Below are 57,071 nucleotides of genomic sequence, written 5' to 3' on the forward strand. Positions count from 1 at the left end.
AACCACTGAGGGCAAGATCGAGCAGGCCGATGGCGGGACATTGTTCCTCGACGAAATCGGCGACATTCCGCTGCCGTTGCAGGTCAAGCTGCTGCGTTTCCTGCAGGAGCGGGTGATCGAACGGATCGGCGGGCGCAAACCCATCCCGGTCGACACGCGCATCGTCTGCGCGACCCACCGCGATCTCAAGGCGATGGTCGCCGACGGCAGCTTCCGCGAGGATCTCTACTATCGGCTGGCCGAAATCGTCATCCCCATCCCCGGCCTCAGCGAGCGGCCTGGCGATGCGGTGCTGCTCGCCCGCCATTTCCTGACCCGCTATGCCAGCGAGACGGGCACCTCGGCGCGCGACCTGTCGCCCGACGCGGCCGAGGCGGTCGAACGCTGGACATGGCCTGGCAATGTGCGAGAGCTGGAAAACCGCATCAAGCGCGCGGCGATCATGGCCGATGGCAAGATGGTCACCGCCGCCGATCTCGATCTCGACACCGGCAACGACGATGCCGGGTTTCTCAACTTGCGGCAGGTCCGCGAGGCAGCCGAGCGCGTGGCGATCGGCCGGGCGCTGTCGATGAGCGAGGGCAATGTCTCTGCCGCGGCGCGTCTGCTCGGCGTCAGTCGGCCGACCTTGTACGATCTGATGAAGAGCCATGGTTTCGGCGCCGCCTAGCGTCCGCAAGGCGCGCCGCGCTGCGGCCCGCTCCAACAACAGCGGTGGGTTCGCGCGCAAGGCCGTGCTCGGCGTGCTGATCCTGATCGGCATCGCCGCGCTGGCATTTGCAGCGCTGCGCATCAATGCCGCGCTCGCCGATCCGGCAGAACGCGGACGTGCCGCTTTGGCGGCCGGAGATTACCGCGCCGCACAGGTCGATCTGTCCGCCGCCCTCGCCGAAACACCGAACGATCAGTCGCTGCGCATCGATCTGGCGCGCGCCCTCAACCGGTTGGAGCGCGGGGTGGAGGCCGAGCGGCAACTGCGGCGGGCCCGGGACATGGGCACCGATGAAACGCGGCTGCGCGCGGGCCTCGCGCGAGCGCTGCTGGTGCAGGATCGCCCGGCCGACGCGCTGGCGATGCTGACCGGCCCGGTCGCGGCCGCCGACGCAACCGAGGCACTGATTGTCGCTGGAGAGGCCAGCTATCGCCTCGGCCGTTTCGATGCCGCGCAGCGCGCCTTTACCCGCGCCGTGGATCGCGGCGGGGTCGACGCCTTTATCGCCGTCGCCCGCTGGCGGCTGGCCGAGCAGGACATGTTGCAGGCCGAACGCGCTGCCAACCAGGCTCTCGCTCTGGCCCCAGACTCACCCGAAGCCTTGCTGGTGCGCGCCGACGTCGTGCTGGAACGGGCCGGACCGGTCGCTGCTTTGCCATGGTATGCGGCCGCGCTGGACGTGCAGCCCCGCCATGTCGGCGCATTGCTCGGCCATGCCGCGGCCCTGGGCGAGGCCGGGCGCGGCCGCGCGATGCTGGCTCCGCTGCGCCGCGCCGCCGAACTCGAACCCAACAACCCGCACGTGCTCTATCTGCAGGCTGTGCTGGCGGCGCGCGGCGGCGAGCCGGCGCTGGCGCGCACCCTGCTGTCGCGCATCGGCGGCGCAGAGGCTGACCGCTCCGCCGTGTTGCTGCTGCGCGCCGCCTGCGAATTGGCGCTCGACGCCCCGGTCGCCGCACGCGGCGCAGCAGCGCGCCTGGTCGAACGGCAGCCCGACAATCGGGTCGCACGTCGGCTGCTGGCGCTGGCCCTGCTGCGGGAAGACAATATCCGCGGCGCCATCGAAGTGATCGACCCCATCACCACCCGCTCGGATGCCGACAGCTGGTCGCTGTCGCTGCTTGCCCGCGCCTTCGGCGGCATGGGCTGGCATGCGGACGCCGTGCAGCCGCTCGAGCGCGCGGCGCTGCTGGCGCATGGCGATCCGGCTGCATTTCGTGCCGAGCAGGTCGAAAACAACGGCAGCGAGGCGCGAGCGACGATCCCCGCCATCCGGGCGCGGCTCGCAGCAGCCGATGCCGCTGCAGCCTATGATCTCGCGCAGAGCTTGGCGCGCGACAATCCGGGTGTCCCCGAAGCGCGGCTGCTGGTCGGCGATGCCGCGCTGGCGCTGGGCGATGTGCGTGCCGCCATCGGCCACTATCGCGCCGCCGCCGATCTGAGGTTCGATGAAGCAGCGATGCTGCGTCTGGTCGGCGCGCTGGTGCGGGGCGGAGATAGGGCAGCGGCGCGGGAGACGGTACAGGCGTTCATGGCGCGCTGGCCGGAAAATGTCGCGGCGATGCGCATCGCTGCGGGCATGGCTGGGGAGAGCGGCGATTGGGCACAGGCCGAGGCCTATCTCAATGCTGCCATCGACCGAACCGGCCCAAACGATGCGCTGCTGGAGGCCCAATCGGCCCGTGCACGGCTGGAGCAGGGCGATGCATCTGGAGCGCTGGTGGCGGCGCGGCGGGCCTATCGGCTGATGCCCGGCAATGCCACGATCAGCGGTGTCTACGGCCGCGCGCTGCAGCTCAGCGGAGAAGGGCAGGGGCAGGATTCGGCCGACCTGCTGCTCAAGGCCGTGCGGCTGGCACCCGACGATAGCGTCCTGCAGGCATGGTATAGCGAGCGAGACCGGCGTTGAGTCACCTAATGCCGCGCGCCTGGCGCGCCGCTGACGGCAAGCGCTTTCCCTGATTGCCTGGACCAAAGCCGTAGCCGTGCGCTTGTCGAAGAGTGCGTATCGTAGAGGCGTGCTGCAACAGGTCGGCGCGACGCGTCAGTTGAAAAGGGAAGGGCCCTAAACGTCCGCGCGGTCGAGCAAATCCTCGACATCGATGTCGAGGCGCCTGATCTGCTCGGCCACCGGCGGCCACACCGATGCTAGGAATTCAGCACGCAGCCGTGCGCGCAAGGTGGTGGCGGCACCGGGCGCAACGAACATGCCGACCCCGCGCCGCACCGATACCAGGCCTTCGTCCTGGAAGCTCTGATAGGCCTTGGCGACCGTCAGCGGGTTGGCGCCATGCTCGGCCGCGAGCGCGCGGACCGACGGCAGCATGTCCCCGTCGCGGAAGTCACCATCGAGAATGCCGGCGGCGATCACGTCGCGGAGGCGTTGGTACACTGGCTTGCTATTGTCGAGCATCGCTGCCTTATGACAGTGACACAGTGGGAATGCAAGCGCGAAACAAGATTACAAATGTAGTTCGTTCAGCGCCAGTTTCCGTCCCATTGCTGCATAACTTGCGCAAGCTCGGGTCGTGGCCTTTCCTCGAGCGGTTTGGCGGGCGAGCCGATGAAGAAGAATCCGGCCACGCGATCGTTGGGCGCCACCGCGCCCAGCGTGCGGGCCACCGCCTCGCTTTCTGCTGCCCAGCCGGTCAGCCAGTTGGCGACAAAGCCATGCGCGTGCGCGGCATTGAGCAGCTGCATCGCCGCAGCGCCAACCGAAAGCTGCTGCTCCCACAGCGGAATCTTGTGCGGCTGGACCGGGGTGGAGAGCAGGGCGATCATCACCGGCGCCTGCCGCGGAAAGGCATCCATTGCCTCTATCTCCAGCCGCCCCGCCTCCGGCCGGGCAGCGCGATAGGCATCGACCAGCATCGCGGCAAAACTCTCCCGCTGCTCGGGCGCGATGACCACGAACCGCCACGGCGCGAGCTTGCCGTGGTCGGGCACGCGGGCTGCGATGGAAATGATGTCGGCAAGCTGTTCGGGTGAGGGGCCGGGCGCGATCATGTCGCGTGCCTTGCCCGAGCGGCGCGAGCGCAGGAGCGCCAGCGGAGTGGAGGTGTCGTTGAACATGGCAGAGCCCTATCGCCTGGGTGCCGGTGCGACAATCGGGGCCCTGCCGCGCAACGACAATTAATCTTGGCAAGACATTTTATTGCGTTAGGGTCGCCGGCTTAGCCCGGACGGCCAACAGGTCGCCGGATCTGCACAGGGTTTCAGGAAAGGGTCGGCTGCATGGCCACATCATATTCGCAGGACGGGGATGCCGCAGGCACCTTCCTCGGCCATCCCAAGGGTCTGTTCGTCTTGTTCTTTGCCGAGATGTGGGAGCGATTCTCCTACTATGGCATGCGGGCGCTGCTGATTTTCTACCTCACCAAGCACTGGCTGTTCTCTGACGCGCAGGCCGGCGTCATCTATGGTGCCTATACCGCGCTGGTTTACATTACGCCGGTGCTCGGCGGCTATCTTGCGGACAAGTGGCTGGGCCAGCGCAAGGCGGTGACCTATGGCGCGGTCTTGCTGACCTTTGGGCACTTCCTGATGGGTTTCGAAGGCAATGGCGGGCAGGATGCCGCCAGCCTCAACATCTTCTGGCTGGCGCTGGCCTTCATCATCGTCGGCTCCGGCTTCCTCAAGGCCAATATCTCGGTGATCGTCGGCCAGCTCTATCCGCGCACCGATGTGCGCCGCGACGGCGCCTACACCATCTTCTACATGGGAATTAACCTCGGCGCGTTCCTCGGCTCGCTGCTGTGCGGCTATGTCGGTGAAACCTATGGCTGGGCCTATGGCTTCGGCCTCGCCGGTTTCGGCATGCTGGCAGGGCTCATCGTGTTCGTGATGTTCAAGCCGCTGCTGCTCGGCCGCGGCGAAGCACCGGATGCCGCCAAGCTCGCTTCGCCGGTAATGGGCATCAAGTTCGAATGGCTGCTCTATCTGGTCGGTATCCTGGCTGTCGGCGCCTGCTGGTGGATGGTACAGAATCAGGCCGTGGTCGGCACGCTGCTCGGCATTTCGGGCGCCATCCTGGTGCTCTATGTGCTGTTCACCGCCGTCGTGAAGCTCGATCCGCATGCACGCGATCGCATCTTCGCGGCGATGTTCCTGATCATCGGTTCGATCCTGTTCTGGGCTTTGTTCGAGCAGGCCGGATCGTCGCTCAACCTCTACACCGATCGTTATGTCGATCGCGCCGGTGTCCCCGCTTCGGTGTTCCAGTCGGTCAACGCCATGTACATCGTGCTGCTGGCGCCGCTGTTCGCGACGCTGTGGACGTGGCTCGGGCGCCGCGGTCTTGAACCCTCCGCTCCGGCCAAGTTCGGCCTGGCGCTGATGCAGCTCGGCCTCGGCTTCCTCGTCCTCGTCTGGGGCGCGGCGACCGGAGAGATGACGCCGGTGCTGTTCATCTTCCTCATCTACCTGCTCCACACCACTGGTGAGCTTTGCCTGTCGCCGGTCGGGCTCAGCGCAATGAACCGGCTCGCTCCGGCACATATGGCCAGCCTGATCATGGGCACCTGGTTCTTTGCGTCGGCCACCGGCAATTTTGCTGCCGGGCTGATCGCTGCCGCGACCGGCTCCGAGGCGGCCTCGGGCGAAGGTGCGGGCAAGCAGGTGGTGCTCGATGTCTACAGCCAGATCGGCTGGGTGGCGATTGCCGTCGGGGTGGGCGTGCTGCTCATCTCGCCGCTCATCAAGAAGCTGATGCACCTCGACACGCTCAAGGACGATGACGCCATCGCCGGGGCCAGCGAAGCTGCCGAGTCGCAGGCCGCCGGGGTCCACCCGGCTCCCAAGGCTGGCTGAACCCAAACAAGGGCGGCGGGGCATCGGCTCCGCCGCTCTTTTCATTTCCACTGCATAACCAACGGGGCATTTGCGACGATGACGAACTACAAGACTATGCTGGCGGGGGTTGCCATGGCGGCAGCGCTGGCGGCCTGCACAGCCGGCAGCGGCGACAGCGCCCCGGCCACCGCCGCCAACCGGCCGGCGCCGATCAATAACGATCCCTATCCGTCCACCTACCACGCCTATCCGTCGACCCCGACCGCGCTGGTGGGCGGCACGGTATTCGATGGCGAAGGCGGGCGGATCGAAAATGGCGTCGTGCTGCTGCGCGACGGCAAGGTCGAGGCGGTCGGCGGGGCCGACCTCACGATCCCCGCAGACTACACCCGTGTCGATGCCACGGGGAAGTTCGTGACGCCGGGCATCATCGATATCCACAGCCACCTCGGCGATTATCCCAGCCCGTCGGTGCCTGCGCACAGCGACGGCAATGAGGCGACCGATCCGACCACCCCGGAAGTGTGGGCCGAGCACAGCATCTGGCCGCAGGACCCCGGTTTCACCCGCGCCCTTGCCAACGGCGGCATCACGTCCTTGCAGATCCTGCCGGGCTCCGCCAATCTGATGGGCGGCCGTTCGGTGACGCTCAAGAACGTCCCCGGCCGGACCATGCAGTCGATGAAGTTCCCTGGCGCGCCCTATGGCCTCAAGATGGCCTGCGGCGAGAACCCCAAGCGCGTTTATGGCTCGCGCGGGCGGATGCCCTCCACCCGCATGGGCAATCTCGCGGTCAACCGCCAGACCTGGGCGCGTGCCGCCGAATATCGCCGCAAGGCGGACGCGGGCGAAAGCCAACCGCGCGACATCGGCATGGAGACGCTGGCCGATGTGCTGCGCGGCAACATCCTGGTCCACAACCACTGCTACCGTGCCGACGAAATGGCCATCGTCCTCGATATGGCCCGCGAGTTCGGCTACAAGGTCTCGACCTTCCATCACGCCGTCGAAAGCTACAAGATCGCCGACATGCTGCGCGAAGCCAATGTCTGTTCGGCGATGTGGGCCGACTGGTGGGGCTTCAAGATGGAAAGCTATGACGGCATTCCGGAGAACATCGCGCTGGTGCACAATGCCGGGGCCTGCGCCATCGTCCATTCGGACGATGCCAACCAGATCCAGCGGCTCAACCAGGAAGCGGCCAAGGCGCTGGCATCGGGCCGCCGCGCCGGCATCGACATCAGCGAGGCCGATGCGATGCGCTGGCTGACCATCAATCCGGCCCGGGCGATGGGCATCGATACCATGACCGGCAGCCTGCGCGCCGGCAAGATGGCCGATGTCGTGCTGTGGAACGGCAACCCCTTCAGCGTCTATTCGCGCCCTGAGCGGGTGTGGATCGACGGCGCGCTGATGTTCGATGCGTTCAATCCGCGCCTCAGGCCGGTGACCGATTTCGAGCTGGGCCAGCCCGGTGAAGGAGACGTGAAATGAACCGTCTCTCACTGCTCGCGAGCGTCGCGCTCGCCTTCGCAGCACCCGTCGCGGCACAGGATATCGCCATCACCAATGCACGGCTCGTCATCGGTGACGGCAGTGCGCCGATCGAGGGCGGCACCGTCGTCGTGCGCGGCGGCCGCGTGGTCGCCGCCGGAGCGGGCGTAGCCGTGCCGGCAGGGGTCACCGCCGTCGATGCCGGCGGCAAATGGGTGACGCCCGGCCTCGTCGCCGGGTTCAGCCGGGTCGGTCTGGTCGAGGTCGACGCCGTCGACGGCAGCAACGATGCCGATGCATCGAGCGCCATCTACAGCGCCGCCATCGACATTTCGCCTGCGCTCAATCCGCTCGGCACGCCGGTCGCGGTCAACCGCCTCGAAGGCGTGACCCGCGCGCTGGTCTATCCCGGCAATTCGGGCGGGCTGTTTGCCGGCCGCGGTGCGCTGGTCGATCTGGGCAGCGATCGCAACATGCTGACCCGCGCTGGCGTTTTCCAATATGTCGAGTTCGGTGAAGAGGGTGCAGAGCGGGCAGGGGGCAGCCGCGCGGCGACGTTCCTGCATTTCCGCTCACTGCTGCATGAAGCCCGCGATTATGGCACCAACCGCATCGCCTATGACGGTCGCAGCACCGACAATCTGCTGCGCCGCGCCGATGCAGAGGCGCTGCTGCGCGTGCTCGACGGGCGCGACAAGCTGTTCATCAAGGTCGATCGGGCCGCCGATATCCTCAACGTGATCGGCCTGCTGCGCGATTACCCGCAGATCAAGCCGGTCCTGGTCAGCGCGACCGAGGGCTGGACGGTCGCGCGCGAAATCGCGGCGGCGGGCATCCCGGTCATCGCGGCTGCCCTCTCCGACCTGCCGGATTCATTCGAGCAGCTTGCCGCGACCCAGAGCAACATCGGCCGCATGCGTGCCGCCGGCGTGCAGGTGTCGATCGGACTCGTCGATGACAATGAAATCCACAAGCTCGGCTATGCCCGCCAATATGCCGGCAATCTGGTGGCGCTGACCCGTCTGCCCGGCGCCGGCGGTCTGAGCTGGGACCAGGCGTTTGCCGCCATCACCTCCGGCCCGGCTGCAGCGGCTGGAGTCGATGGCGAGGTCGGCAGCTTGCGCGCCGGCCGCGTCGGGGACGTGGTGATCTGGGACGGCGATCCGCTCGAGGTCACCTCGGTGCCGGTCGCCGTCTATGTCGATGGCGTCGAACAGCCGATGACCAGCCGCCAGCGTCGCCTGCGCGACCGCTACATGTCGCCGGTCGAGGGGGATCTGCCGAACAGCTACGATCGGTGAGTGTTGAACCCCTCCCCTTCGGGGGAGGGGTCGGGGGTGGGGCGTGTCCGGGTAGAATTGGGCTGTCGTTGTGACGCCCCGCCCCAAGCCCGCCTGAATGGAGAGGGGGCTTTGCATGACCGGTTACGGACAATTGGCGCTGGCCAGCGCGACCTTTGTCGGCACGCATTTCCTGCTGTCGCATCCGTTGCGCGGGATGACGGTCAGGCTGATGGGGGAGGGTGGCTTTCGCGGCCTCTACAGCCTCGTCGCGTTCGCCACTTTCGGCTGGCTGCTGTGGGCGTGGCACAACACGCCTGCGTCGGTGCCAGCCTATCTGCCGGGCGAGGGCGCGTGGATCGCGGCGAGCATCGCCATGTGGTTCGCCGCCGTACTGCTGGCTGGAAGCTTCTTCGGTAATCCGGCGCTGCCCGCGCCCGGTGCGGCGCAGGCGGCGCTGCGCAACCCGGTCGGCGTATTCGCCATCACCCGCCATCCGATGATGTGGAGCATCGCCATCTGGGCGGCGGTCCACCTGCTGATCTGGCCGACGCGGGAAAATCACATTCTCGCCACCGCCATGCTCGTGCTCGCGCTGGGCGGCTCGCTCGGTCAGGATGCCAAGAAGGCGCGCCTGATGGGGGATGCCTGGCGCGGCTGGGCGCGACGCACCGCCTTCGTGCCTTTCGCCGGGCAGATCGGCGGCACCGTCCCCTGGGGAGCCGCTTGGCCCGGTGCCGTTGCCCTGGGCCTCGGCACGCTGCTGTGGCTGGCCCTGACCTGGGCCCACACCCCGCTCGGCGCCCGCATGGCCGCCGGCATCTGGTTCTGGATGTAAGCAAGCTCCTCTCCCGTCTGCGGGAGAGGGCATGATCAGCTATGCAGGAAGTGCATCACGTCGCCGTCGTGCACGACATAGGCCTTGCCCTCGGCGCGCAGCTTGCCCGCCTCGCGCGCGCGCGCTTCCCCGCCTAGCGCGACATAATCGTCATAGGCCACCGTTTCGGCGCGGATGAAGCCCTTCTGGAAATCGCTGTGGATCACGCCCGCAGCCTCGGGCGCGGTGGCGCCATTGTGGACGGTCCATGCCCGCGCTTCCTTGGGGCCGACGGTGAAGAAGGTCAGCAGGTCGAGCAGCTTGTAGCCGGCGCGCACCACGCGGGCGAGGCCGGTTTCGGCAAGGCCCATTTCCTCGAGGAACAGCATGCGTTCGTCGTTGTCCATACCGGTCAGTTCAGCCTCGATCGCGGCGGAAACGACCACCGCCTGCGCGCCTTCGGCCGCCGCCTTCTCGAACACCCGCGCCGACTGGGCATTGCCATTGGCCGCCGCATCCTCCTCGACATTGCAGACATAGAGCACCGGCTTGGACGTCAGCAGTTGCGCCTGCGCCAGCAGCCGCGCCTGATCGTCGTCGCTTGGTACGGTCAGCCGCGCCGGCTTGCCCTCGCGCAGCAACTCGAGCGCCTGGCCGAGCACTGCGGCCGCCGCCTTGGCCTCCTTGTCGCCCTGTGCAGCCTTCTTCTGGAAGTTCGGTACCCGCTTTTCGAGGCTCTCGAGGTCGGCGAGCAGCAGCTCTGTCTCTACCGTCTCGGCATCGGCGATGGGGTCGATGCGGTTGTCGACATGCTGGATGTCGTCATTGACGAAACAGCGCAGCACATGGACGATCGCGTCGACTTCGCGGATGTTGCCGAGAAACTGGTTTCCCAGCCCCTCGCCCTTGCTGGCGCCGCGCACCAGCCCGGCGATGTCGACGAAGGCGAGCTGGGTTTCGATGATCTTTTGCGATCCCGCAATCGCCGCCAGCTTGCCCAGCCGCTCGTCCGGCACGGCGACCTGGCCGATATTCGGTTCGATGGTGCAGAAAGGATAGTTGGCTGCCTGTGCCGCCTGCGTCTCGGTCAGCGCATTGAACAGCGTGGACTTGCCGACGTTCGGCAGCCCGACGATACCGCATTTGAAACCCATTATCTAAGCTTTCTGTCTGGTTCGCAGGTCTGGATCAGGCCAGCCCGCATCGGCGCGCCGCTTGGCGTGACGGAGCAGGCGCGTCAACTCCTTCCCGCCAAATGCCATCAATGGCGGCATCTCGTAAAAGCCGAACCACAGGCTCGACCAGTGCCGGCGGGGATGGTTGGAGCCATCGACCGACCAGGATGCATAATAGCCGGGCAACCGGTAATTGGAGCGGGGAAGGAATTCGGTTACCTCGCTCCAGCGGAAACGGCGGGTGAAGAGCAGGCCACGGACGGTGAAGCCATCGATCTCTATCCGCAGATAATAGGGGAAGCTGCGGTCGAGCCCGATCAGCGATCCCAGCAGGACGACGCCGCCGCACAACGACGCGACGAGCGCACCGATAAGCGAGCCTTCGGCGCTCCAGCCGAACCAGAGCATCAGCCCGCCAAGGCCCAGCAGCACTGGCCACAGCAGCAGGGTGATCAGCGAGGCCCACCAGCGGCGGCGCACCACAAAGGGCAGATGGTGCCGCTCGAGCCGGCGCGGTGCGCGGCGCGCGGCCATCAGCTGTAGTTGAAGCTGATCGAGATACGCTCCGCCTTGGCGGCATTGGGCTCGACCTCGTGCCGCAGCCAGCTCTCCCACAGCAGGATGGTGCCCGGCCGCGGGGCGATGGTGACGAACGGCTGGCGCTCGTCCGGGGCATCGGCCAGCCGGGTGGGAGCGGCCATCATCAGCGGCAGGCGCGGGTCTTCGAACCGCAACCCGCCTGCGCCCGGCGGCACCTCCAGGTAGATGGTGCCGCTGACCACGCTGTGCGGATGGATGTGGCCCGAATGCGCGCCGCCGGGCTTGAGGATGTTGACCCACAGGCTGTCGAGCCGGAGCTTGCCGTCGAGATCGAAGGCGCAATCGCGTGCGAAGGCGGCGACATGCTTGTCGAGGCTGCGCACCAGCGCGGCCACATCCGGGTCGCGCTGCGGGAGATCGTCGAGGCTGGCGTAGCTGGTATAGCCGCGATAGCCGTGCGCCTTGGACCACGCCCGCCCCGCCCGGTCGTCGCCGGCCAGCGTCCGCGCCGCATGGGCGAGGGCGCCGAGCAGCGCGTCATTGCCAAGCTGCGCTTCGTAGATCGGGGTGGTGAAGAGGGTGCGGATGGTCATGCCGCGACGCTACCGGTGCGATTGCCGGAGGGCAAATCGTCCAGCCACCGCGCCAGCGCCGCCGGGCTCTTCAAGCGAATTGTCTTGCCCTCATGGCCCACCAGTTTTGCCTCGGTTCGCGGGCGGGGGCCGCTGTTCCAGCGCAGCACATACCAGAAGAAAGCGATGTCGAAGCGCTCCGGGCAGCCTTCCGGCATGTCGGGGCGCGGGCGCCCGCGCCAGGTCCAGATCCTCCTCAGCACGCGCGTCGCGCACAGCCATACCGGGAAGTCGAGATAGACGATGGCATCGGCCCGCTCCAGCCGCACGTCGAGCGTGCCGCCGTAATTGCCGTCGATCAGCCAGTGTTCCCCGGCAACGATTTCGGCAAGGCGGGCGCGCAACTCCTCCTTGCCGCGCTCCACCCAACCCGGCTGCCAGTTGAGTTGGTCGATGTGAAAGACCGGCAGCTCCAGCCATGCGCCGAGCCTGGTGGCCAGCGTCGATTTGCCTGCCCCGCAGGGGCCGATGACAAGGACGCGCTGCATTCTCGGCGCGCGGTCCACCCGAATTTGCGGCTGGGGGCGGGAATTTGCAGGCGGCATGGCGGGGACCGATAGGGCCACTCCGACCGGTTCCGCAAGCAGGCGGGGCTCAGGTTATCCCTGCAGCCGCATCGCCACATCGTTCATGAAACGAACGTCGTCGCCCTTGGCCAGCCACTCCGCTTCTGCAGCAACGGCGGCGAGCATGTCGCTGAGCGGGTCCATTTCCGTCTTGGCGAAATTGCCGAGCACATGGCCGGTCACCCGGTCCTTATGCCCGGGGTGGCCGATGCCCAGCCGCACGCGACGGAAATCGGCACCGATATGCGCGGTGATCGAGCGGATGCCATTATGCCCCGCCGCGCCGCCGCCGGTCTTGACCTTGATCTTGAAGGGATCGAGGTCGAGCTCGTCATAGAAGGCGGTGACGTCGCCGGGCACGCCCTTGAAAAAGCGCAGCGCCTCGCCGACCGCGCGGCCGCTCTCGTTCATGAAGGTCTGCGGTTTCATCAGCAGGACGCGCGCAGTGCCGATGCGGCCTTCGGCGACGATTGCCTGAAAGCCGCGCTTCCAGGGCGAGAAGTTCCAGCGCTCGTGGATGGTGTCGACGGCCATGAAGCCGACATTGTGCCGGTGCAGCGCATAGCTTGCGCCGGGATTGCCGAGGCCGGCCCAGATTTGCATGGTCTAGAATCCGTCGCCCCGGACCTGATCCGGGGCCGCTTTCGATGCAGCGCAGCGCTGCAAGCGGCCCCGGGCCGAGCCCGGGGCGACGATGATCTTCACTGGCTTCAGCTTTCGCCGTCGGCCTTGGTGGTGTCGCCTTCGGCCGAGCGCAGACCCGACGGAGCGACGACCGTGGCGATGGTGAAGTCGCGATCGGTGATCGCCGGCGTGACGCCTTCCGGCAGCTTGACCGCAGAAATGTGCACCGAATCGCCGACGTCATAGCCGGTAATGTCGATCACCAGCTCTTCCGGGATGTTGGAGGCCGAGCAGATCACTTCGACTTCGTGACGGACGATGTTGAGTACGCCACCGCGCTTCAGGCCGGGCGATGCCTCTTCGTTGGCGAACACCACCGGGACTTCGACATGCACCGTGCTGTTCTTGCCGACGCGATAGAAATCGACGTGCAGCGGGCGGTCGGTCACCGGGTGGAAAGCGACGTCCTTGGCGAGGGTGGTGGTGGTCTTGCCCGCAACGTCGACGACGATGGTCGCGCTGAAGAAATGACCGGTCATCAGCGCCTTGACCAGCGCCTTTTCCTCGAGGTGGATCGTCTCGGGATCCTTGTTGTCGCCATAAATCACGGCGGGTACGCGACCGGCATTGCGCAATGCACGGGAGGCTCCCTTGCCAGCCCGCTCGCGCGATTCGGCCGACAGAGTCAGCTGTTCGCTCATGTGTTTTCTCCGAATGGAAATATGTGCTTCCCGCCACGCCTCCAGGGATGACCATGTCGGGAAGCGGGGCCGTTAGCCGCCTGCCGCCCGAAAAGCAAGCAATAGCGTCATTGCAGCCTCCTCGCGTCGAGCCCGCGTGCGCGCAATTCGGCAATCAGCGACCCGTCGCCGACCAGATGCCCGGCACCGACCGCCACCAGTATCCGCCCCGGCCGCGCCATGCGCGCCGCCAGCGCGTCCGCCCAGCGGCGGTTGCGCGCCAGCACCAGCGGTTCGATCAGGAAGGGCGTGTCGACCATGGCAGAGTCGGCGGTGGCGGCAAGCCGCGCCTCGTCGCCGCTGGCCCAGGCGCCGAGCAGCGCCCTCGTCCGCGCGCGCGCATCCGGCGCATGGCGGAGCGCCGTCTCGACCATTGCCTGCTGCGCGGCCGCGGGCAGGGCATCGAACACCGCCAGTTGCTCGGCCGCACTCTCGAGGCCGGTGACCGGGCGGTCGTCGGCGGCAAAGGCGGCGGTCAGCCGCGTCTCCACCCCATTGGCCGAGGAAAGGCCCGCGTCGGCTGACAGGATGGTGCCGATGGTCAGCGCCAGTCCCCAGCTTTCGGTGCGGTCTGCATCCGCTTCGTCCATGCCGGCCCCGCCGACCAGATCGACGATCCGGTCCGCCGGCCCCGCGCCGAAGCGCCGGGCAACCGGCGCTACCGGCTCGTCGGTGGACAGGACCCTGAACAGCTCGGGGGCCTTGGCAAGTTCGGCCGGGGCCAGTTCGAGGATCAGTTCGTCGGCCGCATCGCGTTCCGCCGCCAGCGCGCCGCCCTGCCAGTCGAGTTCGGGCGGCAATTGATGCACGCTCCCCAGGATGACGATGCGCGTATCCGCATCCTCCACCACCCACAGCGCAGGGCGCGCGGGGCCGTCGATCAGCGGTTCGGCGGGGCTGCAGGCGGCAAGCAGCGCCAGCAGCAGGATCGGGAGGGCACGACGCGGCATGGCCGCCTTCTAACGCGGCGGCGTCAATACTCCACCCGCTCAACGGTGATGCCCATGGTGGCCAGTTGCGCCTGCACGCTTTCCGGCCCGTGCAGATGCGCGGCGCCCACCGCGACGAAGAATTTTCCGCCCGGTTCGTTGAGACGCAGCTGGATCCACTGCGCCCAATTATTGTTGCGGAACGGGATGAGCCGTTCGTGCAATTCGGGGGTGTCGCCGAACGAATCCGCCAGCAGCGCGGTCAGCCCCTCGACATCGCCGGCCGCCCAGCGACCGACCATCTCGTTCATGCCCGCACGTGCGGCGGCGCCGGAGCCGGGCACCGGATGCACCACTGCCTCGGACAGGCTCATCAGCAGGCTGATCTGGGTTTCTTCGCTGAGGTGATCGAAGAAGCCGAGCTGCATGTCGAGCGACTCCAGTGCGCTGGTCGCCATGCGCCGCTGGCGCGCCGCGCGGTTGAGAACGGTTTCGACGCCATGCGCCGCGGTATAGCCATCGCAGGTGCAGCCGCTGGACAGGATGAATGCGGGCACCCAGGGCTCGACCGGCTCGAACACCCGCATCGGTATCCCCATCCGCGCCATGGCGCGGCGATACAGCGCCAGTTGCTCGGCGGTCAGCCGCTCGCTCAGCATCTTGCCGTCGTCGGTCAGCGCGCGCTGCACCAGCAGCGGCATCGCCTGTTCGAACTCGCGCTCGGGAATTTCGGTGACCAGCTCGTCGGATTCATCGAACGCCTGGCGAATGCGCCCGTCGAACCAGCTCAATCCGGGCCGCAGCACATGCACCGTGCCGAACAGATAGATGGTAGTGTCTTCGTCCTTGACCACCCACAGCGCCGGATCGGCAGGGGTGGGGCCGAGCCCGGTGCCGGCCGTCTGTGCCATGACCGGCGCGGCGAGGCAAAAAGACGCCAGCGACGCGACGCAAACAATCATTGATCGAAATAGCATGGCATCGACTCGCCTGTTGCAGCGAGTCGATGCCTAGATGCCAATTACTAATGATTGGCTTCGTTCAGATGGTGAACAGAGTTGCTATCAGTAATTGATGCGTTCTGCAGTCAGACCGCGCTCGGCGAGGAAAGTCTGCACGCTGTTATCGCCGGCCAGATGCCCGGCGCCCACCGCGACGAACACGGTGCCCGGCTGCTCCATCCGCGCCTGGATCGACTCGGCCCAGCGGCGGTTGCGGTCGGTCAGCAGGATGCGGACGGTCTCGGGGCTGTTTACCATGCCCTCGTTCATCACCGCGGCGGTGTCTTCCGGCTTGCCTTCGGTCCAGCTGGTCAGCAAGCGATCGACCATGCCGCGCATTTCCGGCGCCCGATCGAAAAACATGATCAGCCCGCTGATCTGCTCGCTCTCGGGGGTGCCGTCGAAGAAGCCGAGCTGGTCGTCGATCGTCTCGAAACCGCTGACCGGCTTGCCGGCCGCCGCTGCAGCGGTGGTCAGCGTCTTTTCGGCACCGCTATCCGGCGTCATCCCCATCGCCGCATACAGGCCCTGCGCGAGCTGCAGGCCGACGAACCAGGGCTCATAGGGGTCGAGCGCTGCGGCAGGGATGCCGAACCGCTGCAGGCCGGCCTGATAGCTGGCGAGCTGCTCGGGGGTCATCCGGCTCGACAGGGTGGTCCCTGCCGGATAGCTGCCCGCCGCGATGAAGCGTGGCGCTAGTTCCGCGGTATTCTCGGGCAGCACCACCTCGATCTTAAGCTCGTCGGAGGCATCGAACGCCTCCTTCACCGCCTCGTCGAACCAGCTCAGGCCGGGGCGCAGGACGTGGACGGTGCCGAACAGATAGACGGTGGTATCGGCATCGCGCACCACCCACAGCGCCGGATCGGCATCGACCGTCTCGGCGGCAGCCGCAGGCGCGGCGGCGGGGGCGGCAGTGGGGGCAGGGGCGTCCTGAGCCAGAGCCGGCGGCGTGAGGAACAGCGCGGCGGTGCCGAGCAGGCGGGCTAGGGTACGCAGGCTTGTCATCGGGAGGAATCCTTTCTTTGGCATTGTTCTTGGGGGTTTATCGGTATTTCTTCCAGAACCAGACGATCAGGAAGGTGAAATCGAAGGCGAAGTAAAGGATGATGCCGTTGACCTCCGGCACCAGCCCGCCGCGCCACAGCAACCACCAGACCGGCGCAACGATCAGGAACATGTAGGCGGCGGCCAACGCACCCGACTGGTAGGCCTCGCGTTCATGCTCGTCGACCGTCTTCTGCCAGCGCCAGCTCAGTACCGGCAACACGGTCAGCAGCAGTAGCGACAGGACGACGGCTGCAACCGGGGGAATCGGGCTGTCGGACAAGATCGACAGCGGATCGTCGCTCACGCTCATGATGTCCGCGCTCAGCAGCACGATCGCGGTAACCACGCCGATGCCGAAACTCGCCAGCAGATAGTTGCGGCTGCGCCGCTCGCGCGTCGGGATGCGCGCTTCGGGCCCGAACAGGCGACGGCTCAGCCGCACAGCGGCATAGGCAAAGCTTGCCGCTACCGCGATCAGAACGCCCAGCACCACGCCGTCACGCAATGTGAAGGCGGACCATCCGTCCTCCAGCGCCTCGGAGAGGAAGCCCGCCACAGCGCCGAGCATGGTGACGCTGGCCAAGCCGGCTCCCAGCAGCCCCAGCCATTGCGAGGGCGTGCCGCCGCCATTGTCGTCGTCGCGGTCGATCTGGGGCGCGGTCATCTCGAAGCTCCATTGAATTCGTCGTCGAAGATTGTCTCGATCGCCATGTCGAACAGGCGGGCAATACGGAAGGCGAGGGGCAGCGAGGGGTCGTGCTTGCCCGTCTCGATGGCGTTGACCGCCTGGCGCGAAACATCGAGATGCTCGGCCAGATCGGCCTGGCTCCAGTTGCGCTCGGCGCGCAACACCTTGAGGCGGTTCTTCATCGGCTGCCCCGCCAGCGGTGCCACTGGAACGACAGCACGAACAGACTCAGCATCAGCATCCACGCCCAGCCGAACAGGGTGGTGCCGCTGATCGCATCGAGCGGCATCGGGGCGCGGGCCGCGCCGCCCGCTTCGCGATAGCCGGCGACAATGCCTGCGACGAACAGGGCGACGAAGGGCAGGATCACCAGCCCCTTGACCGTCGACGCCGCTGCCTTCTGCCACAATATCTCCGCGAATTCGTCGCGCATGCGGCTGGCAAAGATCAGCGACGTGGGCAGCAGGATGATGATCGCGGCGATCGCCAGGTCGATCGGGCCCGGCTCGCCCGCTGGCTGCGTCAGCGCAGAAGGGTTCAGGATTGCCTGCGCGATGCTCACTCCGACCAGCACGGTCGATACGTCCATCAGCAGGAAATAGAGCCGGTAGCGGTCAAGACGGGCCATGGCTGCGATCAATCCGTTGCGAGAAAGGGCCGGAGCGGTGCGCGGGGGGATCGCCCCGCTCCGGCCAGTGTCCTGCCATGGGCGGAGACCCCCGCCAAGCGGCGGTTTGGCAGAAAGTCATGCATCAGCGGCTGCGCTCGACGGCGATGCTGGCGAGCCGGCGGCCGCTGGTGGCAAGCGCGATGGCGCGTTCGGCCTGCGGCGCGGCGCTGGCGAGCGCCTGTTCGACGCAGCGGCTTTCGGCAATCCGGCTGGCGATGTCGCGTGCACCGCTGAAGCAGATCGACCGCGCTGCGGATTCGATCCGGCGTGACAGCCGCTGCTGGTCGCCGCTGCGGGCAAGATCGAGGTCGGCGGTGCGCACCGCCACGGTGACGGTGTCGTCGCCGGCCGCAGCGGCAGGGGCGGCAACCGGCAGGGCGACGGCGGCAGCGAGAATGAGGGTCTTGAGCATGGGGGGATACTCCTTGTGGTCGTGCCAACCTGTCACAATGTCAGGTTGTGCTGACTATATGTCGCGATTCGCTGACCATGTCAAGCACACCTTACTTTAGGTCGCTGGAACCTGACAAACATCCTAAATCCGGCGGTTTTCTCCGCCCCGCTTGACCCCCCGCGCCCCTTTCGCCAAAGGCTCGCGCAACGATTTCGCAACCGCGAAACACCGAAACTTCAAGGGAAGAATCGTGGCAGCCAAAGCGCCGCTGAGTTTCCAGGACATGATCCTGTCGCTGCACGCCTATTGGAGCGCGCGCGGCTGTGCCATTCTCCAGCCCTATGACATGCGTGTCGGCGCGGGCACCTTCCACCCGGCGACGACGCTGCGCAGCCTGGGGCCGGAGCCGTGGAACGTCGCCTATGTCCAGCCCAGCCGCCGTCCGACTGACGGCCGCTATGGCGAGAACCCCAACCGGCTGCAGCATTATTACCAGTATCAGGTGATCCTGAAGCCCAGCCCCGCCGACCTGCAGGAGCAGTATCTCGGCTCCCTCGCCGCGATCGGCATCGACCCGCTGCTGCACGACATCCGCTTTGTCGAGGATGATTGGGAAAGCCCGACGCTGGGCGCCTGGGGCCTGGGCTGGGAAGTGTGGTGCGACGGGATGGAGGTGACCCAGTTCACCTATTTCCAGCAGATGGGCGGCTATGACTGCAAGCCGGTGGCGGGCGAGCTGACCTACGGGCTGGAGCGGCTCGCCATGTACATCCAGAATGTCGACAATGTGTACGACCTGCGCTTCTCCGACGCGGTCGGGGAAGTCGCGGCCGTCAGCTATGGCGACGTGTTTCTCGAGAACGAGCGGCAGTTTTCGAAATGGAATTTCGAGGTGGCGGACACCGACTCGCTGTTCGCCGGCTTCAAGGCGGCAGAGGCCGAATGCCAGCGCGCGATCGACGCGGGCGTGCCACTCGCCGCCTATGACCAGGCGATCGAGGCGAGCCATCTGTTCAACCTGCTGCAAGCCCGCGGCGTGATCAGCGTGCAGGAGCGCGCCAACTACATGGCCCGCGTCCGCGATCTGGCGAAGGGCAGCTGCAAGGCTTGGATCGACAGCCAGAGCGAAAAGTGGACGGCGAAGTTTCCGGAGTGGGTGTTGTGACCGACTTCCTGCTGGAGCTGCTGTCCGAGGAAATTCCCGCGCGCATGCAGGATGGGGCGCGGGCTGAACTTGGCAAGCTGTTCGCTGCACAGATGGCCGCTGCGGGGCTGCCGGCCGACGACGTCACCATCTGGTCGACGCCGCGCCGCCTTGCGCTGATCGCGCGCGGGCTGCCGCCGGAAACGGCCGCGGTGTCCGAGGAGTATAAGGGCCCGCGCACCAGCGCGCCGCCGCAGGCGCTGGAGGGCTTCCTGCGCAAGACCGGGCTGACGCAGGACCAGCTCGAGGATCGCGACGGCATATGGTTCGCCACGGTGGAAAAGCCGGGCAGGGCGACGCGCGACGTGCTGGCAGAGGCGATCCCCGCCATCGTCCGCGCCTTTGCCTGGCCCAAGTCGATGCGCTGGGGCCGCGCCAGCAGCGTCAGCGAATCCCTGCGCTGGGTGCGCCCGCTGCAGGGCATAGTCGCGATCCTGGGCGAGGAGCTGGTGCCGTGCGAAGTGGACGGCATCGCCAGCGGCACGACCACCAAGGGCCACCGCTTCCATGCCAGCGGCGAGGTCAGCATTGCCGGGGCGCAGGATTATGCTGTCCGCCTGCGCGCCGCGCATGTCATCGTCGATCAGGAAGAACGGCGCGCCATCATCCGCGAGCGCGCTGAGGCGCTGTGCGCCGAACGCGGGCTGACGTGGATCGCCGATGAAGCGCTGGTCGCGGAGAATGCCGGCCTCACCGAATGGCCGGTGCCGCTGCTCGGTGATTTCGATCCGGCGTTCCTGGAAGTGCCGCCCGAAGTGGTCCGCCTGACGCTGGCGACCAACCAGAAATATTTCGTGTGCGCGGGCGCGGATGGAAAGCTCGCCCCCGCCTTCATCTGCACCGCCAATATCGAGGCGTCGGACGGCGGCGCGGCGATTGTGGCGGGGAACCGCAAGGTGCTGGCGGCGCGGCTCTCTGATGCGCGCTTCTTCTGGGAGCAGGACAAGAAGGCTTCGCTGGCGGTGCATGCGGAAAAGCTGTCGCGCATCACCTTCCACGAGAAGCTGGGCACGGTTGCCGACAAGGTCGAGCGGGTGGCCAAGCTGGCTCGGTGGCTGGTGGAAGAGGGGATAGTCGGGTCCTCCCCGGAACGGGGAGGGGGACCAGCGAAGCTGGTGGAGGGGCGGGTACCGCCGGGCGCGTCCGTCCAACCTCAGGACCACCCGCCAGTGCCCCTCCACCATCCTGCGGATGGTCCCCCTCCCCGTTCCGGGGAGGACCTGTCGCTGGCCGACCTCGCGGAGCAGGCGGCGCGGTTGTGCAAGGCCGACCTCGTCACCGAAATGGTCGGGGAGTTTCCCGAGCTCCAGGGGGTGATGGGCGGATACTATGCCCGCGCGGAGGGTTTGCCCGACGCTGTCGCCGACGCGATCCGCGATCATTACAAGCCGGTGGGGCAGGGCGATGCCGTGCCGACTGCGCCGGTGACGGTGGCGGTGTCTCTGGCGGATAAGCTGGATACGTTGTTGTGCTTCTTTGCTGCAAATGAACGACCGACTGGTTCCAAAGACCCGTTTGCGTTGAGAAGAGCAATAATCGGAACGACTTCGACAGTAATTCAGAACGACATTCGCTGCTCGTTCAGACAGCTGATTGGTGAAGCATTTGAACAGTTTAGCTGGCAGATGTTTGTCGAAATGCAGCGGCTAAGTCGATTGGTTATGGCTCAGGACGCCGCCGACAAATTGATGGCCGAAGCCGTCCAAAGAGCGAAGTCGTTTACCAGTGCCGAATGGACATTGCCTCAGCCTGTAGAAGCAAGAGTTCAAGCAGTCGATTTAGATCGACAGAAGCAGCGGCTTGATGTGATTTCAGCCGTTTGGATGTCACTTGACCGAGGTGCTGCAATTGGGTCGTTAGTTGAGTTTGCTATAGACCGCCTCAAAGTCCAGCAACGCGAAGCCGGTGTCCGCCACGACTTGATCGATGCCGTTTTCGCGCTTGGCGGGGAGGATGATCTGGTTCGGTTGCTGGCGCGGGTGAAGGCTTTGCAGGCTTTTGTCGGGACAGCGGATGGGGTCAACCTGCTCGCCGGATACAAGCGCGCCGCGAATATCCTGAAGAAGGAAGGCGGGGCCGCTGCCGCGCAGGCGAACACGGGGTATGCGCCCGAACCCGCCGAAGCCGCGCTCATCGCCGCGCTCGAGGCGGCCGAGCCTGCAGCCGCCGCAGCCGTGGCGCAGGAGCGCTTCGAAGAAGCGATGGCCGCGCTCGCCAGCTTGCGTGGACCGATCGATAAGTTTTTCGAAACCGTTACGGTCAATGATTCCGACGCGAACAAGCGGCAAGCGCGGCTGGCGCTGCTGGCGCGGTTGACGGCAGCGGTAAACGGAATTGCCGATTTTTCGAAGATCGAGGGGTGATATCCTCTCCCGCTTGCGGGAGAGGTGCGAGACTTGGCAGCTTGCTGCCTAGTCGCAGCGGTGAGGGTAGCGACGCCCTCCGACACGCCCTCACCCTGCCGCTTCGCGGCTGTCCCTCTCCCGCCGGCGGGAGAGGGGTAAGTTTGGAGATACCATGACCCAGTTCGTGCATCTGTTCGGCGGCGCTGCCACCACACGGGAACGCTCCAAGGAATTGCTCGGCGGCAAGGGGGCCAATCTGGCCGAGATGGCCAGCATCGGCCTTCCCGTCCCCCCGGGCTTCTGCGTCACGACCGAGGTTTGCACCGCCTTTTACGCCAACGGCCGCGCCTATCCCGACGGGCTGGCGGCAGAGGTCGCGGCGGGCATCGCCCATATCGAGGGGATCACCGGCAAGCGCTTCGGTGACGCAGGCGATCCGCTGCTGGTCTCGGTCCGCTCGGGCGCGCGCGCGTCGATGCCGGGGATGATGGACACCGTCCTCAACCTCGGCCTCAACGACGCGACGGTCGAGGGGCTCGCCGCCGCCTCGGGCGATCCGCGCTTCGCGTGGGACAGCTATCGGCGCTTCATCCAGATGTATTCGGACGTGGTGCTGGCGCTCGATCATCACGAATTCGAGGAAGCGCTGGAAATCGCCAAGGAAGATCGCGGCTATTATCTCGATACAGAGATGGCGGCGGAAGACTGGCAGGCGCTGGTCGGCGAATACAAGACCATCGTCGAAAAGGCGCTCGGCCGCCCCTTCCCGCAGGATGTGCAGGAGCAATTGTGGGGCGCCATCGGCGCGGTGTTCGAAAGCTGGGAGAGCGAGCGCGCCAAGGTCTATCGCCGGCTGAACGGCATCCCGTCCGAATGGGGCACTGCGGTCAATGTGCAGGCGATGGTGTTCGGCAACATGGGCGAAACCTCGGCCACCGGCGTCGCCTTCACCCGCAATCCCTCGACCGGAGAGCGCGCCTATTATGGCGAGTGGCTGATCAATGCGCAGGGAGAGGATGTCGTCGCCGGCATCCGCACGCCCCAATATCTCACCCGCGCCGCGCGCGAGGAAGCCAAGGCCAAGCCCGCCTCGATGGAAGAGGCGATGCCCGCCACCTTTGCCGAGCTCGCCGCCGTGTTCGACCTGCTCGAGCGCCACTACCGCGACATGCAGGACATCGAGTTCACCGTCGAACGCGGCAAGCTGTGGATGCTGCAGACCCGCGCCGGCAAGCGCACCGCCAAGGCGGCGCTGAAGATGGCGGTCGACATGGCCGCCGAAGGGCTGATCACCCGCGACGAAGCGATCCTGCGCGTCGATCCGCAGGCGCTCGACCAGTTGCTGCACCCAACGCTCGATCCATCGGCCACACGCGACGTGGTGACCAAGGGGCTGCCCGCATCGCCTGGCGCTGCCTCCGGCGCGATCGTGTTCGATGCCGAAACCGCGGTGCTGCGCGCCGCCGCTGGCGATGCAGTCATCCTGGTGCGCGTCGAAACCAGCCCTGAGGACATCCACGGCATGCATGCGGCGCGGGGCATCCTGACCGCGCGTGGCGGCATGACCTCGCACGCCGCGGTCGTCGCGCGCGGCATGGGCCGCCCCTGCGTTTCCGGCGCGGGGGGCATCTCGATCGACGCTGCCGCTGGCGTGCTGCGCGCCGGCAACCGGGAACTGCGCGAAGGCGAAGTCATCACCCTAGACGGCTCGTCGGGCGAAGTGATGGCCGGGCGCGTCCCCACCGTCGAGCCGGAGCTGGTCGGCGATTTCGGCACGCTGATGGAATGGGCCGACGCTGGCCGCCGCATGCGCGTGCGCACCAATGCCGAAACGCCGGAGGATTGCCGCGTCGCGCGGCAGTTCGGAGCGGAAGGCATCGGCCTGTGCCGCACCGAGCACATGTTCTTCGAAGCCAGCCGCATCACCGCGGTGCGGCAGATGATCCTCGCCGAGGACGAGGCCGGCCGCCGCGCCGCGCTGGAAAAGCTGCTGCCCGAACAGCGCAGTGACTTTGCCGAGATTTTCGGGATCATGGCGGGCTTGCCCTGCACCATCCGCCTGCTCGATCCTCCGCTGCACGAATTCCTGCCGCACAAGGAAGAGGATTTCGCCGATGTCGCCGCCGCCGCCGGCATCGACATTGCGCTGCTCAAGCGACGCGCGGCGGAGCTGCACGAATTCAACCCGATGCTCGGCCATCGTGGCTGCCGCCTCGGCGTGACCTTCCCCGAGATCTACGAGATGCAGGCGCGCGCCATCTTCGAGGCGGCCTGCGACGTCGCGGCGGCGAGCGGCGAGGCGCCAATTCCCGAAGTGATGATCCCGCTGGTGGCCACCAGGCGCGAGCTCGATCTGATGAAGGCCGTGGTCGATGCCGCTGCCGAGGCCGTGTTCGCCGAGAAAGGCACGCGCATCCCCTATCTGGTCGGCACGATGATCGAGCTGCCGCGCGCCGCGCTGATGGCGGGAGACATCGCGCAGTCGGGCGAATTCTTCAGCTTCGGCACCAACGATCTGACGCAAACCACCATCGGCATCAGCCGTGACGACGCCGCCCGCTTCCTCACGCCCTATGTCGACAAGGGCATATTCGCAGCCGATCCGTTCGTCACCCTCGATGTCGAAGGCGTCGGCCAGCTCATCGCGCTCGCGGCAGAGCGGGGCAGGGCGACGCGCCCCGCCATCAAGCTCGGCATCTGCGGCGAGCATGGCGGCGACCCGGCGTCGATCGCCTTCTGCGAGGGCGTCGGGCTCGATTATGTCTCGGCCAGTCCGTACCGCGTCCCCATCGCGCGGCTGGCGGCGGCACAGGCGGCGCTGGGGAGCCGATGAATCGTCGCCCCGTACCTGATCCGGGGCCGCTATCGACCTCGCGCCGGGCTGCTTGCGACCCCGGCTCAAGGCCGGGGTGACGGTCATTGATGGTTGACGGCATAAGCTGCTAGCGTCGGCAGAACTTTCGGGGAGGAAAGCGCATAATGCGCACTTTTTTCAAATGGCTGGCAGTCATCGCCATCGGCATCGCGCTCGGCGCCGGCTTTGCCGTCTGGCAGATTCGCTCCAGCGGTCTCGGCAATGACATCCGCATCGGGCCGTGGACCACCGGGCGCGACATCGGCACGGCGGATGCGGACATGAAGACGCGCGCCATCGTCGCGCTGCGCGGGCTCCTGGCCTTGCCGAAGGAGGAAGCGCGCTATTTCACCGCCGCCACCGACAGCGCCGGCCAACCGCTGTCGGGCAAGTGCCGCTACACCGTCGCCGGCGGCGCCATCGAGGCGCGCTGGTGGAGCGTCACTCTCTATGACCGGCAAGGCTGGCTGATCCCCAACCGCTGGAACCGCTATTCGATCGGCAGCGCACGCATCGCGCCCGCCGACGCGGCGCAGTGGGCCTTGACCATCGCTCCTGAACCGCAGCCCGGCCTGTGGATCCCAACCGCCACCGACGGGCCGTTCGAGGTCACCTTGCGCACCTATCGCCCGCGCGGCCGCCTCGCTGCCGACCCGTCCGGCGTGACGCTGCCCACCATCACCCGCGGGGAGTGCGCCGCATGAGCCGCTGGATCGCGCCGCTGAGCGTCGCCGCACTGCTTGCGGCCGGCAGCTATGTCACGACCCTGGTCATGACCCCCTATTTCCTGATGAGCGTGGCCGCCGGCAAGATTGCCGCCAACAGCCCGGTCAATCGTTTCACCCATTCGCCGCCGGTGCGCGCCGAGCGCCAGTTCGTGGTCCGCCCCAGCCCGGATCTGCTCTATTCGATCTGCCCGTTCGATCTGAGCAACGGCCCTGTCGAGGTCAGCGCCGTGCCGGTGCCGGGTCGTTACAACTCGATCAGCGTGTTCGATGCGCGCACCGACGTCGCCTTCGTACGCAACGACGAGCAGATGGCCGGCCGACCGATGCGCGTCGTGCTGGCCCAGCGCGGGCAGGCCGTGCCTGACGGCGTCGAGGTTGTCCGCCTGCTCTACCCGACCGGCATCGTGCTGCAGCGCGTTCTGCTCGCCGATCCGTCCGAGGCGGCTGCGGTAGAGCCGCTGCGCCGCCGCGCGACCTGCCAGCCGCTGTGAGGGATCGGACGGCAGCGCAAACAAATGAATGCACGCAGCGATAAAAAGGGGGTTGCGCCCATCGGCGCGCCCGCCTACTAGCGCCGCTCCACGCACCCGTAGCTCAGCTGGATAGAGCATCAGACTACGAATCTGAGGGTCGGACGTTCGAATCGTTCCGGGTGCGCCAATACCCTTCCTGATGGTCATTCGCTCGGTAATGGCGCGACTCGGGCAGCGGCTCGGGCCGAATCCTGGCCCAACCCAACACAATGAATTTTTTCGCACAATCTGCGACTGGGCCGGTCCGGACCAGGCCGGAACAATGTTACGCGCCTGAAACAACTACTTCTATACAATCCTTTGCATTGTCGGATAATCCCGGTTTTTCATTACTTTTCACACAATTGATCTTCGCTTCGACCCTTTCAATGCAAACAGTTGCACGGTGAGTCATTAACCATTCTCCTTTCAGAATGCACCCGCTTCGGATTCATAATGGAGCATCTTGTGGAATCCGGATTCATGCGTAAACTGCAACATACTTCCGGTCGCTAAGCCCATCCACAGAATCCGCCAGGATCAAGATGGTTAATCAGTTTCGGGGTTCTTGGCGGCAGAATGGTTCTGCTGACATTGCTGGTCTCCTGACGACGAAATCTTCGATTTCGGCGACGCGAACCTTTGTGCCGTCTCCCCCTTGGCAAACCAACAGGCCGTGCAGGCCGGTCGAGGGAAGAGAAAATGGCGACGATCAACGGCACCAATGGCAACAACGTCCTCAATGGCACCAGCGAGGACGATGTCATCGTCTCGCGCGGCGGATCGGATACGATTACCGGCGGCAACGGCAATGATGTCATCATCATCGATACTGTTCCTGTGGGCAGCGATACGGTAGACGGCGGGGCCGGCATCGACATCGTCGTGCTGGATGCCGATTATGCCGCCTTCACCATCGGCGAGAGCAGCGGCCGCCTGATCCTCACCGGCCTCGACGCGACCACGGAATCGCTGATCAACGTCGAACAGGTCGTCTTCAACGATCAGACCATCTACATCGTCGGCGCCGGCGGTTATCCGACCATCCAGGCTGCAGTCGACGCCGCCGGGCCCGGCGCCATCATCCTCGTCACCGCCGGCACCTACGTCGAGCAGGTCGATATCAACGGCAAGACGGACCTCACCATCACCGCGGTCCCCGGCGCCAATGTCACCATCCAGGCGCCCGCCGACCTCGTGCAGACCGCCACCTCGACCAGCGGCCGCGCCATCAATGCCGTGGTCACCGTGGAAAACTCCACCAATGTCGTGATCGCCAACATCACGGTCGACGGCGCCGGTGTCGGCAACACGGTCGACGGCCCCAACGCCAATTTCGTCGGCGTCGTCTATCGCAACGCCTCGGGCGGGCTCGAGGATGTCGACGTCATCGGCGTGCGCGATGCCTATCCGGGCGGAAACACCGTCGGCGGCGAGCCGATCCAGAGCGGCAACCAGCGCGGCGTCGGCGTACAGGTCGACAATGACGCGCCGGGCATGGGCAACCCGCTGCTCGGTTTCTTCATGCACGGCGGCTCGATCAGCGATTTCCAGAAGAACGCGACCGTGTTCAACCGCGCCGATCTCGATATCGACGGCGTTACCATCACCGGCGGCGGCGCGCAGACCATCAATGCCCAAAACGGCATCCAGGTGCTCAATTCGACCGGCACGATCAGCAACAACATCATCACCGACATCGGCTATGCCGGCACGCAGGTCGTCTATTCGGGCATGATCCTCGCCTACGGCAACACGAATCTCGAAATCACCGGCAACACCATCACCGGTTCGAATGTCGACAGCAGCGACGCGAAAACCGTCGGCATCTATGTGCTCGATTTCGGCCCGGACAACAGCGGCGGCTCGATTACCGGCAACACGATCAGTTTCGTCGATGTCGGCATCGACGTGTCGGGCGATCTCGGCCCGGATTCCATCCTGATCTCTGGCAATATGATCACCGATGTCGACGTCGCCGACCCCTTCTCGGCCGGCGTCAGCTTTGCGCCCAACGGCAGCACCAACGACAACGTCAGCGGCTCGGATGGCATCGATTTCCTCTCCGGCGGCGCCGGTGCAGACACGCTCTCCGGCCTCGGCGGCAATGACACGCTCGACGGCGGCAGCGGCAGCGACACGCTGAACGGGGGGGGCGGTACCGACACCGCCGTATTTGCCGGCTCGGTTGCCGACTACAGCTATGTCATCACCTACGGCGCTGGCGGCTTCGTCACCGGTTTCAGCTCGGTTACCCATACCGCTTCGGGCGATGTCGATACGCTGGACAGCGTGGAAGTCCTGCGGTTCGGCGATGCGACGCTCGATCTGGGGGCGCCGGTGCAACTGCTCGATGCCGACGGAGACCTGGTCGGCACCTTCACTACCATCCAGGGCGCTGTCGACGCCGCCGGCGCCGTGAGCGGCGCGGTGACCATCCTCGTCAATGATGGCACCTACACTGAGAATGTCATCATCGATCGCGGCGACCTGACGCTGCGCTCGGTCAATGGGCGCGATGCCACCACCATCACCGGCGTTGCCGGTGGCGCGCTGGGCACCATCGAGATCGATCCGGGCGTCAACAATGTCACCATCGGCGGCACCGGTGCCGGCTTCACCATCGTCGGACTCAACGGCAATGGCGCCATCGAAAACGCCGCCATCTACCTGCAGGGCGCGCACGACAATATCGACGTGATTGGCAACGATGTCGTCGCCAATGGCGACGCCGGCCTGATGGGCGAATTCGGCCAGAACAACAGCAACCTCTTGATCGACGGCAATATCTTCTCGGGTCAGACTTTCGAAGGCGCCAACCCGTCGGGCACCGGCTTTGCGCAGCAGTTCGACGCCGGCAACAATGTCCCGCGCCAGCTGGTCGTGCTGGGCAGCGGCAACAATGGCGCGGTCGGCACCAATGTGGTGTTCACCAACAATCAGATCACCGGCACCGCTGGCGGCATCAGCACCACCACCGGCAATCCGCTGGGCAACACGCTTGTGACCATCGATGTGCCCGGGTCCACCATTTCCGACAATGTGTTCAGCGGCAACACCACCGGAAACGGCTACGCCTTGCGCGCCCGGAGCGCCGATACCGACATCACCGGCAATGCGCTGACCGGCGACAGCGCGGGCATTTTCGTCAACAATGGCGGCGTGCCCGGCACCTATGGAAACAATAGTTTCACCGGCACGGCTGGCGTCGACATCGTCTTCAGCATGACCGACGGCGACGATACAGTGACCACTTTTGCTGGCGATGACCAGATCGGCACCGGCGGCGGCAACGACACGATCGTCGCGGGCGATGGCAATGACATCATCTTTGCCGGCGACGGCAGCGACTCCATCGACGGCGGTGCCGATACCGACACGGCCGTCTATGCCACGGCCCGGTCTGCGTCGTCTGTCGCAGTCGTCACCGATGCATTCGGGCTGGTTACCGGCTTCACAAGCGTCACCACCGGCAGCGATACCGACACGCTGCTCGGCATCGAGCGGCTCCAGTTCAGCAACGTCACGCTCGAACTCGACGATCCGATCCAGCTGTTCGACACCAGCGGCGATCTTGTCGGCACCTTCGCTACACTTCAGGCCGCAGTCGATGCCGCGTCGGACGATTATGTCATCCGCGTACGCGCTGGCACCTATGACGAGGATGTGACCGTCGACGTCGGCGTCACCATCCTCGGCGCGCAGCGCGGCGTCGCTGGGGCCGATGGCGGTCGCGACGCGGCAGCCGGTACCGGTGAAACCACGGTCATCGGTCGCTGGACGATCACCTCTGCCGCAGACGTTACCATCGATGGCCTGCGCTTCGTCAACGATGCCACCACCACCGGAGGCGGCGCAGCTAACCCCATCCTCGGCATCCGCACCGGCGGCGACGCCGCCGGGCACAGCATCACCAACTCGATCTTCTGGTCGACTGTGGCAGGCGGTGCCAATGGCGTCGATGACCGGGCGATTTCGACCTCGGTCATCGGCAGCGGGGCGATCAGCATCACCGACAACCTGATCTCGGGCACCTCGATCGGCGCGTTCGGCACCGCTGCCTGGGGTCGCGGCATCTGGTTCGACGGCGGCGGTGTCGCGCTGACGGTCGACGGCAACACCACCCAGTCGACGCGTACTGCCATCAATCTCGACATGACCGGATCGTCGACCGCGTCGATCTCGGACAATAGCATCACCAACGCCGGTACCTTCATTTCCGGCGGCGTCGATGTGGACGGGGTCAGCCTGGTCGACAACGACCTTTCAAACGTCGGCACGGACTTCAACTTCCGCAACATTGCTAGCGACGTCACCTTCGATGCCAGCAGCGCGATCGACACCATCACCCCGGTCAACGCTGGGGTCGATACGGTCACCGTCCTTGGCGGCGCCGGCAATGACCGCTTCACCGGCACCGATGGCGCCGACGTGCTGGACGGCAACAATCTCAACCTGACCGCAGCGGACAATGACACGCTGATCGGCGGCCTCGGCAACGATCTGCTGCTCGGCCGCGGCGGCAACGACACGGCGGGCTATACCGAGACGGTGACGATTGCCGACATCGTGGCCGTGGCTGACGCCAATCCGCTGGTCGCGGGCGATCAGGCCGGCTGGACCGTTACTACGGCTGGCGGCACCGACAATCTGGTCGACATCGAGGCGATCAGCCATGTCGGCGGGCGCATCCTGCTGGTCGGCAACGGCGGCTTCGACACCATCCAGGCCGCCGTCGATGCCGCCAATGACGGGGACACCATCCTCGTTGCGGCGGGCACCTATACGGAAAATGTTTCCATCGACGTCGACGTGACATTGCTCGGCGCCAACCACGGCGTCTCCGGCAACGATCCGCGCGGCGCCGAAACGGTTATCGCCGGCACCATCACGCTCGCCGCCAATGGCATCACCGTGGACGGTTTCACCGTCGACGGCGGCGGCACGCTGGGCTCGGCCATCCGCGGCGCGGGCAGCCTGTCGACCCACAGCGACATCATCATCGACAACAATATCCTTACCGGTCAGACCGGGCAACCGATCCTGATGGGCTTCGGTTTCGGCGGCGGCATCGGCTCGAGCAACTGGTCGGTGAACGACAATCTCGTCACCAACATCTCGGGCAACAATGCCACCGGCATCGTGCTGTTCAACATCACCGGCCTGACACTAACCGGCAATGTGGTGGATCATGACAACAGCGCCTTTACCGGGCGCCGCGGTATCAACCTGGACGGTATCGTCGACGGGACGATTACCGGCAATACCGTGGCAGAAGGCGGCCCGACCGGCACCAGCTGGGGCATCCAGATCGGCATGTCCGACCGTGCGGTCTCCAACCTTACCGTCACGCAGAACACCGTTACCGGTTCGGCGCTCGGTATCTTCACGCTCAGCCAGCGCAGCATCACCGATCTGACGATCAGCGACAATGCGGTGACCGGCGGTACCAACGGCATCGTCATCAACAGCGGCGGCGCACTGCCGGTCGCGCCCGGGACGACCTTCACCAACATCGTCATCACCGACAACAGCGTCGACGTGACCGGCGATGCCATCCGCGTGCGCGACCTGCACGACGCGGCGGCGAACGGCCCGATCGCTTTCGACACGCTGACCATCCAGGACAATGACATTGTCAGCGGCCTGGTGCGCGTCGGCACCGACGGTGATAGCCTGCTCAACCTTTCCGGCACCAACGTCGTCGAAGGCGGGGACGGCAATGACAGCGTTTCGGTCGAAGGCACAGGTGCGGTCACCTTCGATGCCGGCGACGGCAACGACAGCTTCGTCGGCGCTGGCGCCAACGACAGCTTCATCGGCGGCGAGGGCGACGATGTCGTCACCGGCGGCGCCGGCAGCGACAGCCTCGACGGCGGCAACGGCACCGACACGGCGCGCTTTGCCGGGCCGCAATCGGCCTACACCGTTACCGTCACCACTGGCCCTGACGGCCGGGTGACCGGCTTTACCAGCATCACCGACGGGACCGATACCGACACGCTCACCAGCATCGAAATCCTGTCGTTCGACAATGGCGTGACGGTCATCGATCTCGCCGATCCGGTGCAGCTGTTCGATGCCGGTGGTCATATCGTCGGCACGTTCGACACCATCCAAGCGGCGGTCGATGCGGCAGCCGACGACTATGTCATCCGTGTCGCAGCGGGCACTTACGACGAGGATGTGACGGTCGATGTCGGCGTTACCATCATCGGTGCGCGCGCCGGTGTCACCGGCGCCGACGGCGCTCGCGACGCTGCGACCGGAACCGGAGAGACCACGATCATCGGCCGCTGGACGATCACCTCGGCTACCGACGCCACCATCGATGGCTTGCGCTTCGTCAATGACGCGACCACCACCGGCGGCGGAGCCGGCAACCCGATCCTCGCGATCCGCACCGGCGGCGACAGCGCCGGGCACAGCGTCACCAACTCGATCTTCTGGTCGACCGTGGCCGGCGGTGCCAATGGCGTCGACGATCGCGCCATCTCGATCTCGCCGATCACCAGCGGTGCGGTCGACATTAGCGAGAATCTCATCTCCGGCACCTCGAGCGGCCTGTTCGGCACCGCCGCCTGGGGTCGCGGCATCTGGTTCGACGGTGGCGGCGTCGCGCTGACCATTGAGGGCAACACCACCCAGTCGACCCGCACCGCGATCAATCTCGACATGAGCGGGTCGTCGACTGCGGATGTGAGCAATAACAGCTTCACCAACGCCGGAACCGCCATCTCGCTTGGCGTCGATACCGACGGGGTGACGATCGCCGACAATGACCTCACCAACGTCGGCACCGACTTCAACTTCCGCAACCTGACCACCGATGTGACCTTCAATGCGGATACGGCGATCGATGCCGTCACGCCGACCGATCCTGCCAATGACACGGTGGTGATCCTTGGCGGCACCGGTAACGACACACTGACCGGCACAGCCGGCAATGACATCATCGACGGCAACAACTCGTCCAACCAGACCGCCAGCGACAATGACGTGCTGACCGGCGGGCTGGGGAACGATGTGCTGCTCGGCAGGGCAGGCGACGACAGGCTCGATGGTGGCGATGGCGATGACGCGCTGAACGGCGGCACCGGGCTCGACACCGCAGTCTACAGCGGAACGATCGCTGCAGCGAACGTGGTTGCCGCAGCCGACGTCGATCCGGTCACCGCCGGCAATCAGGCGGGCTGGACGGTGACGACCGCTGGCGGCACCGACACGCTGCAGGGCGTGGAAGTGATCAGTCACGCTGGCGGCACCATCCGCCTCGTCGGCAACGGCGGTTATGCCACCATCCAGGCGGCGGTCGACGCCTCCGTCGATGGCGATGTCATTCTGGTCGCAGCCGGCACCTATGCCGAGGATGTCGACGTCGATGTGGGCGTGCGGATTATCGGCGCCAACGGCGGCGAGCTGGGCACCGATGCCGGGCGCGATGCTGCCAATGGCGTCGGGGAAACCACAATCATCGGTAACTGGCGGATCACCGCCACCGCCAATGTCACCATCGACGGCGTGCGTTTCGTCAACGATGCGACCACCACCGGCGGTCCATCGAGCGCGCCGTTGTGGGTGCTCACGGGCGGTACCACCGGTCATAGCATCACCAATTCGATCTTCTGGTCGACGATTGCAGGCGCCGCCAACGACGATCGCGCCATCCAGGTCTCGCCAATCGCAAGCGGTGCGGTGTCTATCACCGGAAACCTCATTTCCGGCACGCAGCAGGCCATGTTCGGTACCGCGAGCTGGGGTCGCGGCATCTGGTTCGACGGCGGCGGCGTCGCGCTCACGGTCGATGGCAACACCATCAGCTGGGCGCGCACTGCGATCAATCTCGACATGGCGGGGACATCGACCGCCACGGTCAGCAACAATGATCTCACCAATTCCGGCACGGGCGTTTCTGTCGGCAACGATACTGACGGCCTGACGCTGATCGACAATGACGTCAGCAACCTGGGCACCGATTTCAACTTCCGCAATTTGACCGGCAATGTGCTGTTCAACGCGGAAGTGGCAGTGGGCACGCTGTCCCCGGGTTTTGGCGCCAACGACACCGTCGTCATCCTCACCGGGTCGGGCAACGACACGGTGGTCGGCACCAGCGGTGCCGATTACATCGATGGCAACAATCACCCGACATTGGGTGCGACCGCCGATGTCGATACGCTGAGCGGGATGGGGGGCAATGACGTCATCTTCGGCCGCGCCGGCAATGACGTGCTCAATGGCGGTGCCGATAACGACACGCTCGATGGCGGCGACGGCAATGACCAGATGTTCGGTGAATCCGGCATCGATAGCCTCACCGGCGGTGAGGGCAACGACACGCTCGATGGCGGCACCGGGGCCGACACGCTGAACGGCGGCAATGGCGATGATACGCTCATCGTCGACGATATCGGCGATGTCACCATCGGCGGCGCAGGGCGGGACACCGTGCGCACCAGCACCGCAGTGTGGACACTGGCCGCCGACATAGAGGTGCTCAGCGCCATTGGCCCGTCGGGGCTGATCGGTACCGGCAATGCGCTCGACAATACCATCAGCGGATCTGTTTCGACCGACACGCTGACCGGTCTCGACGGCGTCGACACCATCTTCGGCCGTGCCGGCAACGACACGCTGATTGGCGGCGAAGGCAATGACCTGCTCTACGGGCAGGAGAATGATGACGTCCTGCTCGGCGGCAATGGCAACGACTATCTGGAAGGCGGCGCGGGCATCGACATCATGATCGGTGGCGCGGGTGACGACGTGTATCTGGCTTCCGATTTCGGCGACGTCGTCGCCGAACTCGCCGGAGAAGGCACCGACACCGTCCGTGCGGTCAATGCCAACTACACGCTCAGCGCCAATATCGAGATCCTCCAGTATTTCGGAACCGGCAATTTCACCGGCTATGGCAACAGCGAGAACAATCAGGTCATTGGCGGCAACGGCAATGACTTCCTCTACGGGATCGAAGGCAATGACCGGCTGATCGGTGGCAATGGCAACGATTATCTCGACGGTGGCATCGGGGCCGACACATTGAACGGCGGGCAGGGCAATGACGCCTATATCGTCGACAATGTCGGCGATGTGGTGTCGGAAGCGGCCAACGAGGGCACCGATACGGTCCAGACTACACTGCTGACCTATACGCTCACCAACAATGTCGAAAACCTGAACTACACCGGCGCCGGTAACTTCACCGGGACCGGCAATGCTCTCGCCAACACCATCTTCACCCAAGGGGGCAACGATGTGGTCAATGGCGGCGATGGCAATGACGTGATCGATACGCGTGGCGGCAGCGATGTGATCAACGGCGGGGCGGGTCGGGATATCATGACCGGTGGCACTGGCGCGGATCGCTTCGTATTCTCGTCGACTGCGCACACCACGGTGGGGACGGCAGACCGCATTACCGACTTCAGCACGGCGCAGGGCGACAAGATCGATCTGTCAGGCATCGATGCCATCGCCGGAGGCGGGGACAATGCCTTCACCTTCATCGGCAATGCCGCTTTCAGCAATGTGGCCGGCCAGTTGCGGGTGTTTACGCAGAGCGGCAACACCTTCGTAGTGGGCGACGTCAACGGAGACGGCGTCGCCGACTTCCAGATCCAGGTCGACGGAATTGTCCCGCTTGCAGGGAGCGACTTCATCCTTTGATGTCGATGCAATGCAGCGAGGCAGTCGCTGCGTGACATTACGGCGAGGCACCGCAGCAATGCGGTGCCTCGTTCGTTTCTGGCAGGACAGATTGCTCTGCTGCCAAAGCGCGCTATGGCCGCTGCAGCAAGGAGCAAGTGCGGCGATGCGATTGCTGGTCAAGGCGCGGAATTTTCAGCAGCGGCCGCTGTTCGTTCAGGCATGGTTCCTGCCCTTGTGGGTGATGCTGGGCGCGGCAAAGCTCGCTATCCGCATCGTCCCCTTCTCGGCAATAGCGCCGCGACTGGGCAGGGCGGTGCCGCCGATCACGCCTGAAAAGCTCGGTTCCCCCCGATCCCGCCAACGGGCCGTTCGCATTGCGGAAGCCTTGCGGGTGACAGCGCGCATGACGCCGTGGACCAGCGATTGCTTTCCAAAAGCGCTCGCCGGGGTCGCGCTGCTGCGCCTTTATGGTCTGCCCTATGTGCTTACGTTCGGCGTGCAGGACGGACAAGAGGGGCTGGCAGCGCATTGCTGGCTGGTTAGCGGCAACACCGCGATCTGCGGCCTCCGCAATGCCCAACAGTTCAGCACAGTGGCCAGTTTTGTGCATGGTGAAGGCTGATGCCGCCCCGTAGCGCATTTTCTACATTCGTACGGCTGATGCGGCTGATGACGCCCACGCAGGTCGGTCTGCTGGGCTCCCTGATGATGCTTGTCAGCCTGACCGAGGGGATCGGGTTGTTGCTGCTTGTCCCGCTTGTCGGGCTCGTCAGCGGCGATACTGCGGCAAGCGGACCCGCGCGACAGATTGCCGACTATGCCGCTGCAATCGGTATTCCGCTCAATCTGGCGGGGATGCTGGGCCTGTTTATCCTCCTGATCGCTTTGCGCAGCGGGGTCCAGTACGCCCGCGAGGATCTGGCGATGCGCATCGAGCGCGAGCTGATCGACCGCTTCCGCAAGCGCAGCTATGCATCCCTGCTGCGTACCGAGTGGCGCTGGCTGGCGCACAGCCGCCGTTCCGATCACGCTCATGTGCTGCTGTCCAACATCGATCGCTTGGGTGTCGCCGTGACGCAGGGGATCGCGCTGGTCTCCTCCGGCCTCACCATGCTCGCCTATGTGATCGTCGCCGCGAGCCTGTCGCTCGGCATGACCGCGCTGGTGGTGGCGACCGGCTTCGTCGTCTTCCTCGGGCTCGGCCGGCAGCGACGACAGGCGCATCGGCTCGGACAGCAGTTGAGCGAGAGCAAGCGCGCGATGTTCGGCATCGTCGATCAGGGCCTGGCGGGCATGAAGCTTACCCGAATTCTGGGAAACGAGCAGCGCCAGCTCGATCAGTTCGACCGGGCGATGCGGGCGATGCGGTCTCAGGCGTTCACCTATGGCACCAGCCTCAACCTGTCGCGCATGCTGTTCCAGCTGGGCGCCGCCGTGCTGTTGGCCGGCTATCTCTACGTCGGGCTGGCGTGGTGGCGGTTGCCCGTGGCAGAGATAGTGACGCTGGTGCTGCTGTTCGGCCGCGCCGTGCCGATGCTGCAAGGTCTGCAGCAAACGCTGTTCTCGTGGCTGCATTCGGTGCCTGCGGTCCATGAAGCGGAACGACTGCTGGCGGACACGGAGGCCGCCGCCGAGCCGACCGCCGACCAGCCGCATCGGCCGGGCTGGACCGTCACGCAGGCGCTTTCACTCGATGCCGTGACCGTGCAGTGGGAAGGGCGGGACCGTCCCGCACTCGACCGCGTGTCGCTGTGCCTGCCAGCGCGCTCGACGCTGGCGGTGATCGGGCCTTCGGGTTCGGGGAAATCGACACTGGCCGATGTCGTCATGGGTCTGCTCGCACCGGACAGCGGTACGCTGACCGTCGACGGGCGCATCGTGACGGGCGCTGCCCGTCAGGCGTGGCGGCGGTCGGTTGCCTATGTTCCGCAGGAGGTGATGCTGTTTCATGACAGTATCCGCGCCAATCTGGCGTGGGGCCTGCCAGCGGAGCAACTGTCCGCCGATACCGAGGCGGCGATGAACGAGGCACTCAGCCGTGCTGCGGCCGATTTTGTCCATGCGCTGCCAGAAGGGCTCGACACCATTGTGGGCGATGGCGGCATGCGGCTGTCCGGCGGCGAGCGCCAGCGGATCGCGCTCGCCCGGGCGCTGCTCAGGCAGCCCAGCCTGCTGATCCTCGATGAAGCTACCAGCGCGCTCGACCCCGAAAACGAGCTCCGCATCCGCGACGCGCTGGCAGGACTGCATGGGGACCTGACGATGATCGTCATCGGCCACCGGCTGCCGGCGCTGGAGCATGCGGACCGGATCATCCGCATGGAGCAGGGCCGCATTGTCGCACAGGGAAGCTGGGCCGACGTCGGCGGCGCCCTGGGCGCAGAGCGCTGGTCGGCATGAGCGCGTCTGTCGAGGAGCTACGGCGCGTCGCCATGTCGCTGATAGCACCCGCGCTGGTGCCCGACCCCGCCGCGCTGGCGCTCATGGACGCGGCGGACTGGCAGTGCCTGATCGCCATCGCGCGCAATCACCGCATCCTGCCGCTGATGCACGCCCGTCTGCGCGCGGAAGGCAGGCAGTGGCCGGTGCCAACCGACCTCCACGGCGCCGCTGCCGACAGTTTCCGCAAGCATAGCTACAAGGTGATCCTCGCCCGGCGCAGGATGGTGCAGGCGATAGCCGTGCTGGCAGAGGCGGAGATCGAGACGATAGCGCTGAAAGGCAGCTATCTTGCCTTCCATGCCTATGCGGAGGCTGGCCTGCGCCCACTGCGTGACATCGATCTGCTGGTGGCACCGGCCGATGCACAAACTGCCTGGCACACCTTGCGCGCCGCCGGATGGCAACCGCTGTTCGATGCCATCGGCACGCTGGAGGAGTATCAGCGTGTCAAGCACCAGTTGCCAGGCCTGATGTGCCCGGACGGCAGGGTGATGCTGGAAATCCACCACCGCGCGCTCCACGGCAGCGGCAGCGATCCCGATCTTGCCGACGATCCCGAATTCGCTCCTTCGCTGCAGCGCACCGAGATCAACGGCACGCGGGTATCCTATATGGGCGCGGAGTTTCTGCTGGCGCACCTCATCATCCACAGCGCCCACGATCATCAGTTCGACAACGGCCCCGGCATCTTTGCCGACATCGCCGCACTGCTCGCCACCCACCGCATCGACTGGCCCAGCTTCTGGGCGGTTGCCGAGCGGTTCGTCGCGGTGCGGTCGGCCATTCTTGTCCTGCGCATCGCCGAACTGTGGTGGGCCATTCCGGGCATCGCGTGGGGCCAGCATGCCGCCGCAGCGGCGGCCGTGCCCCGGCAACTGATCGAGACAGTCGTCCAGCTTTCCCTGCGCGACCGCGCGAACGCCGCGGAATCGGCCTTGCTATCCCGCCTCGACAACGCCCCCGGCGTCGGCGCAAAGCTGGCGCTGGTCGCCCGCAAGCTGTTTCCGCCACCATCTCTGCTGCGCGCGGCCTACCCCAATAGCGGCCGCCCATCGGAGCTGCCGGCCCTCTACTGGCGCAGATGGCGGGATCTGGCCGGGCAGCGCATCGGCGCCTATGCCGCGACGATGAGGTCCGCCGATGGCCATGCCCATCGCCGCCGGCTCGCGCAGCTCGCCGGCTGGGTGCGGGCAGGCGCGATCCTAGGCGATGGCGGATGACAGGAAGGTCACAAATCCGATTGCGGTCAGCAGGCGGTTCCATTCCAGATGGGCGAACCGCCGGGGATCGGCATCGGGCACATGCAGGCCGCTCACCGCCGCTGTCCCGGCCCCGAGCACATCGTCGAGCCACAGGGGCTGCAGCCCGTGCGTTTCGGCAAAGCGCTGCATCCAGCCATAGCGGTTGGCGATGATGCCAAGCCCGGCTGCGGCATATTCCAGGGTCTTGACGCTGGTCTGGCTGTTGAACGGGGCAATATCGGGCGTGACGTTGAGGCCGAAGCGCGCCCGCGACAGTGCCTCTGGCACCTCGTCCCGCCCGATCGGCCCGGCAAAGTCGATGCCCAGCGTGGCCAGCCGCCCACGGTCGACATCGGCAGGCACGTTTCCGAACGCGATGATCCGCCAGCCACATTCGGCCAGCCGCACCATCGCCTGCACCACGCCTTGCCGCTCGATCGACCCGCAATAGACGATGTCGTGCGTCGGCGCGCGGTTGCCGCAGCCGAAAATGGCGGCATCGACGCCCACCGGCCGCAGCAGGGTCGGCACATCCTCGACGAACCCCAGGCTGTGGCGGATATGCGTTTCGGTAAAGATGCGCGCGCGCGGTCGCGGGGCGGCCCATCGCTTCACGACATCCTTGACCACGCGGACCTGCCCGGCCGAAAGGCTGTGATATTCGTGCACCGCGGGTATGCCGAGCCGATGCAGCTGGCGCTGATGGCGCAGATTGAACGCGATGGCGGCATCGGAGCCGGCGGCGGCCTCGGGCGAACCGACCAGTTTTGCGGAATGGCCCGACCGCTCAAGGTGATCTGCATAGGCCCAGGCCTCGGGCAGATAGGCGTGGCCGGTCAGGATTATCGCAATGTCCACGCGGGCTTCTTCTTGTATTCGGCGGTCATGTTGCCGAGAAGCGGCAGCGGTTCAAGACAGATGTTGCGACTCGGCAAAATACTTGCCCACCGCAATTGTCTGTGCTCCACAGGATACAAGATCTGCTTGAGCAGACAGGTTGCAGGAGCGAGAGCCCGGTGCGCATTATTCGGCGATTCATGTGCCTGTTCGGCATGCACAAGCGGGACGGAAACCGTGTCGCCAAGCGAGGCTCGTTGTATCACGCGCCCTGCCAATATTGCGACAGGCGCCTGCAACGGCTTGTCGATGGCGGGCGATGGAAGGCGATGTGACCGGCGGTATGCGGCTGTACACCTGCGAAGGTTCCAGGGGATTTCGCGTCAGTTGGGCTGCAGCAGAGCTGGGCCTCGATTTGCCGACAGTCATGCTGCCCTTTCCGCCGCGCGTGCATGACAAGAGTTTTTTCGGCGTCAATCCGCTGGGCACCGTACCGGCGCTGGTGCTCGACGATGGCCGGGTGATGACCGAATCCTGTGGAATCGTCCATTTTCTCGCGCAACGCTTCGGGGCCGGGAGCCTGGCGGTCGATCCGTCCGACGCGGATTGGCCGCTGTGGCTGGACTATTGCCATCATGCCGATGCGACGCTCACCTTCCCGCAAACGGTGCGGTTGCGCTTTGCGGTCTTCGAGCGCGATCGCGGGCTGGTCGAGGCGGGTGAGGCCTATGGCGACTGGTTCGGCAAGCGGCTCGCCAAGATCGACGCGCGGCTGCAGGATCGCGCCTTCCTCTGCGCGAACCGGCTGACTGCGGCCGACATTTGCGTTGGCTATGCCCTCTATCTCACTGAATTCACAGGCCTCTCGCACCATCTGACGCCACGGTTGGCGGAATGGCTGGCGGCGCTCAAGGCCCGTCCCGCGTTCCAGGCGGCGCTCGCCCGTGAAGCCGCGCTGGCGGTGGAGCAGGGGGCAAGAAAAAGATAATGTTCCCGTCTTGTTCGTTAGGAACAAATGCGATACATAGCGGTCTCGCCAGCGCGTTGCGATGCGTCGGCTTTGGCTCTAACGCATCAGGGGACGGCAGATGGCTGCACAACTCAAGGTAATCGACGGCATGGCACAAAGCGCGGAACGGCAACGGGCACTCGAGGCTGCACTGGCCCAGATCGACAGGGCATTCGGCAAGGGCTCGGCGATGAAGCTGGGCAGCCGTGAGGCGATGGAAGTCGAGGCGATTTCCACCGGCTCGCTCGGGCTCGACATTGCTCTGGGCATCGGCGGATTGCCGCGCGGCCGTGTGATCGAAGTCTATGGGCCGGAAAGCTCGGGCAAGACCACGCTGGCGCTGCATGTGATCGCTGAGGCGCAGAAGGGTGGCGGCACCGCAGCCTTCGTCGACGCCGAACATGCGCTCGATCCGGTCTATGCCAAGAAGCTGGGCGTCAACATCGACGAGCTGATCGTCTCCCAGCCCGATACCGGCGAACAGGCGCTCGAGATCGTCGATACGCTGGTCCGCTCCAACGCCATCGACGTGCTGGTGGTCGATTCGGTGGCGGCGCTGGTGCCGCGCGCAGAAATCGAGGGCGAGATGGGCGACAGCCACGTCGGGTTGCAGGCGCGCCTGATGTCGCAATCGCTGCGCAAGCTGACCGGTTCGATCAGCCGCTCGCGCTGCATCGTCATCTTCATCAACCAGCTGCGCATGAAAATCGGCGTGATGTACGGCAACCCGGAAACCACCACTGGCGGCAACGCGCTCAAATTCTACGCCAGCGTCCGCCTCGACATCCGTCGCACCGGCCAGATCAAGGATCGCGACGATATCGTCGGCAATGCGACGCGGGTGAAGGTGGTGAAGAACAAGGTCGCGCCGCCGTTCAAGCAGGTCGAATTCGACATCATGTATGGCGAGGGCATCTCCAAGATCGGCGAGATTCTCGACATCGGGGTCAAGGCCGGGCTGGTCGAGAAGTCGGGTGCCTGGTTCTCCTATGATTCGGTGCGCATCGGCCAGGGCCGGGAAAATGCCAAGCAGTTCCTCAAGGATAATCCCGAGCTGCGCGAGCGACTGGAAAAGGCCATTCGTGGCAAGACCGAGCAGGTCTCCGATGCGTTGATGGTCGGCCCCGACGGCGACGACGACATGGAGTGATGCCGGCTGAGCTGCGGTGCCCGGTCAGGGCCGGGCACCGCCGCTGGCCGACGTGCCGTGCTTCCGGCATCGGACTGATTGCACGCCGAAAGCGCAGCCGGTTGCCCGAGCGTGCCGCTGCGAACTTTTCTGCGCTACCCGGGCGGACGCTGTGGTAACGAAAGCGGGTTCATGTGCGAACAGGGTGGTGTTCACCCGTTCAGGATGTCTGCCATGACCTTCAAGCTTGCTGCTGTTTCCATCGTCGCGCTGTCGGCTGCCGTCGCCGGGGCCTATGTCGCTTTCCCCTCGGCACAATCGTCGTCCACTGTCAGCGCTTCCGCCCCGGCGAGCGGCGCGGACGAAGGCTCGGCCTTGGCCGGTGCGGCGCTTGCCCCGGTTCGCGCCAACACCCCCGCCGCGCCCGAGGCGCCGGTGCTGGTCGAACTCTTCACCAGTCAGGGCTGCTCCTCCTGCCCGCCGGCCGATGAAGTGCTGGCACGCCTGCAGGCAGAACCGAACATCATCGCGCTCAGCCGCCCGGTGACCTATTGGGATCGTCTGGGCTGGCGCGATACGCTGGGCCGGGAAGCCAATACCATCCAGCAGCGCGCCTATGCTGCGCGCGGAGTCGGCGGCGGCGGGGTCTATACGCCCGGTGCCGTGGTCAATGGCAAGGACGGGCTGGTCGGCAGCCAGGAAGCCGGCTTGCGCCGCCTGATCGCCGCCGCGCGCACCGCACCCGACAACCGGCTGAACTCGAACGGCACCAGTGCCTCGACGCGCGGCCGTGTCGCTGGCGCTGCCGAACTGCGCTTCGTCGCGGTTGCCAACATGCGCGAAGTGCGTATCGGCGGCGGCGAGAATGGCGGCCGCACCGTGCGCTACCATAATGTCGTGCTGGACGAAGCAAGCGTCGGTTGTGCCGCTGGCGCCGCGTGCAGCGCGTCCGTCCCGGCGCGCATAGCCAATCTGGCCGGCAAGGACCGCATTGCCGTCGTTCTCCAGCGCCCCGGCAATGGCGAGGTGCTCGCCGCCCGCTGGCTGTAACGCGGGGCTGGCCTTTCGCGGTGATGCTGATAGCTGTGTCCTCTCTTGCGGGAGGATGCAGTGAGCGAAACGACGACAGAGATACGCGCCGGCAACTGGCTGGACGCTCTCAAACCCTATCTGGAGCGCGGGCCGCTCGCTGCGCTGCTGCTCGGGATTTCGTCGGGTTTCCCCTTCGCCATGATCGGCGCGACGCTGACCACGCGCCTGGCGCAGGACGATTTTTCCAAATCCTCGGTCACCGCCTTCAGCCTCGCCTTTCTGGTCTACAACCTAAAGCCGCTGTGGGCGTGGATGGTGGATGGCGTTCGGGTGCCCGTGCTGCATCGCGCCGGCCAGCGCGTCTCATGGATGATCTTCGCCGCAATGCTGGTGGTGCTGGCGGTGGTCAATCTCGGGCTGGTCGATCCTCAGGCGGTTGGGCAATCGCCGGTCGGCAAGGTGATGGTGGCATTGGGCCTGGGCCAGACCGGGGAATTCGCACCGCTGTTCGAAATGGCGGTCGGCGCGATCCTGGTCGGTTTCGCCGGGGCGACCTTCGATATCGTCATCGACGCCTATCGCATCGAGATTTTGCGGCCCGATCAGCTCGGCGTCGGGGCGGGCATGTCGCAATATGGCTGGCGCCTCGGCTCGACCATCGCCGCTGGCCTCGCCCTGATCGTGGCGGCCCGCTACGGATGGAGCGCTGCCTACATCGTCTGTGCCAGCTTCGCGCTGCCCGCCGTCATCGCGGCACTGTGGATCGGTGAGCCGGAACGTCGGCGCGAGGCAATCGCCCGCGACGGCAAGGTCGGCATCCTCGACGGCATCGTCGGCCCCTTCACCGAATTCTTCAGTCGCCACGGCGCCTGGCTGGTGCTGCTGTTCATACTGCTGCACAAGATCGGGGATACGCTGGGCCAGCTGACCCTGCGCCTGTTGCTCGATGATCTCGGTTTCACCAACGACGAGATTGCCATTTACGACGTCGGCATCGGTTTCTGGGCCTATCTGATCGGCATCTTTGTCGGCGGCGTGCTCTATGCTCGGCTGGGGCTGAAGCGATCGGTGATGCTGAGCCTGATCCTCATGGCGATCTCCAACTTCAGCTTCGCCGTGCTGGCCGCCTCCGGGCACAGCAACTGGGGGCTGGCCGGCGCGATGACATTCGAGAATATCGCCAGCGGCATCGGCGGCGTGGTCGTCGTCGCCTATTTCTCGGCGCTGTGCGATCTGCGGTTCACGGCCGCCCATTATGCGCTGATCAGCTCGGCCGCGAGCATTGTCGGGCGATTCCTGACCGGCACGACGGCCGGTGCGATGATGGAGGAGTTCGGCAATGTGAACTTCTACCTGTTCACGGTCGTCGCTGCGCTGCCCGGCATCCTGATCTTTTGGCTGATGATGCGCAGCGGCCTGGTGGAGTCGTCTGTCGGTTCGGCTGCCGAACGGCAGGACGGGCCGGACAATAGTGCGGTCGCGGGCTGAGGCGGCACGATGTTCTGGCTGGCCGTCTCCATCGCGTTCCAGATTCTGTGCCTGGTCCACTGCATCCGCAATGGGCGAAATTCGGCATGGATCCTCGGCATATTGCTGCTCTCGCTGATCGGCTGTGCTGCCTATTTCATTGTCGAGATATTGCCCGGCCTTGCCGGCAACCGGCGTGTGCGCAAGGCGCGGGAGCATATCGTCGACCGGGTGGACCCGGACCGCAAATTGCGTGCGGCAAGCGAGGCACTGGACCTCGCCGATACGATCGCCACTCGGCTGGCGATGGGCGACGCGCTCGCTGCCAAGGGGCAGCACGACGAGGCCGTCACGCATTTTCTGGAAGCGCAGGCCAAATCGCGTATGGCCGACCCGGCAATCGGCATGCGGCTGGCCAATGCCTGGCTGGAACTGGGGCGCTCGGCGGAGGCGCTCGACGTCATTGCCGAATTGCCCGAGGGCGGAACGCAAGTGGATCGCGACAAGCGAGACGTCCTGCGCGCGCGGCTTCTGGAACAGCAGGGAGACACGCGCGCGGCGCTCACGATCTACGAGGCGGTGATGGACCGTGCATCGGGTGACGAGGTACGCTGTCGCGCCGCCAATGCCCGCATGACGCTGGGCGATCGGGCAGGCGCGGCCGCCCTGTTGACGGAAGTCGAACGGCGAATGCGGCATCTGCCCAAAACGACCATCGCCGAACATGCGGCAATGTATCGCTGGGCGATGAAGACACTGGCCGAACTGCGCGCCTAATCCGGCAATTCCCCGTTCGCTTTCAGCACTTCGCCGGCGAGGTAGAGCGACCCGCAGATCAGCACGGTCGCATCCGGTGCGCGCTCGGCGATGGCGGCGATGGCGGTCACGGTGGTGTCGGTCGGATAAAGCGACGTCACGCCCAGCGCATCCTGCACCATCCAGCACAGGTCCTTCGGGACGTGATGCGCATGGCCAGGGATGGGTACCGCCGCGAAGGACGCCATGCGCGACGCCAGCGGGCGGAGGAAACCGAGCGCATCCTTGTTGGCGAGCATGCCGCAAATGACATGCACAGCGGCGCCCTCCGGCAACGCCGCCGCCAACGCCGAGCCCGCGTCGGGGTTATGCCCGCCGTCGAGCCATAGCGTTGCTTGCGGCCCCAGCATGGCGGTGAGCGGCCCCGGCCCCAGTTTCTGCAGCCGCGCCGGCCACCGCGCCGCGGTGAGCCCCCGGTTGATCGCTGCCTCGCTGACCGGCAGCAGCGGCTGATGGCGCAGCATTGCGACGGCCAGCGCGGCATTGTCCTGCTGGTGCGCGCCGGGCAGGGCAGGCGGGTCGCAATAGAGCTTGCCGGTGCGGTCGGCGTAGGCAAAGCCGCGTCCGATCGCGCGGCTGGTCCAGTGGCGGCCGCGCGCACGCACGTCCGCCCCGGCACGGTCTGCCACGGCCTGGATGCTGGCGGCCATGTGCGGTGCATAGTCCATGGTCACCAGCGGCACCCCGCGCTTGGCGATCCCCGCCTTTTCGAAGGCGATACGCGCCAGCGGCTCCTCGGGCGTGCCGGCCTCGGGCGTCAGCAGGAATTCCTTGTGATCGATGCCCAGACTGGCGATGCCGCAGACCAGCGGGCGTTCGATGACATTTGTGGCGTCGAGCCTTCCGCCCAAGCCGACTTCGATGATGCAGGCATCCGCCGGAATCTCGGCAAAGCGCAGGAAAGCAGCGGCGGTGGTCACTTCGAAGAAGCTGGCGTTCAGGCCCTCTGCCACATCCAGCACGCGGGCGAGCGCATCGGCAAGGTCATCGTCTGCGATCAGCGTGCCCGCCAGCCGGATGCGCTCGTTGAAGCGCACCAGATGCGGGCTGGCATAGGCGTGAATGCGATAGCCGCCCGCCTCCAGCATCGCGCGGAGATAGGCGCAGGTCGAACCCTTGCCGTTGGTGCCGGCGACATGGAACACCGGGGGCAGCCGCAGGTGCGGATTGCCCAGCCGGTCGAGCAGCGCGGTAATCCGTTCCAGCCCCAGCGTATCGCGGCCCGGGGATAGGGCGGCAAGGCGATCGAGTTGGGCCTGGACGGCGGCGGAATCGGAACGGGCTTGGTCGGGCATCACTTCTCCCTCCCCCCTTCGGGGGAGAGGGCCGGGGAGAGGGGCAGTCCTCACACACCGGCGTCAGATCGAATTTCGAAGACTGCCCCTCTCCCTAACCCTCTCCCCCAACAGGGGAGAGGGAACTAAGCCGCCCTAGCCGGCGCCAGATACCCGATCACCCGCGCCAGCGTCGCTTTCAGGTCCTTCCGCTCGACCACCATGTCGACCATGCCGTGATCGAGCAGATACTCGGCGCGCTGGAAGCCTTCGGGCAGCTTCTCGCGGATGGTCTGTTCGATCACCCGCTGCCCGGCAAAGCCGATCAGTGCGCCTGGCTCTGCAATCTGCACGTCGCCCAGCATGGCGTAGCTGGCGGTAACGCCGCCGGTGGTCGGGTCGGTCAGCACCACGATATAGGGCAGGGCGGCGCGGCGCAGGCGCTGGATGGCGACGGTGCTGCGCGGCATCTGCATCAGGCTCAATATGCCTTCCTGCATGCGCGCACCGCCCGCGGCCGTGAAGCAGATGAAGGCGCAGCGCTGTTTCAGCGCTTCCTCGGCGGCTGCGACAAAGGCCTCACCCACCGCAACGCCCATCGAGCCGCCCATGAAGGCGAAATCCTGCACCGCAACCACCGCGGCATGGCCGTCGATCAGCCCGTGCGCGGCCTGCATCGCATCGACATCGCCGGTCGACGCGCGTGCGGCCTTGATGCGGTCGGCATATTTCTTCGAATCGCGGAATTTCAGCGGGTCTTCCGGCACTTTGGGCATGGCGATGGTGCGCATGCTGCCGTCGTCGAACAGCATGGCAAAGCGCTTGTCGGCACCGATCCGGTCATGATGCTCGCAGCGCGGGCAGACACACAGATTGTCCTCCCACTCCTTGCAGAACACCAGCGCCTCGCACGCCTTGCACTTGTGCCACAGATTGTCCGGTGTCTCTTTCTTGGCGATGAAGGGGATGGAGTTGCGGACGCGGTTGATCCAGCTCATGTGCTGATCCTCTTCAAAACCCCGTCATTGCTTCGTTTTGCTCGCAATGACGAAAAGGGGGCGGTAGCATATCAGGCTAGGCCTTAGCAGACCGGACCGCCGCAGCCAGCCCCGCCACATAGTCCCGAACCGGCCCTGCCGCATCCGCACCATGCTGCCCGACCAGCTCGACGATGGCAGAGCCAACCACCACGCCATCCGCCACCCGCGCAATCGCCGCGGCCTGCTCGGGCGTGCGCACGCCGAACCCGACCGCCACCGGCAGATCGGTCGCCGCCTTGAGCCGCGCCACCGCCGCCTCGATGCTGTCCTGCGACGCCTGCTGCAAGCCGGTGATGCCGGCGACGGACACATAATAGAGAAACCCGCCCGCGCCATCGAGTACGGCGGGCAGCCGCGCTGCATCGGTGGTCGGCGTCGCCAGCCGGATCGACGCGACCCCCGCATCGCGCAACGCCGGACCAAGCTGGTCATCCTCCTCGGGCGGAACATCGACACAGATCACGCCGTCGACACCCGCCTCAGCGCAGGCGTGCGCAAACCACTCCGCCCCGCGCCGCAGCATCGGGTTGGCATAACCCATCAGCACCAGCGGAACCTCAGGGTGGCGGGCACGGAATGCCTTGGCGAGACCGAAGATGTCCGCCGTCGTCGTGCCAGCCCCCAGGCTGCGCAGATTGGCCGCCTGGATTGCCGGGCCATCGGCCATCGGATCGGTGAACGGCATTCCCAGCTCGATGACATCCGCCCCGCCCGCCACGAGCGCATCGAGGATGTCCGCCGTCGGCCCATCGCCTGCGGTGACGAAGGTGACAAGGGCGGGGTGGGGTTTGGCGAAGGCGGTGGTGAGGCGGGTCATACGGGCTTTCGGTAAGCAGTTGAATGCAGACTTGATAGGATGGTGCCAGAAAAGATACCCACTAAACAAAGTACCAATTTGATTTTCGATCCCCCCACTAATGTCCACACCAACAGCAACGAACCCGCCGCAATTACAAGGTTTGGTCTAGCATCTATCAATGCTTCGCGTGGGCGGAGTCTCACCGATCCATTTCGTAAGCGGCAGAATCCATGAACTGTGTAAGCCATCACGGCAATGGAGAACGCAAACAACAAGGTTATCAAGATCAACGGCGATGGTTTATCAACTCCGGCGATACGCAGCCCAATCGTCGTTGCAAGCAGCAGCACGGCCAAGGCAAAGAAGATGATGCTGACGCGCTTCACACCCGCTCCCCCAAAGCCTCAGCCACGGTGAACATATCCTTGTCCCACCGCCCGCACAGATTGGCCGCCTGAATCGCCGGGCCATCGGCCATCGGATCGGTGAACGGCATTCCCAGCTCGATGACATCGGCTCCACCAGCGACGAGCGCATCGAGAATGTGCGCAGTCGGCACATCGCCTGCGGTGACGAAGGTGACGAGGGCGGGGTGGGGTTTGGTGAAGGCGCCAAGGAGCCGACTAGTCATGCGGGTGCTTCCTGAATGTGCCAATCACGCCAAGAACAAGAGACATGAAAAAGGCCCAGAACACATACCGAATCCCGTTTTCTGTGTCCCCCGAAGCAATCTGCCCCATCAACCGCAGCCCCAAAAACACCGGGAACCCGATTATAACCCAAGAAAGGCCAACTTTCGGATGGAACGGTAGCTGCCACTTCCAAATACGGATGGTTCCGGGGCGGTCATCGGCCACAGATTGCTTCGATCTTCGGCGAATGCGATTGTGCCTACGGCTCAAACTTTTTCCCCCAAAGCCTCAGCCACCGTGAAAATATCCTTGTCCCCCCGCCCGCACAGATTGGCGAGGATGATCGCGTCGCGGTCCATCGTCGGTGCCACCTTGGCCACCGCCGCAATTGCATGGCTGGGCTCGAGCGCGGGGATGATGCCCTCGGTCCGGCACAGCAGCTGGAATCCGTCCAGCGCCTCGGTGTCGGTCACCGACGTATACTCCACCCGCCCGATATCGCGCAGCCAGGCATGTTCGGGGCCAATGCCGGGATAGTCCAGTCCCGCCGAGATCGAATGCGCCTCGGTGATCTGGCCGTCCTCGTCCTGCAGCAGATAGGTCTTGTTGCCATGCAGCACGCCGGGGAAGCCGCCCGCCAAACTTGCGGCATGCGCCTTGTCCAGCCCATGCCCCGCCGCTTCCACGCCGAGCATCTTGACGTCCGCGTCGTCTAGGAAGGGGTGGAACAGGCCGATGGCATTGCTGCCCCCGCCGATCGCCGCGACCAGCAGGTCTGGTAGCCGCCCGGTACGCTCCAGCATTTGTGCGCGCGCCTCTCGCCCGATCACGCTCTGGAAGTCGCGCACCAGCTCGGGGTAGGGGTGCGGGCCTGCCGCTGTGCCGATGATGTAGAAAGTGTCATGCACATTGGCGACCCAATAGCGCAGCGCCTCGTTCATCGCGTCCTTCAGCGTCGCCGCACCCGCTGTCACCGGGATCACTTCCGCGCCGAGCAGCTTCATGCGGAACACATTGGGCTGCTGCCGCGCGACATCGGTCGCGCCCATGAAGATGGTGCAGGGCAGGCCGAACCGCGCGCACACCGTCGCGGTCGCCACGCCATGCTGGCCCGCGCCAGTCTCGGCGATGATCCGGGTCTTGCCCATGCGCATGGCCAGCAGGATCTGGCCGATGCAATTGTTGATCTTGTGCGCGCCGGTGTGATTGAGTTCGTCGCGCTTGAACCAAATTTGCGCGCCTTTGCCGTGCGCCGCATCCTTACGGCACGCCTCAGTCAGCCGCTCGGCATAATAGAGCGGGCTGGGGCGGCCGACATAATGCGCCATCAGGTCATCGAACTGCGCCGCAAAGGCGGGATCGGCCTGCGCCGCGCGATAGGCTTTCTCCAGGTCGAGAATCAGCGGCATCAGCGTTTCAGCGACATAGCGTCCGCCAAATTCACCGAAATGGCCGCGTTCGTCAGGCTGGGCGCGGAAACTGTTGGGTGCGTTCATGGCCGTGGCTTTAATGAGGGTTACGGGGTTGGGGAAGGGGCAAGACCGTGCAGACACCATGTTCCCCTGCCTGCGCAGGGGAACGCATTACCGTGAAAGAGCAGCGAGAAACTCCCCGATCTTGCCGGCATCCTTCACCCCCGGCGCGCGCTCGACGCCGGAGGAAACATCGACAATCTCGGCACCCGTCATCCGCACCGCTTCCGCCACATTGGCCGCGTCGAGGCCGCCCGACAGGACCCAGGGCAGCGGGTGGCGGTGGCCGACCAGCAGGCCCCAGTCGAAGCGCAGGCCGTTGCCGCCCGGCAGATCGGAGCCCTCGGGTGGCTTGGCGTCATAGAGGATACGATCGGCGACACCCCGCCAGGCGTCTGCGGCGGCCAGATCGGCTGCGGTCCGCACGGGCAGTGCCTTCCACCAGGCGGTGGCGGGATGCCGCGCGCGCATCGCTGCGACAGTTTCCACGCATTCCTCGCCATGCAGTTGCACGATGTCGGGCCGAATGCGCAGCAGCGCCTCTGACAGCAGTTCGGGATCGGGATCGACCAGCAACAGCACCGTCGCCACATGGGACGGGACATGCCGGCGCAACGCCGCCATCGGCTCCAGCGCAAGGTGGCGGGGGCTTTTGGCGAAATGCACGAATCCGACATGGCTCGCGCCATGGGCGATCGACGCATCGAGCGTCTCGATCGTGGAAAGCCCGCAAATCTTGGCCTGCATGGTAACTATTACTCTCGTCATTCCCGCGAAGGCGGGAATCCATCGCCCGCCTTCTCCATTCGAACCGTCAAATGATGGATTCCCGCCTTCGCGGGAATGACGGTGAGAGCGGAACCCAGCCTGGTCTACAGCGTCGCCGCAATCGCCCGTGCGGCAGCATCGGGGTCTTCGGCCTTGCTGATCGGGCGCCCGATCACCAGGATCGACGCACCTGCGGCCGATGCCTCGGCAGGGGTCACCGTCCGCTTCTGGTCGGCGAGCTGGCCACCGGCCGGGCGGACCCCCGGCACCACGAAAAAGCCGCCGGGCCACAGCTTCTTCGCTGCGCGCACTTCGTGTCCCGAACAGACGATGCCATCCAGCCCCGCCTCGTGGCTGAGGCCGGTCAGCCGGGCGACCTGTCCCGCCGGGTCCGTGCCAATGCCGACGGCGGTGAGATCTTCCGAATCGAGGCTGGTCAGCACTGTCACGCCGACAACCCTGGTATGGTCGCTTGCGGCGGCTTTCGCATCCTCCATCATCGCCCGTCCGCCCGCAGCATGCACGGTCAGCACCGCCGGTTCGAGCGGGCGGAGCGCCTGCACCGCCTTGGCGACCGTGTTGGGGATGTCATGGAGCTTGAGGTCGAGGAACAGCGGCAGCCCGATGCGCGCCATCTCATGCACGCCATGGTGCCCGTTGGCGCAGAAGAATTCGAGACCCAGCTTGAGCCCGCCGATGTGCGTCTTGACCTTGGTGGCCAGCGCTTTCGCGGCATCAAGGTCGGTGGTGTCGATGGCCAGGAAGACGCGTGACGTCATGGCGTCGCATCCTCGGACGACACGACGACCGGCGCCGCCGGCACGGCAGGCGGCGCGGGAGCCGGGGCAGGGCGCAGCATCGCGATTGTCTCATCCTGCTGCTTGATCCTGCGCTGCAGGCGCCAGCGGTTGCCGAGATTGACCAGATAGGGGGGCAGGAAGCCGAGCAGGAAGGAGACCACGACCACCACCGAGACATAGGTATCGGCACGATAGCCCGGGAACACCCAGACCTGCACTTCATCGAAATTGGCCACGGCGAACAGTGTCAGAAGTACCGCCATGGCTACCCACAGCGCCGTGCGAACCGACTGCATCTCGTTTCTCCTTGTCCGCCGGGCAGCCTAGCCGAATGCACTGCGCGTGCAAACTGTCGGTCGCTTCCGGTCCGATTAGGCTGCTTCGGCGCCGAACACCCGCTCGAATATCGCGTCGACCGCCTTGAAATGGTAGCCAAGGTCGAACAGCGCTTCCAACTGGGCGTGGTCGAGCGCGGCGGTCACCTCGGTATCGCCCTGCAGCAAGTCGAGCAGCGACAGCGCGCCGTCCGATTCCCAGACCTTCATCGCATTGCGCTGGACCAGGCGGTAGCTGTCCTCGCGGCTGACACCTGCCTGAGTCAGGGCCAGCAGCACGCGCTGCGAATGCACCAGCCCGCCCATGCGATCGAGATTCTTGCGCATGCGCTCGGGGTAGATCAGCAGCTTGTCGACCACTCCAGTCAGCCGGGCCAACGCGAAATCGAGCGTGATCGTCGCGTCCGGGCCGATGTAGCGCTCGACCGACGAATGGCTGATGTCGCGCTCATGCCACAGTGCGACATTCTCCAGCGCGGGGGTGACATAGCCGCGCACCATGCGGGCAAGACCGGTCAGATTTTCGGTCAGCACCGGGTTGCGCTTGTGCGGCATCGCCGACGAGCCCTTTTGCCCGGGCGCGAAATATTCCTCGGCCTCCAGCACTTCGGTGCGCTGCAGATGCCGGATTTCGGTTGCCAGGCGCTCGATGGAACTGGCGATAACCCCCAGAGTTGCAAAGAACATCGCATGCCGATCGCGCGGGATGACCTGCGTCGACACCGGCTCGACAGCAAGCCCCAGCTTGGCCGCAACATGCGATTCCACGCGCGGATCGATGTTGGCAAAGGTGCCGACCGCGCCGGAGATCGCGCAGGTGGCCACATCCGCCCGCGCCGCCACCAGCCGCGCGCGGTTGCGCTCGAATTCGGCATAGGCCTGCGCCAGCTTGAGCCCGAAGGTGGTCGGTTCGGCATGGATGCCATGGCTGCGGCCGATGGTCGGGGTATATCTGTGCTCCATCGCCCGGCGCCGGATGGCGGCGAGCAATTCGTCGAGGTCGGCGATCAGCAGGTCGGCGGCCTTGGTCAGTTGCACCGACAGGCAGGTATCGAGCACATCGCTCGACGTCATGCCCTGGTGCATGAAGCGCGCCCAATTCTCGCCGCTATGGGCGCCCACCTGCTCGGACACCCACGTCAGGAAGGCAATGACGTCATGCTTGGTCACCGCCTCGATCGCGTCGATCGCAGGCACGTCGATCGCCGGCCGGGTTGCCCACCAGTCCCACAGCGCCTTCGCAGCCGCCTGCGGCACCACGCCGAGATCGGCGAGCGCCTCGGTCGCGTGCGCCTCGATCTCGAACCAGATGCGAAGGCGCGCCTCGGGCTCCCAGATGGCGGTCATCGCCGGGCGGGCGTAGCGGGGGATCATCGGCAGGCTCCTGAACCGGGACGAAAGATGGAGCGCCCCTATCAGCGCCGTCGCGCGCTGGCGAGTCGCTCAGATCAGGCCGTGGCTGCGCATGCTGTAGCTGCCGTCGCGCCCGACGATGACATGATCGTGCACGGCAATCCCCAGCCGCCGGCACGCCTCCACGATTTCACGGGTGATGGCGATATCCTGTTTGCTGGGCGACGGGTCTCCGCCAGGGTGGTTGTGGATCATCCTACGACTTGCTTTATCATATTGAAATGCAAGCATTTTTTCTAAGTGATTCCAGAGGTGGTGCCGGGATTGGGGATCGGCATTTGGTGCGCTATTGTGATGGTCACGAGCGATCATCGGCGCGCGCAGTGAATTCCTTTGATGCACGGCGCTCAATCCAATCCCTTCCGGCTCAGGCTTCTATCTCGCCGATTCGGTGGAGCATCTGGAGCCGTCCGCGAGCCGGTTCCGGCTAGATGATCAACCGGGCAACGTCTGCCTCCGAGTTGCGCCACCCTCAGTGCCTCCGTCAAGGGCAGCGGTAGTCTTGCAGGAAGGATAACCCGAGCAAGCCAGGAACGGTTGATATGCTCCGCCGGAACGAACGACCATCGATCCATCACCACAGGTGGGACAATAATCTCCAACTGACATCGGGCGTGCGATCCTCACCCGATTGGACGGTGCCCCCGCACGGGAACTTTCCACCGAGATGTTGCGCTTGAAATCACAACGAGGGTGGGTGCTGCATGCCTCGAACGGGCCATATTGGCCGTCGTACCGCTTCATGGTGCCGCAGCCGCACTTCGGGCACGGGCTCAGAACGCCTTCCTCCGCTTCGATCTCCACTGCGCCGGTTCTCGCTAGCTCGATCAGAAAGCGCGACGGCGCATCGGCCAGGGTGCAAATGCGAACCTGACGGCGAGCCCGCGTGAGCGCGACGTAGAAAAGGCGGCGCTCCTCAGCCAGGGGATATGGGTCGGGTTCGGGCATCGCTATCTGGAGGATCGGATCGTCGGTAATCCGGCTTGGAAAGCCCGGTCTGGATTGACGGCAAGAAATACTGGGAATTGCCGAAAGCTTGGTTCAACGATTTCGTCGAACGGGCGTTGGCGAAGTACAGCAAGGTCTACGTTATTCAGCCTTACCGCGAGCAGGAGAAATGCTCCCCAACGTGTCAGAACGCTATCGGGCATGAGTGCCAATGTTCTTGCATGGGCCTCTATCACGGCGCCGGGAATGACGGCAGTTGGTTCGAGGTTTCCGACACCTTCGCGACGCGTTGGGCTGACCACGAGCTCGCCTGTCGACTCATGACCGCCAAGCCCTAACGCAGCATGCGATCAAAATACCATTAGTCTCGCTGCCGCCATCCGGTGTTTGTAGCGAGTTCGGACTCTAGTCGAGACCAAGATGCGCTGCTTCAAGCTCCTAGGAGCGCACGTCATGTCCCGCGACTTCGAAAGGCAGGTCGCCGAGCTTCAGATCAGGCCGCAATCCTGAACCGCTTCACCGCCCTCGGAACGCCGCTCACGCAGCGCGTAGGATAGGTCTGTCCAGGGAAAGGGCACTCCGGCCTTCAGAGGATTTGCGCAACAATGCCTACTGGCGGGATAATCACATCCGGGAGTAGCTTAACTTCGCCGCCAAACTGTCCAAGAAGGCGGGACCACCTCACAAGAGCGTCTATCGCGGGGGGCTCCTCACAAGTCATTACCGTGACATCGCCGCGTGTATAGTTTCTGTACGGAAGCATCCCTTCGGCCGACGGTGCTTGTCCGGTCTGAAGTCGATGCTTGAGTAGGCGACGAAGGAAGAACAATGGAACTCAACCAGATTCGATATTTCCTGAACCTGGCAGACACCCTCAACTTCACCGAAGCAGCCATGCGCAGCGGGGTGTCTCAGCCCACGCTCACCCGCGCGATCCAGCGGCTCGAACAGGAGTTGGGCGGAACGTTGGTCTATCGCGATGGAAAAGACAGTCGACTGACAACGCTCGGCCGCGACATACGATCCGAATTCGCTGCGATCGCCGACCGCGAACAGCGGGTTCGGGCAATATCCCTCAATCGGGTTCGCGGCCGCCGCGAGACCTTGACGCTGGGTATCGTGAATACCATCGCGCCAGCACTGATTACGGAATTTCTGAAACACGCCCTTCGACAGATGCCGATGCTTGAACTGGTTCTTCAGCCGATCACCCGCGACGAGGGGATGGAGCGCCTGCTCGGCGGTCAAATTGACGGGTGCTTCTGCACGGATCCAGCGGCCGGAAACACCAAGATTGCAACCGTTGAAATGTTCCGTGAGCGACTGTTACTGGCGATGGCGCATGGACACAGCCTGGCAAGCCAAGCCTCGGTGTCTCTTGTCGAGCTATCGGAACAGCCTTACCTCGATCGCCTCCAGTGCGAATTCCGCACGCGCGTGCAAAACCATTTGAACGAGCGCGCGATTTTCATGATCCCACGGCTCAGATCCGAACGGGAGGATTTGATTCAACAAGCCGTGGCATCGGGCGCGGGCGTTTGCATGCTGCCTGAACGTTCGGCAATCGTAGAGGGCTTGACGTTACGCCCGGTCGATACGCTCGACCTGTCGCGCACGGTGGCATTCCAATCGATTTCGGGATCTGGAACGGCAACGGCGCTGCGGCAGCTCCGTGTACTGATAGAGCGGTATGTGTGGTCGTGAATTCCGTGAAGGCGCGGGCCTTTATGGTGCGGCGACCACACAAGCGTTCCCAGTGCATGCCGGTGACAACATCAAAACTATAGTTGCGGCGTATTGGACACCTTCGGATCGAATATCCATTTTCTCGGGTATGAGTTCGAAGGAGGAATCCATGACAGCCTACAAGAAGACAGAAGCTGCTATCGCCAAGCTGTCACCTGAGGAATATCGGGTGACGCAGCAGAGTGCGACCGAGCGACCAGGAACCGGTGCGCTTCTCCATAATAAGGAACCCGGCGTTTATGTCGATATCGTCTCAGGCGAACCCCTGTTCGCATCGTCCGACAAATACGAGTCGGGCTGCGGATGGCCGAGCTTCACCAAGCCGATCGAACCTGCGAACGTGAATGAACTACGCGACAACAGCCACGGTATGATCCGGACGGAAGTGCGTTCGACGTATGGCGATAGCCATCTCGGCCACGTTTTCCCCGACGGGCCTAGCGATCGCGGTGGCCTGCGTTACTGTATCAATTC

50 protein-coding genes, 1 tRNA gene and 2 pseudogenes (2 of these 53 only partly in view) are annotated in these 57,071 nt (G+C 65.3%); 25 read left to right on the forward strand and 28 right to left on the reverse strand.

Annotation, left to right across the window (positions count from 1 at the left end; all coding sequences use genetic code 11):
* Window positions 1-670, forward strand: partial view of a PEP-CTERM-box response regulator transcription factor gene (prsR, locus tag AC0QC4_RS07960; protein ID WP_483659248.1) — the 3' end only. It extends 707 nt beyond the left edge of the window; the window shows 670 of its 1,377 coding nt (coding positions 708-1,377); its start codon lies beyond the left edge, outside the window; the stop codon is at window positions 668-670.
* Window positions 651-2,621, forward strand: coding sequence for a tetratricopeptide repeat protein (locus tag AC0QC4_RS07965; protein ID WP_483659249.1), 1,971 nt, complete (start codon window positions 651-653; stop codon window positions 2,619-2,621). Before prsR ends, AC0QC4_RS07965 begins: the two co-directional genes overlap by 20 nt.
* Before the next feature lie 156 nt (window positions 2,622-2,777).
* On the opposite strand, the gene AC0QC4_RS07970 is transcribed toward AC0QC4_RS07965, so the two are convergent.
* The gene (locus AC0QC4_RS07970; RefSeq protein WP_483659250.1) at window positions 2,778-3,125 is read right to left on the reverse strand and encodes a GntR family transcriptional regulator; all 348 of its coding nucleotides are present in this window, start codon (window positions 3,123-3,125) and stop codon (window positions 2,778-2,780) included.
* A 65-nt stretch (window positions 3,126-3,190) separates the two neighbouring features.
* A complete protein-coding gene (locus AC0QC4_RS07975; RefSeq protein WP_483659251.1) occupies window positions 3,191-3,784 on the reverse strand; it encodes a nitroreductase family protein in 594 nt (197 codons plus the stop codon).
* A gap of 162 nt (window positions 3,785-3,946) precedes the next feature.
* Here AC0QC4_RS07975 and AC0QC4_RS07980 point away from each other — a divergent pair, with 162 nt between their 5' ends.
* The 4 genes from AC0QC4_RS07980 to AC0QC4_RS07995 all read left to right on the forward strand — a co-directional run bounded on the left by AC0QC4_RS07980 (window position 3,947) and on the right by AC0QC4_RS07995 (window position 9,115).
* A complete protein-coding gene (locus tag AC0QC4_RS07980; RefSeq protein WP_483659252.1) occupies window positions 3,947-5,521 on the forward strand; it encodes a peptide MFS transporter in 1,575 nt (524 codons plus the stop codon).
* A gap of 78 nt (window positions 5,522-5,599) precedes the next feature.
* Window positions 5,600-6,997, forward strand: coding sequence for an amidohydrolase (locus AC0QC4_RS07985; RefSeq protein ID WP_483659253.1), 1,398 nt, complete (start codon window positions 5,600-5,602; stop codon window positions 6,995-6,997).
* Window positions 6,994-8,298, forward strand: a complete 1,305-nt coding sequence (locus AC0QC4_RS07990) for an amidohydrolase family protein (protein ID WP_483659255.1) — start codon at window positions 6,994-6,996, stop codon at window positions 8,296-8,298. Before AC0QC4_RS07985 ends, AC0QC4_RS07990 begins: the two co-directional genes overlap by 4 nt.
* Window positions 8,299-8,413: 115 nt before the next feature.
* Complete coding sequence (locus tag AC0QC4_RS07995) at window positions 8,414-9,115, forward strand: NnrU family protein (RefSeq protein WP_483659256.1); 702 nt, start codon at window positions 8,414-8,416, stop codon at window positions 9,113-9,115.
* A 35-nt stretch (window positions 9,116-9,150) separates the two neighbouring features.
* Here the strand turns inward: AC0QC4_RS07995 and ychF are convergent, their stop codons facing one another.
* From ychF to AC0QC4_RS08060, 13 genes are all read right to left on the reverse strand, one after another.
* Window positions 9,151-10,248: a redox-regulated ATPase YchF gene (gene ychF, locus AC0QC4_RS08000; protein WP_483659257.1), complete on the reverse strand. Its 1,098-nt coding sequence runs from the start codon at window positions 10,246-10,248 to the stop codon at window positions 9,151-9,153.
* 3 nt (window positions 10,249-10,251) lie between these two features.
* The gene (locus AC0QC4_RS08005) at window positions 10,252-10,803 is read right to left on the reverse strand and encodes a hypothetical protein (protein ID WP_483659258.1); all 552 of its coding nucleotides are present in this window, start codon (window positions 10,801-10,803) and stop codon (window positions 10,252-10,254) included.
* On the reverse strand, window positions 10,803-11,402 hold the full coding sequence (locus AC0QC4_RS08010) for a TIGR02466 family protein (RefSeq protein WP_483659259.1): 600 nt from the start codon (window positions 11,400-11,402) through the stop codon (window positions 10,803-10,805). Before AC0QC4_RS08010 ends, AC0QC4_RS08005 begins: the two co-directional genes overlap by 1 nt.
* Window positions 11,399-11,929 carry a P-loop NTPase family protein gene (locus AC0QC4_RS08015; RefSeq protein ID WP_483659260.1) on the reverse strand — a complete coding sequence of 177 codons (531 nt, stop codon included), beginning with the start codon at window positions 11,927-11,929 and terminating at the stop codon, window positions 11,399-11,401. Before AC0QC4_RS08015 ends, AC0QC4_RS08010 begins: the two co-directional genes overlap by 4 nt.
* Before the next feature lie 111 nt (window positions 11,930-12,040).
* On the reverse strand, window positions 12,041-12,610 hold the full coding sequence (pth, locus tag AC0QC4_RS08020; protein WP_483659261.1) for an aminoacyl-tRNA hydrolase: 570 nt from the start codon (window positions 12,608-12,610) through the stop codon (window positions 12,041-12,043).
* Between the two features lie 107 nt (window positions 12,611-12,717).
* Window positions 12,718-13,332, reverse strand: coding sequence for a 50S ribosomal protein L25/general stress protein Ctc (locus tag AC0QC4_RS08025; RefSeq protein WP_483659262.1), 615 nt, complete (start codon window positions 13,330-13,332; stop codon window positions 12,718-12,720).
* Window positions 13,333-13,439: 107 nt separating this feature from the next.
* Entirely contained in the window at window positions 13,440-14,321 is an 882-nt protein-coding gene (locus AC0QC4_RS08030) for a TraB/GumN family protein (RefSeq protein WP_483659263.1), read from the reverse strand.
* Window positions 14,322-14,344: 23 nt separating this feature from the next.
* On the reverse strand, window positions 14,345-15,211 hold the full coding sequence (locus AC0QC4_RS08035; protein WP_483659265.1) for a TraB/GumN family protein: 867 nt from the start codon (window positions 15,209-15,211) through the stop codon (window positions 14,345-14,347).
* 153 nt (window positions 15,212-15,364) lie between these two features.
* Window positions 15,365-16,309 carry a TraB/GumN family protein gene (locus AC0QC4_RS08040; RefSeq protein WP_483659267.1) on the reverse strand — a complete coding sequence of 315 codons (945 nt, stop codon included), beginning with the start codon at window positions 16,307-16,309 and terminating at the stop codon, window positions 15,365-15,367.
* 37 nt (window positions 16,310-16,346) lie between these two features.
* A complete protein-coding gene (locus tag AC0QC4_RS08045) occupies window positions 16,347-17,015 on the reverse strand; it encodes a hypothetical protein (protein ID WP_483659269.1) in 669 nt (222 codons plus the stop codon).
* On the reverse strand, window positions 17,012-17,221 hold the full coding sequence (locus tag AC0QC4_RS08050; protein ID WP_483659270.1) for a helix-turn-helix transcriptional regulator: 210 nt from the start codon (window positions 17,219-17,221) through the stop codon (window positions 17,012-17,014). The genes AC0QC4_RS08045 and AC0QC4_RS08050 overlap by 4 nt, the downstream gene beginning before the upstream one ends.
* Window positions 17,218-17,667, reverse strand: a complete 450-nt coding sequence (locus tag AC0QC4_RS08055) for a hypothetical protein (RefSeq protein WP_483659272.1) — start codon at window positions 17,665-17,667, stop codon at window positions 17,218-17,220. Before AC0QC4_RS08055 ends, AC0QC4_RS08050 begins: the two co-directional genes overlap by 4 nt.
* Window positions 17,668-17,791: 124 nt before the next feature.
* Window positions 17,792-18,121 (reverse strand): UrcA family protein, encoded by a 330-nt coding sequence (locus AC0QC4_RS08060; RefSeq protein ID WP_483659274.1) that lies wholly within the window; start codon window positions 18,119-18,121, stop codon window positions 17,792-17,794.
* 265 nt (window positions 18,122-18,386) lie between these two features.
* Here AC0QC4_RS08060 and AC0QC4_RS08065 point away from each other — a divergent pair, with 265 nt between their 5' ends.
* From AC0QC4_RS08065 to AC0QC4_RS08110, 10 genes are all read left to right on the forward strand, one after another.
* The gene (locus tag AC0QC4_RS08065; RefSeq protein ID WP_483659362.1) at window positions 18,387-19,268 is read left to right on the forward strand and encodes a glycine--tRNA ligase subunit alpha; all 882 of its coding nucleotides are present in this window, start codon (window positions 18,387-18,389) and stop codon (window positions 19,266-19,268) included.
* Complete coding sequence (gene glyS, locus AC0QC4_RS08070) at window positions 19,265-21,670, forward strand: glycine--tRNA ligase subunit beta (protein WP_483659275.1); 2,406 nt, start codon at window positions 19,265-19,267, stop codon at window positions 21,668-21,670. Before AC0QC4_RS08065 ends, glyS begins: the two co-directional genes overlap by 4 nt.
* Before the next feature lie 154 nt (window positions 21,671-21,824).
* Window positions 21,825-24,485 (forward strand): pyruvate, phosphate dikinase, encoded by a 2,661-nt coding sequence (gene ppdK / locus AC0QC4_RS08075; RefSeq protein WP_483659276.1) that lies wholly within the window; start codon window positions 21,825-21,827, stop codon window positions 24,483-24,485.
* A 146-nt stretch (window positions 24,486-24,631) separates the two neighbouring features.
* Window positions 24,632-25,210, forward strand: a complete 579-nt coding sequence (locus tag AC0QC4_RS08080; RefSeq protein WP_483659277.1) for a DUF1214 domain-containing protein — start codon at window positions 24,632-24,634, stop codon at window positions 25,208-25,210.
* On the forward strand, window positions 25,207-25,725 hold the full coding sequence (locus AC0QC4_RS08085; protein ID WP_483659278.1) for a DUF1254 domain-containing protein: 519 nt from the start codon (window positions 25,207-25,209) through the stop codon (window positions 25,723-25,725). Before AC0QC4_RS08080 ends, AC0QC4_RS08085 begins: the two co-directional genes overlap by 4 nt.
* 92 nt (window positions 25,726-25,817) lie before the next feature.
* Window positions 25,818-25,894 (forward strand) — tRNA-Arg (locus AC0QC4_RS08090).
* Between the two features lie 554 nt (window positions 25,895-26,448).
* Window positions 26,449-35,415 carry a beta strand repeat-containing protein gene (locus tag AC0QC4_RS08095; RefSeq protein WP_483659279.1) on the forward strand — a complete coding sequence of 2,989 codons (8,967 nt, stop codon included), beginning with the start codon at window positions 26,449-26,451 and terminating at the stop codon, window positions 35,413-35,415.
* 145 nt (window positions 35,416-35,560) lie between these two features.
* Window positions 35,561-36,019, forward strand: coding sequence for a lasso peptide biosynthesis B2 protein (locus AC0QC4_RS08100; protein WP_483659280.1), 459 nt, complete (start codon window positions 35,561-35,563; stop codon window positions 36,017-36,019).
* Window positions 36,020-36,066: 47 nt separating this feature from the next.
* Window positions 36,067-37,797, forward strand: coding sequence for an ABC transporter ATP-binding protein (locus tag AC0QC4_RS08105; protein WP_483659281.1), 1,731 nt, complete (start codon window positions 36,067-36,069; stop codon window positions 37,795-37,797).
* A complete protein-coding gene (locus tag AC0QC4_RS08110; RefSeq protein ID WP_483659282.1) occupies window positions 37,794-39,059 on the forward strand; it encodes a nucleotidyltransferase domain-containing protein in 1,266 nt (421 codons plus the stop codon). The genes AC0QC4_RS08105 and AC0QC4_RS08110 overlap by 4 nt, the downstream gene beginning before the upstream one ends.
* Here AC0QC4_RS08110 and AC0QC4_RS08115 read toward each other — a convergent pair.
* Entirely contained in the window at window positions 39,042-39,938 is an 897-nt protein-coding gene (locus AC0QC4_RS08115; RefSeq protein ID WP_483659284.1) for a glycosyltransferase family protein, read from the reverse strand. The genes AC0QC4_RS08110 and AC0QC4_RS08115 overlap by 18 nt on opposite strands.
* A 322-nt stretch (window positions 39,939-40,260) precedes the next feature.
* On the opposite strand from AC0QC4_RS08115, the gene AC0QC4_RS08120 reads away from it, so the two are divergent.
* The 5 genes from AC0QC4_RS08120 (at window position 40,261) to AC0QC4_RS08140 (ending at window position 45,331) form a co-directional block, all read left to right on the forward strand.
* Window positions 40,261-40,905: a glutathione S-transferase family protein gene (locus AC0QC4_RS08120; RefSeq protein ID WP_483659364.1), complete on the forward strand. Its 645-nt coding sequence runs from the start codon at window positions 40,261-40,263 to the stop codon at window positions 40,903-40,905.
* Between the two features lie 100 nt (window positions 40,906-41,005).
* Window positions 41,006-42,076: a recombinase RecA gene (recA, locus tag AC0QC4_RS08125; protein ID WP_483659286.1), complete on the forward strand. Its 1,071-nt coding sequence runs from the start codon at window positions 41,006-41,008 to the stop codon at window positions 42,074-42,076.
* A gap of 213 nt (window positions 42,077-42,289) precedes the next feature.
* Complete coding sequence (locus AC0QC4_RS08130) at window positions 42,290-43,105, forward strand: DUF1223 domain-containing protein (protein ID WP_483659288.1); 816 nt, start codon at window positions 42,290-42,292, stop codon at window positions 43,103-43,105.
* A gap of 60 nt (window positions 43,106-43,165) precedes the next feature.
* On the forward strand, window positions 43,166-44,575 hold the full coding sequence (locus AC0QC4_RS08135) for an MFS transporter (protein ID WP_483659290.1): 1,410 nt from the start codon (window positions 43,166-43,168) through the stop codon (window positions 44,573-44,575).
* A 9-nt stretch (window positions 44,576-44,584) separates the two neighbouring features.
* On the forward strand, window positions 44,585-45,331 hold the full coding sequence (locus tag AC0QC4_RS08140) for a tetratricopeptide repeat protein (RefSeq protein WP_483659292.1): 747 nt from the start codon (window positions 44,585-44,587) through the stop codon (window positions 45,329-45,331).
* Here the strand turns inward: AC0QC4_RS08140 and AC0QC4_RS08145 are convergent.
* The 12 genes and pseudogenes from AC0QC4_RS08145 to AC0QC4_RS08200 all read right to left on the reverse strand — a co-directional run bounded on the left by AC0QC4_RS08145 (window position 45,328) and on the right by AC0QC4_RS08200 (window position 54,851).
* Complete coding sequence (locus tag AC0QC4_RS08145; protein ID WP_483659294.1) at window positions 45,328-46,665, reverse strand: bifunctional folylpolyglutamate synthase/dihydrofolate synthase; 1,338 nt, start codon at window positions 46,663-46,665, stop codon at window positions 45,328-45,330. The genes AC0QC4_RS08140 and AC0QC4_RS08145 overlap by 4 nt on opposite strands.
* 125 nt (window positions 46,666-46,790) lie before the next feature.
* Window positions 46,791-47,642, reverse strand: coding sequence for an acetyl-CoA carboxylase, carboxyltransferase subunit beta (accD, locus tag AC0QC4_RS08150; protein WP_483659296.1), 852 nt, complete (start codon window positions 47,640-47,642; stop codon window positions 46,791-46,793).
* A 76-nt stretch (window positions 47,643-47,718) separates the two neighbouring features.
* The gene (trpA, locus tag AC0QC4_RS08155; RefSeq protein WP_483659298.1) at window positions 47,719-48,501 is read right to left on the reverse strand and encodes a tryptophan synthase subunit alpha; all 783 of its coding nucleotides are present in this window, start codon (window positions 48,499-48,501) and stop codon (window positions 47,719-47,721) included.
* Window positions 48,498-48,869 carry a hypothetical protein gene (locus tag AC0QC4_RS08160; protein WP_483659300.1) on the reverse strand — a complete coding sequence of 124 codons (372 nt, stop codon included), beginning with the start codon at window positions 48,867-48,869 and terminating at the stop codon, window positions 48,498-48,500. Before AC0QC4_RS08160 ends, trpA begins: the two co-directional genes overlap by 4 nt.
* 2 nt (window positions 48,870-48,871) lie before the next feature.
* Window positions 48,872-49,114, reverse strand: a pseudogene (locus tag AC0QC4_RS08165) (tryptophan synthase subunit alpha); the annotation flags it as partial.
* A 267-nt stretch (window positions 49,115-49,381) separates the two neighbouring features.
* A complete protein-coding gene (trpB, locus tag AC0QC4_RS08170) occupies window positions 49,382-50,611 on the reverse strand; it encodes a tryptophan synthase subunit beta (protein ID WP_483659302.1) in 1,230 nt (409 codons plus the stop codon).
* 87 nt (window positions 50,612-50,698) lie between these two features.
* On the reverse strand, window positions 50,699-51,355 hold the full coding sequence (locus AC0QC4_RS08175; RefSeq protein ID WP_483659304.1) for a phosphoribosylanthranilate isomerase: 657 nt from the start codon (window positions 51,353-51,355) through the stop codon (window positions 50,699-50,701).
* 104 nt (window positions 51,356-51,459) lie between these two features.
* Window positions 51,460-52,134 carry an orotidine-5'-phosphate decarboxylase gene (gene pyrF, locus AC0QC4_RS08180; protein WP_483659306.1) on the reverse strand — a complete coding sequence of 225 codons (675 nt, stop codon included), beginning with the start codon at window positions 52,132-52,134 and terminating at the stop codon, window positions 51,460-51,462.
* Window positions 52,131-52,451, reverse strand: a complete 321-nt coding sequence (locus AC0QC4_RS08185; RefSeq protein ID WP_483659308.1) for a hypothetical protein — start codon at window positions 52,449-52,451, stop codon at window positions 52,131-52,133. Before AC0QC4_RS08185 ends, pyrF begins: the two co-directional genes overlap by 4 nt.
* 75 nt (window positions 52,452-52,526) lie before the next feature.
* Complete coding sequence (purB, locus tag AC0QC4_RS08190) at window positions 52,527-53,864, reverse strand: adenylosuccinate lyase (RefSeq protein WP_483659309.1); 1,338 nt, start codon at window positions 53,862-53,864, stop codon at window positions 52,527-52,529.
* Window positions 53,865-53,933: 69 nt separating this feature from the next.
* Complete coding sequence (locus AC0QC4_RS08195) at window positions 53,934-54,098, reverse strand: JAB domain-containing protein (protein WP_483659310.1); 165 nt, start codon at window positions 54,096-54,098, stop codon at window positions 53,934-53,936.
* Window positions 54,099-54,338: 240 nt separating this feature from the next.
* Window positions 54,339-54,851 carry a topoisomerase DNA-binding C4 zinc finger domain-containing protein gene (locus tag AC0QC4_RS08200; RefSeq protein ID WP_012114946.1) on the reverse strand — a complete coding sequence of 171 codons (513 nt, stop codon included), beginning with the start codon at window positions 54,849-54,851 and terminating at the stop codon, window positions 54,339-54,341.
* A gap of 35 nt (window positions 54,852-54,886) precedes the next feature.
* On the opposite strand from AC0QC4_RS08200, the gene AC0QC4_RS08205 reads away from it, so the two are divergent.
* The 4 genes and pseudogenes from AC0QC4_RS08205 to msrB all read left to right on the forward strand — a co-directional run.
* Window positions 54,887-55,189: a hypothetical protein gene (locus AC0QC4_RS08205; RefSeq protein ID WP_012114947.1), complete on the forward strand. Its 303-nt coding sequence runs from the start codon at window positions 54,887-54,889 to the stop codon at window positions 55,187-55,189.
* Between the two features lie 61 nt (window positions 55,190-55,250).
* Window positions 55,251-55,408: pseudogene (locus tag AC0QC4_RS08210) on the forward strand (IS5/IS1182 family transposase); the annotation flags it as partial.
* Between the two features lie 271 nt (window positions 55,409-55,679).
* A complete protein-coding gene (locus AC0QC4_RS08215; RefSeq protein ID WP_012114948.1) occupies window positions 55,680-56,555 on the forward strand; it encodes a LysR family transcriptional regulator in 876 nt (291 codons plus the stop codon).
* 151 nt (window positions 56,556-56,706) lie between these two features.
* Window positions 56,707-57,071, forward strand: partial view of a peptide-methionine (R)-S-oxide reductase MsrB gene (gene msrB, locus AC0QC4_RS08220; protein WP_012114949.1) — the 5' portion only. Its footprint extends 82 nt past the window's final position; 365 of the gene's 447 nt are visible here — the first part of the coding sequence; the start codon lies at window positions 56,707-56,709; its stop codon lies beyond the right edge, outside the window.

Source organism: Sphingomonas sp. jy18 (assembly GCF_056931895.1).

Bases quoted from the DNA above. Each gene is read 5' to 3' on its own strand.
- AC0QC4_RS07965 (WP_483659249.1), top strand. From the start codon at position 651: ATGGTTTCGGCGCCGCCTAGCGTCCGCAAGGCGCGCCGCGCTGCGGCC.
- AC0QC4_RS07970 (WP_483659250.1), bottom strand. From the start codon at position 3,125: ATGCTCGACAATAGCAAGCCAGTGTACCAACGCCTCCGCGACGTGATC.
- AC0QC4_RS07975 (WP_483659251.1), bottom strand. From the start codon at position 3,784: ATGTTCAACGACACCTCCACTCCGCTGGCGCTCCTGCGCTCGCGCCGC.
- AC0QC4_RS07980 (WP_483659252.1), top strand. From the start codon at position 3,947: ATGGCCACATCATATTCGCAGGACGGGGATGCCGCAGGCACCTTCCTC.
- AC0QC4_RS07985 (WP_483659253.1), top strand. From the start codon at position 5,600: ATGACGAACTACAAGACTATGCTGGCGGGGGTTGCCATGGCGGCAGCG.
- AC0QC4_RS07990 (WP_483659255.1), top strand. From the start codon at position 6,994: ATGAACCGTCTCTCACTGCTCGCGAGCGTCGCGCTCGCCTTCGCAGCA.
- AC0QC4_RS07995 (WP_483659256.1), top strand. From the start codon at position 8,414: ATGACCGGTTACGGACAATTGGCGCTGGCCAGCGCGACCTTTGTCGGC.
- ychF (WP_483659257.1), bottom strand. From the start codon at position 10,248: ATGGGTTTCAAATGCGGTATCGTCGGGCTGCCGAACGTCGGCAAGTCC.
- AC0QC4_RS08005 (WP_483659258.1), bottom strand. From the start codon at position 10,803: ATGGCCGCGCGCCGCGCACCGCGCCGGCTCGAGCGGCACCATCTGCCC.
- AC0QC4_RS08010 (WP_483659259.1), bottom strand. From the start codon at position 11,402: ATGACCATCCGCACCCTCTTCACCACCCCGATCTACGAAGCGCAGCTT.
- AC0QC4_RS08015 (WP_483659260.1), bottom strand. From the start codon at position 11,929: ATGCAGCGCGTCCTTGTCATCGGCCCCTGCGGGGCAGGCAAATCGACG.
- pth (WP_483659261.1), bottom strand. From the start codon at position 12,610: ATGCAAATCTGGGCCGGCCTCGGCAATCCCGGCGCAAGCTATGCGCTG.
- AC0QC4_RS08025 (WP_483659262.1), bottom strand. From the start codon at position 13,332: ATGAGCGAACAGCTGACTCTGTCGGCCGAATCGCGCGAGCGGGCTGGC.
- AC0QC4_RS08030 (WP_483659263.1), bottom strand. From the start codon at position 14,321: ATGCCGCGTCGTGCCCTCCCGATCCTGCTGCTGGCGCTGCTTGCCGCC.
- AC0QC4_RS08035 (WP_483659265.1), bottom strand. From the start codon at position 15,211: ATGGCACAGACGGCCGGCACCGGGCTCGGCCCCACCCCTGCCGATCCG.
- AC0QC4_RS08040 (WP_483659267.1), bottom strand. From the start codon at position 16,309: ATGACAAGCCTGCGTACCCTAGCCCGCCTGCTCGGCACCGCCGCGCTG.
- AC0QC4_RS08045 (WP_483659269.1), bottom strand. From the start codon at position 17,015: ATGACCGCGCCCCAGATCGACCGCGACGACGACAATGGCGGCGGCACG.
- AC0QC4_RS08050 (WP_483659270.1), bottom strand. From the start codon at position 17,221: ATGAAGAACCGCCTCAAGGTGTTGCGCGCCGAGCGCAACTGGAGCCAG.
- AC0QC4_RS08055 (WP_483659272.1), bottom strand. From the start codon at position 17,667: ATGGCCCGTCTTGACCGCTACCGGCTCTATTTCCTGCTGATGGACGTA.
- AC0QC4_RS08060 (WP_483659274.1), bottom strand. From the start codon at position 18,121: ATGCTCAAGACCCTCATTCTCGCTGCCGCCGTCGCCCTGCCGGTTGCC.
- AC0QC4_RS08065 (WP_483659362.1), top strand. From the start codon at position 18,387: ATGATCCTGTCGCTGCACGCCTATTGGAGCGCGCGCGGCTGTGCCATT.
- ppdK (WP_483659276.1), top strand. From the start codon at position 21,825: ATGACCCAGTTCGTGCATCTGTTCGGCGGCGCTGCCACCACACGGGAA.
- AC0QC4_RS08080 (WP_483659277.1), top strand. From the start codon at position 24,632: ATGCGCACTTTTTTCAAATGGCTGGCAGTCATCGCCATCGGCATCGCG.
- AC0QC4_RS08085 (WP_483659278.1), top strand. From the start codon at position 25,207: ATGAGCCGCTGGATCGCGCCGCTGAGCGTCGCCGCACTGCTTGCGGCC.
- AC0QC4_RS08095 (WP_483659279.1), top strand. From the start codon at position 26,449: ATGGCGACGATCAACGGCACCAATGGCAACAACGTCCTCAATGGCACC.
- AC0QC4_RS08100 (WP_483659280.1), top strand. From the start codon at position 35,561: ATGCGATTGCTGGTCAAGGCGCGGAATTTTCAGCAGCGGCCGCTGTTC.
- AC0QC4_RS08105 (WP_483659281.1), top strand. From the start codon at position 36,067: ATGACGCCCACGCAGGTCGGTCTGCTGGGCTCCCTGATGATGCTTGTC.
- AC0QC4_RS08110 (WP_483659282.1), top strand. From the start codon at position 37,794: ATGAGCGCGTCTGTCGAGGAGCTACGGCGCGTCGCCATGTCGCTGATA.
- AC0QC4_RS08120 (WP_483659364.1), top strand. From the start codon at position 40,261: ATGCGGCTGTACACCTGCGAAGGTTCCAGGGGATTTCGCGTCAGTTGG.
- recA (WP_483659286.1), top strand. From the start codon at position 41,006: ATGGCTGCACAACTCAAGGTAATCGACGGCATGGCACAAAGCGCGGAA.
- AC0QC4_RS08130 (WP_483659288.1), top strand. From the start codon at position 42,290: ATGACCTTCAAGCTTGCTGCTGTTTCCATCGTCGCGCTGTCGGCTGCC.
- AC0QC4_RS08140 (WP_483659292.1), top strand. From the start codon at position 44,585: ATGTTCTGGCTGGCCGTCTCCATCGCGTTCCAGATTCTGTGCCTGGTC.
- AC0QC4_RS08145 (WP_483659294.1), bottom strand. From the start codon at position 46,665: ATGCCCGACCAAGCCCGTTCCGATTCCGCCGCCGTCCAGGCCCAACTC.
- accD (WP_483659296.1), bottom strand. From the start codon at position 47,642: ATGAGCTGGATCAACCGCGTCCGCAACTCCATCCCCTTCATCGCCAAG.
- trpA (WP_483659298.1), bottom strand. From the start codon at position 48,501: ATGACCCGCCTCACCACCGCCTTCGCCAAACCCCACCCCGCCCTTGTC.
- trpB (WP_483659302.1), bottom strand. From the start codon at position 50,611: ATGAACGCACCCAACAGTTTCCGCGCCCAGCCTGACGAACGCGGCCAT.
- AC0QC4_RS08175 (WP_483659304.1), bottom strand. From the start codon at position 51,355: ATGACGAGAGTAATAGTTACCATGCAGGCCAAGATTTGCGGGCTTTCC.
- pyrF (WP_483659306.1), bottom strand. From the start codon at position 52,134: ATGACGTCACGCGTCTTCCTGGCCATCGACACCACCGACCTTGATGCC.
- AC0QC4_RS08185 (WP_483659308.1), bottom strand. From the start codon at position 52,451: ATGCAGTCGGTTCGCACGGCGCTGTGGGTAGCCATGGCGGTACTTCTG.
- purB (WP_483659309.1), bottom strand. From the start codon at position 53,864: ATGATCCCCCGCTACGCCCGCCCGGCGATGACCGCCATCTGGGAGCCC.
- AC0QC4_RS08195 (WP_483659310.1), bottom strand. From the start codon at position 54,098: ATGATCCACAACCACCCTGGCGGAGACCCGTCGCCCAGCAAACAGGAT.
- AC0QC4_RS08200 (WP_012114946.1), bottom strand. From the start codon at position 54,851: ATGCCCGAACCCGACCCATATCCCCTGGCTGAGGAGCGCCGCCTTTTC.
- AC0QC4_RS08215 (WP_012114948.1), top strand. From the start codon at position 55,680: ATGGAACTCAACCAGATTCGATATTTCCTGAACCTGGCAGACACCCTC.